61 protein-coding genes and 1 other RNA gene (2 of these 62 only partly in view) are annotated in these 54140 nt (G+C 68.1%); 24 read left to right on the top strand and 38 right to left on the bottom strand.

Features of this window, described 5'->3' with window-relative positions; genetic code table 11:
• On the bottom strand, positions 1 to 1258 hold the 5' portion of the coding sequence (gene ctaD, locus QO015_RS17735) for a cytochrome c oxidase subunit I (RefSeq protein ID WP_266282582.1). Its footprint begins 1226 nt before the window's first position; only the first 1258 of its 2484 coding nucleotides appear in the window; it begins with the start codon at positions 1256 to 1258; its stop codon lies off the left edge, out of view.
• The gene (locus QO015_RS17730) at positions 1255 to 2040 is read right to left on the bottom strand and encodes a cytochrome c oxidase subunit II (protein WP_266282583.1); all 786 of its coding nucleotides are present in this window, start codon (positions 2038 to 2040) and stop codon (positions 1255 to 1257) included. The genes ctaD and QO015_RS17730 overlap by 4 nt, the downstream gene beginning before the upstream one ends.
• On the opposite strand from QO015_RS17730, the gene QO015_RS17725 reads away from it, so the two are divergent.
• Positions 1936 to 2448 (top strand): DUF2231 domain-containing protein, encoded by a 513-nt coding sequence (locus tag QO015_RS17725; protein ID WP_266282584.1) that lies wholly within the window; start codon positions 1936 to 1938, stop codon positions 2446 to 2448. The two genes, QO015_RS17730 and QO015_RS17725, sit on opposite strands and share 105 nt — an antisense overlap.
• Here QO015_RS17725 and QO015_RS17720 read toward each other — a convergent pair.
• From QO015_RS17720 to QO015_RS17705, 4 genes are all read right to left on the bottom strand, one after another.
• Positions 2421 to 2948 carry a HemJ family protein gene (locus QO015_RS17720; protein WP_266282585.1) on the bottom strand — a complete coding sequence of 176 codons (528 nt, stop codon included), beginning with the start codon at positions 2946 to 2948 and terminating at the stop codon, positions 2421 to 2423. The two genes, QO015_RS17725 and QO015_RS17720, sit on opposite strands and share 28 nt — an antisense overlap.
• A gap of 219 nt (positions 2949 to 3167) precedes the next feature.
• Positions 3168 to 3575, bottom strand: coding sequence for a hypothetical protein (locus tag QO015_RS17715; RefSeq protein ID WP_266282586.1), 408 nt, complete (start codon positions 3573 to 3575; stop codon positions 3168 to 3170).
• 192 nt (positions 3576 to 3767) lie between these two features.
• Positions 3768 to 4103, bottom strand: coding sequence for a YciI family protein (locus tag QO015_RS17710; RefSeq protein WP_266282587.1), 336 nt, complete (start codon positions 4101 to 4103; stop codon positions 3768 to 3770).
• A gap of 145 nt (positions 4104 to 4248) precedes the next feature.
• A complete protein-coding gene (locus tag QO015_RS17705) occupies positions 4249 to 5211 on the bottom strand; it encodes an AraC family transcriptional regulator (RefSeq protein ID WP_266282588.1) in 963 nt (320 codons plus the stop codon).
• 99 nt (positions 5212 to 5310) lie between these two features.
• Here QO015_RS17705 and QO015_RS17700 point away from each other — a divergent pair, with 99 nt between their 5' ends.
• A complete protein-coding gene (locus QO015_RS17700) occupies positions 5311 to 6054 on the top strand; it encodes an SDR family oxidoreductase (protein ID WP_266282590.1) in 744 nt (247 codons plus the stop codon).
• Positions 6055 to 6069: 15 nt separating this feature from the next.
• On the opposite strand, the gene QO015_RS17695 is transcribed toward QO015_RS17700, so the two are convergent.
• Positions 6070 to 6483, bottom strand: coding sequence for a hypothetical protein (locus tag QO015_RS17695; protein ID WP_266282591.1), 414 nt, complete (start codon positions 6481 to 6483; stop codon positions 6070 to 6072).
• 83 nt (positions 6484 to 6566) lie between these two features.
• On the opposite strand from QO015_RS17695, the gene QO015_RS17690 reads away from it, so the two are divergent.
• The 4 genes from QO015_RS17690 to QO015_RS17675 all read left to right on the top strand — a co-directional run bounded on the left by QO015_RS17690 (position 6567) and on the right by QO015_RS17675 (position 10579).
• Positions 6567 to 7274, top strand: a complete 708-nt coding sequence (locus QO015_RS17690; protein WP_307290732.1) for an META domain-containing protein — start codon at positions 6567 to 6569, stop codon at positions 7272 to 7274.
• A gap of 106 nt (positions 7275 to 7380) precedes the next feature.
• A complete protein-coding gene (gene hemN, locus QO015_RS17685) occupies positions 7381 to 8742 on the top strand; it encodes an oxygen-independent coproporphyrinogen III oxidase (protein ID WP_266282594.1) in 1362 nt (453 codons plus the stop codon).
• 57 nt (positions 8743 to 8799) lie between these two features.
• Complete coding sequence (dapE, locus tag QO015_RS17680; protein WP_266282595.1) at positions 8800 to 9981, top strand: succinyl-diaminopimelate desuccinylase; 1182 nt, start codon at positions 8800 to 8802, stop codon at positions 9979 to 9981.
• 13 nt (positions 9982 to 9994) lie between these two features.
• Complete coding sequence (locus QO015_RS17675; protein WP_266282597.1) at positions 9995 to 10579, top strand: hypothetical protein; 585 nt, start codon at positions 9995 to 9997, stop codon at positions 10577 to 10579.
• Here QO015_RS17675 and truA read toward each other — a convergent pair.
• From truA to def, 3 genes are read right to left on the bottom strand one after another with little or no spacing between them, the layout of a single operon-like run.
• On the bottom strand, positions 10532 to 11320 hold the full coding sequence (gene truA, locus QO015_RS17670) for a tRNA pseudouridine(38-40) synthase TruA (RefSeq protein WP_266282599.1): 789 nt from the start codon (positions 11318 to 11320) through the stop codon (positions 10532 to 10534). The genes QO015_RS17675 and truA overlap by 48 nt on opposite strands.
• Positions 11320 to 12252 carry a methionyl-tRNA formyltransferase gene (gene fmt / locus QO015_RS17665; protein WP_266282600.1) on the bottom strand — a complete coding sequence of 311 codons (933 nt, stop codon included), beginning with the start codon at positions 12250 to 12252 and terminating at the stop codon, positions 11320 to 11322. Before fmt ends, truA begins: the two co-directional genes overlap by 1 nt.
• 4 nt (positions 12253 to 12256) lie before the next feature.
• Positions 12257 to 12811 (bottom strand): peptide deformylase, encoded by a 555-nt coding sequence (def, locus tag QO015_RS17660; protein WP_266282601.1) that lies wholly within the window; start codon positions 12809 to 12811, stop codon positions 12257 to 12259.
• Positions 12812 to 12941: 130 nt separating this feature from the next.
• On the opposite strand from def, the gene QO015_RS17655 reads away from it, so the two are divergent.
• On the top strand, positions 12942 to 14096 hold the full coding sequence (locus QO015_RS17655; protein WP_370877432.1) for a DNA recombination protein RmuC: 1155 nt from the start codon (positions 12942 to 12944) through the stop codon (positions 14094 to 14096).
• A gap of 23 nt (positions 14097 to 14119) precedes the next feature.
• On the top strand, positions 14120 to 14518 hold the full coding sequence (locus QO015_RS17650; RefSeq protein WP_266282604.1) for a hypothetical protein: 399 nt from the start codon (positions 14120 to 14122) through the stop codon (positions 14516 to 14518).
• Here QO015_RS17650 and QO015_RS17645 read toward each other — a convergent pair.
• From QO015_RS17645 to ffs, 5 genes are all read right to left on the bottom strand, one after another.
• Positions 14512 to 15117, bottom strand: a complete 606-nt coding sequence (locus QO015_RS17645; RefSeq protein WP_266282605.1) for a DUF924 family protein — start codon at positions 15115 to 15117, stop codon at positions 14512 to 14514. The two genes, QO015_RS17650 and QO015_RS17645, sit on opposite strands and share 7 nt — an antisense overlap.
• 15 nt (positions 15118 to 15132) lie before the next feature.
• On the bottom strand, positions 15133 to 15738 hold the full coding sequence (recR, locus tag QO015_RS17640) for a recombination mediator RecR (protein ID WP_266282607.1): 606 nt from the start codon (positions 15736 to 15738) through the stop codon (positions 15133 to 15135).
• Between the two features lie 144 nt (positions 15739 to 15882).
• A complete protein-coding gene (locus QO015_RS17635; RefSeq protein WP_266282609.1) occupies positions 15883 to 16206 on the bottom strand; it encodes a YbaB/EbfC family nucleoid-associated protein in 324 nt (107 codons plus the stop codon).
• A gap of 35 nt (positions 16207 to 16241) precedes the next feature.
• Positions 16242 to 18071 carry a DNA polymerase III subunit gamma/tau gene (locus QO015_RS17630; protein ID WP_266282611.1) on the bottom strand — a complete coding sequence of 610 codons (1830 nt, stop codon included), beginning with the start codon at positions 18069 to 18071 and terminating at the stop codon, positions 16242 to 16244.
• A gap of 104 nt (positions 18072 to 18175) precedes the next feature.
• An RNA gene (ffs, locus tag QO015_RS17625) (signal recognition particle sRNA small type) lies at positions 18176 to 18271 on the bottom strand.
• 151 nt (positions 18272 to 18422) lie between these two features.
• On the opposite strand from ffs, the gene nudC reads away from it, so the two are divergent.
• The gene (gene nudC, locus QO015_RS17620; RefSeq protein WP_266282613.1) at positions 18423 to 19388 is read left to right on the top strand and encodes an NAD(+) diphosphatase; all 966 of its coding nucleotides are present in this window, start codon (positions 18423 to 18425) and stop codon (positions 19386 to 19388) included.
• A gap of 153 nt (positions 19389 to 19541) precedes the next feature.
• A complete protein-coding gene (locus QO015_RS17615) occupies positions 19542 to 20324 on the top strand; it encodes a glycosyltransferase family 25 protein (protein ID WP_266282614.1) in 783 nt (260 codons plus the stop codon).
• Here QO015_RS17615 and QO015_RS17610 read toward each other — a convergent pair.
• Both QO015_RS17610 and QO015_RS17605 read right to left on the bottom strand, forming a co-directional pair.
• Positions 20295 to 21137, bottom strand: a complete 843-nt coding sequence (locus tag QO015_RS17610) for a prephenate dehydratase (protein ID WP_266282616.1) — start codon at positions 21135 to 21137, stop codon at positions 20295 to 20297. The genes QO015_RS17615 and QO015_RS17610 overlap by 30 nt on opposite strands.
• A gap of 58 nt (positions 21138 to 21195) precedes the next feature.
• Positions 21196 to 21960 (bottom strand): 3-deoxy-manno-octulosonate cytidylyltransferase, encoded by a 765-nt coding sequence (locus QO015_RS17605; RefSeq protein WP_266282618.1) that lies wholly within the window; start codon positions 21958 to 21960, stop codon positions 21196 to 21198.
• 179 nt (positions 21961 to 22139) lie between these two features.
• Between QO015_RS17605 and QO015_RS17600 the strand changes: the two genes are divergently transcribed.
• From QO015_RS17600 to QO015_RS17570, 7 genes are all read left to right on the top strand, one after another.
• Positions 22140 to 22844 carry a c-type cytochrome gene (locus tag QO015_RS17600; RefSeq protein WP_266282620.1) on the top strand — a complete coding sequence of 235 codons (705 nt, stop codon included), beginning with the start codon at positions 22140 to 22142 and terminating at the stop codon, positions 22842 to 22844.
• A 181-nt stretch (positions 22845 to 23025) separates the two neighbouring features.
• Positions 23026 to 24915, top strand: a complete 1890-nt coding sequence (locus QO015_RS17595) for an extracellular solute-binding protein (RefSeq protein ID WP_370877431.1) — start codon at positions 23026 to 23028, stop codon at positions 24913 to 24915.
• Positions 24912 to 26795: an extracellular solute-binding protein gene (locus QO015_RS17590; RefSeq protein ID WP_266282622.1), complete on the top strand. Its 1884-nt coding sequence runs from the start codon at positions 24912 to 24914 to the stop codon at positions 26793 to 26795. The genes QO015_RS17595 and QO015_RS17590 overlap by 4 nt, the downstream gene beginning before the upstream one ends.
• A gap of 9 nt (positions 26796 to 26804) precedes the next feature.
• Positions 26805 to 27932, top strand: coding sequence for a microcin C ABC transporter permease YejB (locus tag QO015_RS17585; RefSeq protein ID WP_266282623.1), 1128 nt, complete (start codon positions 26805 to 26807; stop codon positions 27930 to 27932).
• A gap of 2 nt (positions 27933 to 27934) precedes the next feature.
• Positions 27935 to 29077 carry an ABC transporter permease gene (locus QO015_RS17580; protein WP_266282624.1) on the top strand — a complete coding sequence of 381 codons (1143 nt, stop codon included), beginning with the start codon at positions 27935 to 27937 and terminating at the stop codon, positions 29075 to 29077.
• Positions 29077 to 30741, top strand: coding sequence for an ABC transporter ATP-binding protein (locus QO015_RS17575; RefSeq protein ID WP_266282625.1), 1665 nt, complete (start codon positions 29077 to 29079; stop codon positions 30739 to 30741). Before QO015_RS17580 ends, QO015_RS17575 begins: the two co-directional genes overlap by 1 nt.
• Complete coding sequence (locus QO015_RS17570; protein WP_266282626.1) at positions 30738 to 31682, top strand: 2-hydroxyacid dehydrogenase; 945 nt, start codon at positions 30738 to 30740, stop codon at positions 31680 to 31682. The genes QO015_RS17575 and QO015_RS17570 overlap by 4 nt, the downstream gene beginning before the upstream one ends.
• Here the strand turns inward: QO015_RS17570 and QO015_RS17565 are convergent, their stop codons facing one another.
• The 4 genes from QO015_RS17565 to QO015_RS17550 form a co-directional block, all read right to left on the bottom strand.
• Positions 31683 to 32246: a GrpB family protein gene (locus QO015_RS17565; protein ID WP_266282627.1), complete on the bottom strand. Its 564-nt coding sequence runs from the start codon at positions 32244 to 32246 to the stop codon at positions 31683 to 31685.
• On the bottom strand, positions 32243 to 33133 hold the full coding sequence (locus QO015_RS17560) for a C40 family peptidase (protein ID WP_266282628.1): 891 nt from the start codon (positions 33131 to 33133) through the stop codon (positions 32243 to 32245). Before QO015_RS17560 ends, QO015_RS17565 begins: the two co-directional genes overlap by 4 nt.
• A complete protein-coding gene (locus tag QO015_RS17555; protein ID WP_266282629.1) occupies positions 33130 to 33480 on the bottom strand; it encodes a MarR family winged helix-turn-helix transcriptional regulator in 351 nt (116 codons plus the stop codon). The genes QO015_RS17560 and QO015_RS17555 overlap by 4 nt, the downstream gene beginning before the upstream one ends.
• 206 nt (positions 33481 to 33686) lie before the next feature.
• Positions 33687 to 35075, bottom strand: coding sequence for a leucyl aminopeptidase family protein (locus tag QO015_RS17550; protein WP_266282630.1), 1389 nt, complete (start codon positions 35073 to 35075; stop codon positions 33687 to 33689).
• A gap of 187 nt (positions 35076 to 35262) precedes the next feature.
• Here QO015_RS17550 and QO015_RS17545 point away from each other — a divergent pair, with 187 nt between their 5' ends.
• Positions 35263 to 36129 (top strand): tetratricopeptide repeat protein, encoded by an 867-nt coding sequence (locus tag QO015_RS17545; RefSeq protein WP_266282631.1) that lies wholly within the window; start codon positions 35263 to 35265, stop codon positions 36127 to 36129.
• Positions 36130 to 36233: 104 nt separating this feature from the next.
• On the opposite strand, the gene QO015_RS17540 is transcribed toward QO015_RS17545, so the two are convergent.
• The 12 genes from QO015_RS17540 to QO015_RS17485 all read right to left on the bottom strand — a co-directional run bounded on the left by QO015_RS17540 (position 36234) and on the right by QO015_RS17485 (position 45685).
• On the bottom strand, positions 36234 to 37208 hold the full coding sequence (locus QO015_RS17540; RefSeq protein WP_266282632.1) for a type II secretion system F family protein: 975 nt from the start codon (positions 37206 to 37208) through the stop codon (positions 36234 to 36236).
• Positions 37209 to 37223: 15 nt separating this feature from the next.
• Entirely contained in the window at positions 37224 to 38228 is a 1005-nt protein-coding gene (locus tag QO015_RS17535; RefSeq protein ID WP_266282634.1) for a type II secretion system F family protein, read from the bottom strand.
• A gap of 4 nt (positions 38229 to 38232) precedes the next feature.
• Positions 38233 to 39666 carry a TadA family conjugal transfer-associated ATPase gene (locus tag QO015_RS17530; protein WP_266282636.1) on the bottom strand — a complete coding sequence of 478 codons (1434 nt, stop codon included), beginning with the start codon at positions 39664 to 39666 and terminating at the stop codon, positions 38233 to 38235.
• Between the two features lie 3 nt (positions 39667 to 39669).
• The gene (locus QO015_RS17525; protein WP_266282638.1) at positions 39670 to 40956 is read right to left on the bottom strand and encodes a CpaE/TadZ family protein; all 1287 of its coding nucleotides are present in this window, start codon (positions 40954 to 40956) and stop codon (positions 39670 to 39672) included.
• Positions 40956 to 41750, bottom strand: a complete 795-nt coding sequence (locus tag QO015_RS17520) for a CpaD family pilus assembly protein (RefSeq protein WP_266282639.1) — start codon at positions 41748 to 41750, stop codon at positions 40956 to 40958. Before QO015_RS17520 ends, QO015_RS17525 begins: the two co-directional genes overlap by 1 nt.
• An 18-nt stretch (positions 41751 to 41768) precedes the next feature.
• Positions 41769 to 43277 (bottom strand): type II and III secretion system protein family protein, encoded by a 1509-nt coding sequence (locus tag QO015_RS17515; RefSeq protein WP_266282640.1) that lies wholly within the window; start codon positions 43275 to 43277, stop codon positions 41769 to 41771.
• Positions 43278 to 43300: 23 nt separating this feature from the next.
• On the bottom strand, positions 43301 to 44101 hold the full coding sequence (cpaB, locus tag QO015_RS17510; RefSeq protein ID WP_266282641.1) for a Flp pilus assembly protein CpaB: 801 nt from the start codon (positions 44099 to 44101) through the stop codon (positions 43301 to 43303).
• Positions 44102 to 44231: 130 nt separating this feature from the next.
• Positions 44232 to 44753 carry an A24 family peptidase gene (locus QO015_RS17505; protein WP_266282642.1) on the bottom strand — a complete coding sequence of 174 codons (522 nt, stop codon included), beginning with the start codon at positions 44751 to 44753 and terminating at the stop codon, positions 44232 to 44234.
• A gap of 101 nt (positions 44754 to 44854) precedes the next feature.
• Positions 44855 to 45031 carry a Flp family type IVb pilin gene (locus tag QO015_RS17500; protein ID WP_266282644.1) on the bottom strand — a complete coding sequence of 59 codons (177 nt, stop codon included), beginning with the start codon at positions 45029 to 45031 and terminating at the stop codon, positions 44855 to 44857.
• Positions 45032 to 45066: 35 nt separating this feature from the next.
• The gene (locus QO015_RS17495) at positions 45067 to 45243 is read right to left on the bottom strand and encodes a Flp family type IVb pilin (protein WP_266282646.1); all 177 of its coding nucleotides are present in this window, start codon (positions 45241 to 45243) and stop codon (positions 45067 to 45069) included.
• A gap of 44 nt (positions 45244 to 45287) precedes the next feature.
• Positions 45288 to 45464, bottom strand: a complete 177-nt coding sequence (locus QO015_RS17490) for a Flp family type IVb pilin (RefSeq protein ID WP_266282648.1) — start codon at positions 45462 to 45464, stop codon at positions 45288 to 45290.
• Positions 45465 to 45508: 44 nt separating this feature from the next.
• Positions 45509 to 45685, bottom strand: coding sequence for a Flp family type IVb pilin (locus QO015_RS17485; protein WP_266282649.1), 177 nt, complete (start codon positions 45683 to 45685; stop codon positions 45509 to 45511).
• Between the two features lie 492 nt (positions 45686 to 46177).
• Here QO015_RS17485 and QO015_RS17480 point away from each other — a divergent pair, with 492 nt between their 5' ends.
• From QO015_RS17480 to QO015_RS17470, 3 genes are all read left to right on the top strand, one after another.
• Positions 46178 to 46714: a pilus assembly protein N-terminal domain-containing protein gene (locus QO015_RS17480; RefSeq protein WP_266282650.1), complete on the top strand. Its 537-nt coding sequence runs from the start codon at positions 46178 to 46180 to the stop codon at positions 46712 to 46714.
• Positions 46715 to 46883: 169 nt separating this feature from the next.
• Positions 46884 to 47477: a TadE/TadG family type IV pilus assembly protein gene (locus QO015_RS17475; protein ID WP_266282651.1), complete on the top strand. Its 594-nt coding sequence runs from the start codon at positions 46884 to 46886 to the stop codon at positions 47475 to 47477.
• Positions 47478 to 47487: 10 nt separating this feature from the next.
• On the top strand, positions 47488 to 48060 hold the full coding sequence (locus tag QO015_RS17470) for a TadE/TadG family type IV pilus assembly protein (protein WP_266282653.1): 573 nt from the start codon (positions 47488 to 47490) through the stop codon (positions 48058 to 48060).
• Between the two features lie 22 nt (positions 48061 to 48082).
• On the opposite strand, the gene QO015_RS17465 is transcribed toward QO015_RS17470, so the two are convergent.
• The 4 genes from QO015_RS17465 to QO015_RS17450 all read right to left on the bottom strand — a co-directional run bounded on the left by QO015_RS17465 (position 48083) and on the right by QO015_RS17450 (position 50774).
• The gene (locus tag QO015_RS17465; RefSeq protein ID WP_266282655.1) at positions 48083 to 49063 is read right to left on the bottom strand and encodes a nucleoside hydrolase; all 981 of its coding nucleotides are present in this window, start codon (positions 49061 to 49063) and stop codon (positions 48083 to 48085) included.
• Positions 49064 to 49214: 151 nt separating this feature from the next.
• Positions 49215 to 49700, bottom strand: coding sequence for a bacterioferritin (bfr, locus tag QO015_RS17460; protein WP_266282657.1), 486 nt, complete (start codon positions 49698 to 49700; stop codon positions 49215 to 49217).
• 80 nt (positions 49701 to 49780) lie between these two features.
• The gene (locus tag QO015_RS17455) at positions 49781 to 50032 is read right to left on the bottom strand and encodes a (2Fe-2S)-binding protein (protein WP_266282659.1); all 252 of its coding nucleotides are present in this window, start codon (positions 50030 to 50032) and stop codon (positions 49781 to 49783) included.
• A 70-nt stretch (positions 50033 to 50102) separates the two neighbouring features.
• On the bottom strand, positions 50103 to 50774 hold the full coding sequence (locus QO015_RS17450; protein ID WP_266282662.1) for an SRPBCC family protein: 672 nt from the start codon (positions 50772 to 50774) through the stop codon (positions 50103 to 50105).
• A gap of 219 nt (positions 50775 to 50993) precedes the next feature.
• Here QO015_RS17450 and QO015_RS17445 point away from each other — a divergent pair, with 219 nt between their 5' ends.
• From QO015_RS17445 to lspA, 3 genes are read left to right on the top strand one after another with little or no spacing between them, the layout of a single operon-like run.
• Positions 50994 to 51890: a class I SAM-dependent methyltransferase gene (locus QO015_RS17445; protein WP_370877430.1), complete on the top strand. Its 897-nt coding sequence runs from the start codon at positions 50994 to 50996 to the stop codon at positions 51888 to 51890.
• Positions 51890 to 52729 carry a TrmH family RNA methyltransferase gene (locus QO015_RS17440; protein WP_266282666.1) on the top strand — a complete coding sequence of 280 codons (840 nt, stop codon included), beginning with the start codon at positions 51890 to 51892 and terminating at the stop codon, positions 52727 to 52729. The genes QO015_RS17445 and QO015_RS17440 overlap by 1 nt, the downstream gene beginning before the upstream one ends.
• Entirely contained in the window at positions 52726 to 53226 is a 501-nt protein-coding gene (lspA, locus tag QO015_RS17435; RefSeq protein WP_266282668.1) for a signal peptidase II, read from the top strand. The genes QO015_RS17440 and lspA overlap by 4 nt, the downstream gene beginning before the upstream one ends.
• A 9-nt stretch (positions 53227 to 53235) precedes the next feature.
• On the opposite strand, the gene QO015_RS17430 is transcribed toward lspA, so the two are convergent.
• Positions 53236 to 54140 carry the 3' portion of a URC4/urg3 family protein gene (locus QO015_RS17430; protein ID WP_307290705.1) on the bottom strand. The gene runs 319 nt beyond the window's last position, so 905 of the gene's 1224 nt are visible here — the last part of the coding sequence; its start codon lies off the right edge, out of view — the gene reads right to left on this strand; its stop codon occupies positions 53236 to 53238.

Below are 54140 nucleotides of genomic sequence, written 5' to 3'. Positions count from 1 at the left end.
GCGCCCGTCCGGTCGCGAGCGGCAGCCAGTAATAGAGCGCGGCGAGCAGCGGAAAGACGAAGCCGCCGAACAGGACGTAGTGGAGATGCGCGGTCACGAAGGCCGTGTCGTGCACCTGCCAGTCGAACGGCACGACGGCGACCATGACGCCCGTGAGCCCGCCGATGACGAAGGTGGCGAAGAAGCCGAGGATATGGAGCATGGGCAGGCGCAACTGCGGCCGCCCTTTCCAGAGGGTGCCGATCCAGGCGAAGACCTGCACCGCCGTCGGCACCGCGACGAGCGTCGAGGCGGCCGAGAAGAAGGCGAGCCCCATATGCGGGATGCCCGTCGTGAACATGTGGTGCACCCAGAGCCCGAAGCTCAGGATGGCGAGCGCCACGGCCGCCGCGACGACATAGCGATAGCCGAGCAGCGTGGTCGAGGACATGACGGGCAAGATGGTGGAGACCAGCCCCGCCGCGGGCAGGAAGATGATGTAGACCTCGGGATGGCCGAACAGCCAGAAGAGGTGCTGCCAGAGCAGGCTGTCTCCGCCGAGCTCGGCCTGGAAGAAGGGCAGTCCGAAAGTGCGCTCGAGCTCGAGCAGGATCGAGCCGAGGATCAGGGGCGGGAAGCCGGTCAGGATCATCAGCGAGGTGACCAGCATGTACCAGGCGAAGATCGGCATCTTCGCGAGCGACATGCCCGGCGCGCGGTAGCGCAGGATCGAGACGGTGAACTCGACCGCGGCCGAGATCGCGGAAATTTCGACGAAGGTGATGCCGAGCAGCCAGAAATCGGTGTTGATGCCGGGCGAATAGACCTTGCCCGTCAGGGGCGGATACATGAACCAGCCGCCGTCCGGCGCGATGCCGAGCAGGAGCGAGACGAGCAGCATCGCGCCGCCGAAGAAATAGCACCAGTAGCCATAGGCGCCGAGGCGCGGATAGGCGAGATCGCGGGTGCCGAGCATCTTGGGCAGCAGGTAGATCGCCATGCCCTCGATCGCGGGAATCGCGAACAGGAACATCATGATGGTCCCGTGCATCGTGAAGATCTGGTTGTAGATCTCCGGGCCCGCGAAGGCCGAATGCGGGGTGGCGAGCTGTGCGCGGATCAGCATCGCCAGGACGCCGGCGACGAGAAAATAGAAGAAGGCCGTGACGAGGAACATCAGCCCGACATCGGTGTGGTTCACCGTCGAGAAGAGGCCCTTCCAACCCGGTGGGGACGACCAGATGGCCTGAAGGCGTCGGTGGCGGGCGAGCGCGCTCATTCGCCGCCCTCCAGGAACGCGGCCCAGTCTTCGGGCGAATGGGCGACGACGGTGAAGGCGAAGCCGTCATAGCCGGCGCCGCTGAATTCGGCGCTGCGGCCCTGATAGGTGCCGGGCTCTTCCGCCTCGATTCGCAGGACATTGACATGGCCGGGCACGGCATCGAGCTTGCCGGCGAGCCGCGGCACCCAGAAGCTGTGAATGACGTCGGCGGTCGTGATCGCCACGTCGATGGGCCGCCCGGCCGGAACATGCAGCACGTCCTCGGTCCGCCGGCCCGGCAGGTCGTCATAGGAGAAGGTCCAGGCGAAGCGCCGCGCTTCCGCCCCGACCCGCACGATGTCGGGCGAAGGGCGCGGCATCAGCCTCTCGCCGATCACGAGCCCGAAGCCGAGCAGCGCCGTGAGCACGACCAGCGGAAAGGCGAGGCCGAAGCCGAAGATCCAGACGCGTTCCCCGCCGCGCTTCGCCTCGTCCGGCCTCCGCAGCCAGGCGAGAACCAGCAGCGCGGCGACAAGCAAGAAGATCGCGCACGCGGCGGCCAGCATCACCCACCAGAGCGTCGCGATCGCGCGGGCACCCGGCCCGGCCGGAGAAAGCGTCGAGAGCGGCGCCTCGCAACCGGACAGTCCAAGCGCCGTTGTCCCGATGACAAGAGGAACGAGGAACGAGCGCTCATGGCGACGCAGGAGATCGAAGGCGCGGAAGAGAGACTGATCGATCCGATCGTCGAGAAGCCCGGCTTTGACGATACGGAGTCGCGGGTTGCTCTGTTCGGTCATCCGATCCATGCGATGAGCGTCGCCTTTCCGGTGGCCCTCACCTTCTGCACGCTCGGCGCCGACGCTCTCTATTGGTGGACGGGTGATCCGTTCTGGGCGCGCGCGGCGATCTGGGCGGTCGGCGGCGCCTTTTTGATCGGCATGGTCGCCGGCCTCTCCGGAACGGCGGAGCTGCTGCTCGTGCCCGGCATCAGGGCGAGGGCTGCGGCCTGGACGCATTTCATCATCGCCGTGACGCTGCTCTCGCTGCTCGGTGCCAACTGGGGCTATCGCCTCGGCGATGCGGAAGGCGCGGTCCTGCCCTACGGCCTGCTCCTGTCGGCGATCTCGGCGGGTGTGGTGATTTTGACCGGGTGGCATGGCGGCAAGCTCGTCTTCGACTACGGGCTCGGCACGAAGGGCAGCTGACGCCCCTGTGGCGTCACCAGCCAGTGCGGAAAGGAAAGGCCGGCGAGGTCCGGCTTGGCGAGGACAAGCACGAGGATGCCGGTCGCGCAGGCGAGAACGCCGCCGATCGGCCAATAGGGGCTCGGCGGCCTCCGCCGTCCAGGCGCCTCGGAGATGCGCACGATGACATGGCCGATCGTGGCATGGAGGGCCATCAACGCCGCGACCAGCGCCAGCTTGGCGAAGAGCCAGGGCTCGAAGACCTGACGCAGGAAGATCAGCCAGGTGCCGGCGATCACGGCGACCACCGCCGCGGGCGTCACGACCATCGTGTAGGTGAGATGCGTCGAATGACGGATGATCCGGTAGTCGCCCGGCGAAACGGCAGGATCGTGCAGCGCCAGCATCATGGGCAGCACGATCAGCCCGCCGCACCAGATCGAAAGCGCGATGATGTGCACCGCCTTCCAGAGCGGCACCGTCGCGACCAGCCAATCGGGGATGCCGATACCGCTCACCACGCCCGCCTCCAGCGCGCAACGACGCGCCTCCGCCGGGGCGATGAGGGACAACCCGGCAGAACCTGGCCGCTATGGTGCCGGAATTCGGTCACGAGCCTCCCTTGCTCAGGCGGATGTCACGCGGATGGACAATCGCGAGAGCGGGGAGAGGTTCCGAAAGCGGGCATCGGAAGGCCACGGGAGTGTTTCTCCCGCGGCCCGGTGGCGTCGAAACGGACGTCAGGGCTGCCTGGTGAGTCGCGAACAGGCGGCCATCGCATCGTCGCCCGTCTCGAGATAGCAGACATCCAGCGTGTCGCCGGCGAGCGTTCCGAGATGGACGCCGTCGTCGTCGACAAGGAAGACTCCCTTGCCATCCGGCGTAACCGTGCCGATCAGATCCTCGCTGAACTCGCCCTTCTCGGACGGATAGGAGACCTTGGCGCGGAAGGACCGGCCCTGCTGCTCGGTGATCGTGATCGTGACATCGCCCGTCATGAAGCCGGACTGCTTGCCGATGAAATCACTGGAGCCCTTCCAGGCGCCGGTGAGGCTCGGCGTCTCCTGCGCCAGCGCGGGCGCTGTCGCCAGCGTCGCGAAAAGGGTTGCGACGAGGAACAGGTTTGGCGTCTTCACGGTCATCTTCATGGCACTTCCTCCGGGCCAGCCTGTTGCGGCTGTGCTCGGGCGAGTATTCGCCGCCAACCGTTAAGCGCACATGGATCGCCGGCGCATTGTTTTAGCGGATCACCGAACGTCCTTGCCGCCGCGCAAGGCGTCGTGTGGAACGGTCACCTCGAATGCGGATAGCCTTCGCGTTCCGGCACCGACACTTGCTCGTCACCAGAAGGCACGTACCTCGACATTCGCGCGGCATGCAGTGGCGGCCTTGCGCCCCCATGCGAGGGCCTCGTCCATGCCCGGAAGTTCGAGCACCCAAAAGCCGCCTATATGCTCCTTGGTCTCGAGATAGGGGCCGTCGGTGACCATGAGATCGCGCCCGCGCCGTCGCACGGCCCGCGCCTCCCCGGACGGCTTCAGCCCGCCCACGAAGCGTCGGATACCGGCGGCGACCATCTCGTCATTGAGCCGATCGATGTCGCGGTGCATCGCCTCGTCTTCGCTGGAACCGTCATAGCCATCCGGATGATGGATCGCGACGAGATACTGGGTCATGGCTGTGCTCCTCGGTCTGCGGGAGCGGCCCGCCGCCACCCCTTGCTTCCTTGACGAACCGCCGCCGTGGGCGGCGACATTTCGCAATCTCTTTATTTATGCGCGGGCGTCGGGCGCCGCGTGTCCACCCATGGCTGCACCGCGTTCATGACGCGCGATCCGCAGTCCTCCGGCCGAGACGAGGCCGCCGGCCAGCAATCTTGGGCCTCCCCGAGGTCGAGCGAGCATACTGCCCCGGCGGCGCACCGACATGGCGACTGAAAGCCGTGCTGAACGTGCTGGCGGAGCCATAGCCGACCCGCTCCGCGACCTCCGCGATCCCGATGTCGCGCCTCAGCAGATCCTTTGCCAGCGCCATGCGCCAGACGAGGAGATATTCCATCGGCGGCGTGCCGACCTGGCGGAGGAAGCGCGTGAAGAAGGCCGATCGCGACAGCGCGGCTTCGCGCGCGAGTTCGGCCATCGTCCAGCCTCTCCCCGGATCCTGGTGCATCCGCCGGATCGCCGGCGCCAGCCGCGCGTCGCCGAGACCGCGCAGCAGTCCCGGCGGCGCATCCTCCGTTTCGTTGAAGCGCAGCGCCTCGACGAGCAGGATCTCGACCAGCCGCGAGCGCACCAGCGTTCCGCCCGAACGCGCCTCGGAGGCTTCCTCGACAAGGAGGGCGACGAGCATCGACAGCCGCGGGATTCCCCGCGCGTGCACCTGGCCGGGGAGAAGCGAGACCAGCAGACCCTGTTCGTCACCGCCGAAGACGAAATAGCCGCCAAGAAGCCGGACATCCGGCGGCCCATCCTGCCGGCCATGGCGGATCTCGGCATCACCGTCGGCCGCCGCCGCATTCGGATCGATGCGCACGGGCGTGGCGGGCTCGAAGCCGCCCATGGTGAAGCCCGGCGTGCGCGGCAGCAATACGAAGTCCCCCGCCTCCAGAACGAGGGGCTCTTCCCCGTCGACCGCGAGCCGGCACGAGCCCTCGACGACAACAGCGAAACTCGGATGCCCGAAATCGCCATAGCGCACGGCCCAGCGGCCGGCGCCGCTGATCCCCTTGGTGAACACGGCACGCGGATGAAGAAGCTCGACAATCTGGGAAAGGGGATCGGCCATTTCTGGACTATAGCCAATGAATGAGCGACTTCCAGTCGTATTTGGTCCAGAAGAGGCGTCATAGGATCGCGCCATCGACCTTGCTAACGGAGCTGAACAATGCGGACGATCCTCATCACCGGCGCTTCCTCGGGCTATGGCCTCGAGACTGCACGCCATTTCCTCGCGAAGGGCTGGCAGGTCATCGCGACCATGCGCAAGCCGGGCAACGACGCCCTTCCCGCCGCCTCCAACCTTCGCATCCTGCCCCTCGACGTCACCAACGCGCGAAGCATCGCATCCCTCATCGAGGCAGCGGGGCCGATCGACGTTCTGGTCAACAATGCCGGCATCGGCGTCGTCGGCGCCTTCGAGGCCACGCCGATGGAGCATATCCGCAAGGTATTCGAGACCAACACGTTCGGCACCATGGCCATGACGCAGGCCGTCATTCCGCAGATGCGCGCCCGGCACTCCGGCATCATCGTCAACGTGACGTCGAGCGTCACGCTGGCCGCCATGCCGCTCGCCGCCGCCTATACCGCCAGCAAGGAGGCCATCGAGGGTTTCACGGGCTCGATCGCTCATGAACTCGCCCATTTCGGCATCGCGGCGAAGCTGGTCGAACCCGGCTACGCCCCGACCACGCGCTTCGCCGCCAACACGTCGCTGCGCGTCGAGGATCTCATCCCGGAGGCCTATGCCGAGTTCGCCCGGCCGATCTTCGCCGCCTTTGCCAATCCCGCGCTGACGACCCGCGAGGCCGATGTCGCGGACGCCGTCTGGCGGGCGGTCCACGATGACACCGGAACGCTGCGCTTCCCGGCCGGGGCCGACGCCGCCGCACTCGCCGCCGCGGCGTGAAAGGGAAGGCCCGCTCTACGAGCAGAGAGTGGCGAGGAAGCGGGCCGCCTCGTCGGTGATGCCGACGATCTTGTCGGTCGCTTGCCGGTAGAGCTTGAAGTCGAGCTCGCGTTGCGGACCTCCGCCAGCGCTGCCGCGAAACGGCTTCAGCTCGGTGCGGCCAAGGGGCTGTCGCGCCCTCGCCTCGCACCGGACGGCGATGGTCACGAGCGGCGTCTGCCGGGCGAGCCCGGCTATGGGCGGAAGCGCCTCGGCGGCCGTGACGATGCCGCGGCCGATCAGGCCGCTCCCGCCGGCGTTTTCGCTGGCGAACAGGAAGATCGTGTCTCCGGCCGCGATCGCCTTGCCGCCATACATCGTCTTCGCGCCGGAGAAGGCGAAGACCGCCGCGTCGATGTCGTCGATCCTCGCCTTGATGACATAGGCCATGGCGCGTCCCCTTGTCGCCACACTGTCCTCTATCATCGCGCCGGGCTGCGGCCCGATGAAGCGGAAAAAGCAAGGGGGAAGCGATGGTCTGTCTGGCAACGCGCATGACGACCCGCGTAGCGGGGCTCGCGACGATCCTGCTGGCCGCGCCGACATTGGCCGCGGAGGCGGAGCCGCTCATCGCGCGCGGCAACGAGCCCTCCTTCCTCATCTCGATCGGCGAGGACGAGGTGGTGCTGCAGATGCCGCTGGACGGGATCACGTTCAGGAGTTCGAACGTGACGCGCTCCACGGTCGACGGCCATCCTCGCATCGAAGTGAGCGCCGGCGGCAACACGCTTGACGTGACGATCGAGCAGCATCTGTGCGCCGACACGATGACCGGCATGCCCTTCCCCGTTGCGGTGCGGGCGGAGTTCAACGGCCAGAAGCTCAATGGCTGCGGCGGATCGACCTTCACGGCGATCGAAGGCGGCTGGCGCGTAATCGCGCTCGAAGGAAAGCCGCTGCCGGACGGCACGATCGCCACCATCGCCTTCGAGGCGCCGGACAAGGTCAGCGGCAAGAGCGGCTGCAACCGCTATTTCGGCGCCTTCAAGCTCGACGCGGAGCGGCTTGCGATCGGCCCGCTCGGCGCGACGCGGATGGCCTGCCCGCCGGACGAGATGGAAATCGAGAGGCGCTTCCTCGATCTCGCCGCCCGGGTGACCCGCGCGACGCCCGGCGAGAACGGCCGGCTGAAGCTCATGACCGGCGACGACGAGGCGATGCTGCTCGACAGGGCCGACTGAGGCGGCCTGTTTGACGAAGCGCAAGGTCGGCGCTTCGCGCCCGCGCTAAGCGCGTCATCGGAGCGGCCGCATCTCCCCGGCCGCAGATGAAGGCCGATCGACAGCGATGAACGCTCCCTTTCCCGCGCCGAGCCTCGATGCCCTCACGCGCCGCATGGTGCCGCGCTACACTTCCTACCCGACCGCGCCGCATTTCTCCGATCAGGTGACGGGCGAGACTTATGGCGCTTGGCTCGAGGCGGTCGCGCAGTCGGACGCGCCGATCTCGCTCTATATCCACGTTCCCTATTGCCGCTCGATCTGCACCTATTGCGGCTGCACGACCCGTGCAGCACGCCGCGACGAGCCGCTCATCGCCTATGCCGCGACGCTCCGGCGCGAGATCGCGCTCGTCGCCGCGCGACTGGGCCACGTCGCGGTCTCTCATATCCATTGGGGCGGCGGCACGCCCAACATCCTGCCGGCCGGCACGATGGAGGCGATCCTCGCCGACCTCGCCGGCTATTTCCGCTTCACGGACGATTTCGAGCACGCGATGGAGCTCGACCCGCGCCATGTGACGGCGGAGGGCGCAAAGGCCTTGGCGGCGCTCGGCGTCAATCGCGCCAGCCTCGGCATCCAGACGCTCGATCCGGCCGTGCAGGAGGCGATCGCCCGCGTCCAGCCGCTCGATGTGGTCGAGGCGAGCTTTTCGGCCTTGCGCGAGGCCGGCATCACCGCGATCAACGCCGATCTCATGTACGGCCTGCCGCTGCAGACCGAAGCCAGCATCGCCGAGACCGCCGAGGCGATGCTGAGGCTGCGGCCCGCGCGCTTCGCCAGCTTCGGCTATGCGCATGTGCCCTGGATGAAGCGCCACCAGACGCTGATCGACGAGGCGACGCTGCCGAACGGCGATGCGCGGCTCCGCCAGGCTGCGCTGATGCGCGATCTGCTCGAGGCCGGCGGCTATCAGGAGATCGGCATCGACCACTTCGCCCTGCCGGACGATCCGCTGGCGGCGGCGGCGCGCGAGGGTCGACTCCGCCGGAATTTCCAAGGATATACCGACGACGAGGCGGTTACGCTCGTCGGCGTTGGCGCCTCCTCGATCGGCCGCACACCGGCCGGCTATGCGCAGAACGCAGCCGACGAACATGGCTGGCGGCGAGCGATCGAGGCGGGGAACCTGCCGATTACCCGCGGCAAGGCGTTCGAGGGCGACGACGCGCTGCGCGCCGCGATCATCGAGCGGCTGCTCTGTGATTTCGCCGTCGACCTGCCGGCGCTGGCCGAGCGGCACGGCGCAGTCGGAGAGACCTTCGCCGCGGAACAAGCCAGCCTCGCCCCGCTCGTCGCCGCCGGCTGGGTAAGCCTCGACGGCGGCCGCCTGGAGATCCGCGCCCATCATCACGCGCTCGCCCGTGTCGTGGCGGCGGAATTCGATGCCTATCTCGGGCGCGGCGGCCGTCATTCCGTCGCGGTCTGATCGCGGCGCGCCCTTCCCTCCCCTTGATCGGCGCGGTGCGGCATGGCACGAGAAACCATGCCCCCCGTACCAGACGCCGCCACCCCGGCCGACCCCGCTCAGCTGCTTTCAGCGCTGATCCGCTGTCCTTCCGTCACGCCGGCCGAGGGCGGCGCCCTCGCGCTTCTCGAATCCGTGCTCGCGCCGGCCGGCTTCATGGTGAGCCGCCCCGTCTTTCGCGAGGCCGGGACGCCGGATGTCGAGAATCTCTTCGCGACCATCGGCTCCGGCGCACCGCACCTCGTCTTTGCCGGCCACACCGATGTCGTGCCGCCGGGCGATCCCGCGCGCTGGTCGCATGGCCCCTTCGCCGGCGACATTGCGGACGGCTTCGTTCATGGCCGCGGCGCCGTCGACATGAAGGGTGGCATCGCGGCCTTCGTCGCCGCGGCGCTCGGCTATCTCGCGGATCGCGGTGGCGCGCCGTCCGGCACAATCTCGCTGCTCATCACCGGTGACGAGGAAGGCCCCTCGGTCAACGGAACCGTGAAGCTGCTCGACTGGGCGGCGAAGAATGGCCACCGCTTCGACGCGGCCATCGTTGGCGAGCCGACCAATCCGAAGCGGCTCGGCGATGCAATCAAGGTCGGCCGGCGCGGAAGCCTGTCGGGCCGCATCACGGTGTTCGGACGCCAGGGCCATGTCGCTTATCCGCATCTCGCCATCAACCCGATCCCGCAGCTCACGAAGCTGATCCGCCGGGTCACCGCCGAGGCGCTCGACGAAGGCTCGGAGCGCTTCGATCCGTCCAATCTCGAATTTGTCGGCCTCGATGTTGACAATACCGCCTGGAATGTCATCCCGGCCGAGGCCAGTGCCCGATTCAACATCCGATTCAACGACCAGTGGACAGTGGCGACGCTGGAAGCCTGGCTGGCGGCGCGCCTCGACGAGGCGGCGGGGAACGAGATCGCCTACGAGCTCGAACTGATGGAAGGGGCGAGCGAGTCCTTCCTGACCCATTCCGCCGAGCTGATCGACAGCCTGACAAACGCAGTCGAGGCCGTAACCGGCCGGCGGCCGGAGCTCTCGACGAGCGGCGGCACCTCGGATGCGCGCTTCATCAAGGATTATTGCCCCGTCGTCGAGTTCGGCCTCGTGGGCGAAACCATGCACCAGGTTGACGAGCGCGCCGCTGTCGAAGATCTCGTGGCGCTGACGGCAATCTACCGACGCTTCCTCGACGACTGGTTCGGCTGAGGCACGGCACACGATGCTCGATCCCGCGACCCGCAGTTCGATCCGCGGCGCCGTCGAGCTGCTGCTCGGCCGACGCGACGCGCTCTCGGCCTTCGATCTCTCCGTCGACGGCTTCTGGCATTCGTTCCGCGCAATGCTGCTGGCCCTGCCCTTCGCCGCGATCAACGCCGCCGTGCAGCACGGCATGCTTCTGGCCGATTCGATCGTCGACAACGGCTCGGATGCGGCCTTCATCGCCGCGCAGCTGACGGACTACGTCGTCGACTGGGTGGCGATGCCGGCGCTGCTGGCGCTGTTCGCGAGCCAGCTCGGCATCACGCGCGGCTATGTCGCCTATATCGTCGTCTGCAACTGGGCGCGGCTGGTGCTCTCCGTGCCGCTGGCAGCGATCGCGCTGCTGCTCGGCTTCGGGTTTCTCGCCATCGAGATGGCGCAGCTGTTGCTGCTCGCCATTCTCGGCGTCGGCATCTTCTACAACTACCGCATCATCCGCTGGACGCTGGGAAAGGGCGCGGGATTTGCAGCGGCGCTGATCGCCGCCGACCTCGTGCTAAGCATCGTCCTCAGCCAGGTCATCGACCGGCTCTTCGGCCTGTAGAAAGCCATACTCCACCCGGACGAGATAGAGCCCGCCGGGCGGGGCCACCGGCCCGCAGGCCTTGCGGTCGCGCGCCTCAAGCACATCGCCGACTGCCGAGGGCGGCCATTTCCCTTCGCCCACCTTCTTCAGCGTGCCCACCATGGACCGCACCTGGTTGTGCAGGAAGGAGCGCGCCGAGACCTCGAACAGCACCTCGTCGCCGGCGCGATGGATCTCCAGAGAATCGAGCGTCTTGAGCGGGCTCTTCGCCTGGCAGTCCGCCGAGCGGAAGGTGGTGAAGTCGTGCTTGCCGAGGAGAAGCTTCGCCCCCTCGCGCATCGCCTCGATGTCGAGGCGCCGCCGTACGTCCCAGACCCGGTCGATGTCGAGCGCCGCCGGGGCGCGGCGGTCGAGCACGCGATAGAGATAATGACGCTTGGTCGCCGAACGACGCGCATCGAAGCTGTCGGGAACAGGCGCCGCCTCGATGACGGCGATCGGCGCCGGCCGCAGCTGCGCGTTCATCGCGTCGCGGATACGCAGCCCCGTCCAGACGCCGGAAAGGTCAAAATGTGCGACCTGGCCGGTCGCATGAACGCCCGAATCCGTCCGGCCGGCGCCCTTGGTGACCGCTGCCTCGCCGGAAAAACGCAGGATCGCCTCCTCGAGCGTCTGCTGCACCGAGGGAGCATTCGCCTGCCGCTGCCAGCCGGCATATGGCCGGCCGTCATATTCGACGAGGATTCGATAGCGAGGCATCAGGAAAGGCGCGCGCCGGCGCCGATCGTCGCACCGCGCAGGAACGCTTCCGCCGAGAGCGGCTTGCCGCCGGCCCGCTGAAGTTCGACGAGGCGGACGGCATCGCTGCCGCAGGCGATCGTCAGCCGATCATCCAGCACAGTCCCGGGCGGCCCGCTTCCTTCACCGGCGGTCGAGCGAAGGATTTTCACGCGCTCGGTCTTGCCCGAAAGCTCCATCTCGCACCAGGCGCCCGGAAAAGGCGACAGGCCGCGGATATGGTCGTGAACGGCGCGAGCGTCGCGCGACCAGTCGATCCGCGCTTCGCCCTTGTCGATCTTCGACGCATAGGTGACGCCGGATTCCGCCTGAGCCTGGCTCGCCAGCGCGCCGCGGGACAGCGCCGCCAGCGCCCGTACCATGAGATCGGCACCGAGCCGGGCGAGGCGGTCATGCAGGTCGCCGGTCGTCGCATCGGCGGGAATGGCGATCCGCTCGGCCATGGCCACCGGACCGGTGTCGAGCCCCTCCTCCATCTGCATGACCATGACGCCCGTCTCGGCGTCGCCGGCCATGATCGCGCGATGGATGGGCGCAGCGCCGCGCCAGCGGGGCAGCAGCGAGGCATGCAGATTGAGGCAGCCATCGCGCGGCGCGTCGAGCACCGGCTTCGGCAGGATGAGGCCATAGGCGACGACGACGGCGACATCCAGATCGAGTGCCGTGAACGCCGCCTGCTCCTCCTCGCCCTTCAGCGAGCGCGGCGTGAAGACGGGAATGCCGAAGCGCTCGGCGACGAGATGGACCGGCGACTTCCGCTCCTCCATGCCCCGTCCGGCGGCTTTTGGCGCCCGCGTGTAGCAGGCGACGACCTCATGGCCCTGGCCGACGATCTCCGTCAGCGTCGGCACCGCGAAATCCGGCGTGCCCATGAAGGCGATGCGGAGGCTCATCGCCTCACATCTCTTCGCTGGCGTGCGGCTTGAATTCGGGCTTGGTCCCGCTCTTGGCGGCCTTGGTGAACTTGCGGATCACCATGTCCCGCTTCAGACGCGAGAGATAGTCGATGAAGAGCTTGCCATCGAGGTGGTCGACCTCGTGCTGGATGCAGGTCGCGAGCAGGCCGTCGGCGTCGATTTCCTGCTGCTTTCCGTCGCGATCGAGATAGCGGAGCTTCACGCCGGCCGGCCGCTCCACCTCTGCGTAGTAGTCGGGGATCGAGAGGCAGCCTTCCTCATAGGTCGAGCGATCATCGACCGAAGAAACGATCTCGGGATTGATGAGGAAGAGCGGCGCGCGCGGCTGCCCTTCCTCGCGCGGCGAGACGTCGATCGTGACGATGCGGCGCGGGACTCCGACCTGGATGGCGGCGAGCCCGATGCCGGGCGCCTCGTACATCGTCTCCAGCATGTCGTCCAGGAAGCGGCGCATCTCGTCGTCGATCCGTTCGACGGGCGCGCTCACGAGACGCAGCTTGGGATCCGGCAGGGTGATGATGTCGAGCTTGGCCATGGAACTCCTCGGGCGTGGCGCCTGAAATAGGCGCTCGGCCGAAGCCGGTCAATCGTGGAAAGCCCGCCTCGCCGCCGTTTTCGGCAACAGATGTTCTTGTTTTGATCTGGTTTCGTCAACAAAATCTGATATGGCTCAACAGATGCAGACCGCCCTGTTCGATCTCGCCGGCCATCCCGTCACGCTGCTCGAGGCGGCGCTCGCCGGAGCGGCGCTGCTGATCCTCATCCTGCTGATCGCGGTCCTCGCAGGACGTCGACGCGCCGGCGAATTTGCGGAGGACGCCGCCGAGGAGCGCCTCGCCGAGGTGATGCGCATGCAGAGCGAGATGGCCGGGCGCATGAACGCCATGGCCGAGCTGCTCGCCCGACGGCAATCCGACCTCGTGCACGGCCTTTCGGAGCGCATGGACATGCTCGGCCACCGCATCGGGCAGAGCATGACCGAGCAGGCGCGCAGCGCCCATGCCGATCTCTCCCGCCTCAACGAGCGGCTGGCCGTCATCGACACCGCGCAGAAGAACCTCACCGAACTGTCGAGCCAGGTGGTCGGCCTGCAGGCGATCCTCGCCAACAAGCAGACGCGCGGCGCCTTCGGCCAGGCGCGGATGGAGGCCATCGTCCAGGACGGCCTGCCGCGCGGCCGCTACGCCTTCCAGGCCACGCTCTCCAACGGCAACCGGCCGGACTGCGTGGTGGAGTTCCCGAACGGAGCACCGCGGCTCGTCATCGACGCGAAATTCCCGCTCGAGGGCTGGAACGCGATCCGCGCCTCGGAGGGCGGCGAGTTCATGCGCGGCGCCGAGGCGCAGTTCCGCCGCGATATCGGCAAGCATCTGAAGGACATCGCCGAGCGCTACCTGATCCCCGGCGAGACTCAGGACACGGCCTTCATGTTCGTGCCCTCCGAATCGATCTTTTCCAGTATCCACGAGCGCTTCGAGGATGTCGTGCAGCAGGCGCACCGGCTGCGCGTCGTCATCGTCTCGCCCTCGCTGCTGCTGCTCTCGATCCAGGTGATCCAGTCGATCCTGCGCGATGCCGACATGCGGGCTCAGGCCCATCTCATCCAGAACGAGGTGATGAAGCTGATCGAGGATGTCGGGCGCCTCGACGACCGCGTGGCCAAGCTGCAGACGCATTTCGGCCAGGCGTCGCGCGACATCGAGGACATCCTCGTCTCGACCCGCAAGGTGAAGAGCCGCGGCGAGCGCATCGGCGCGTTGGAACTCGCCGAGGACGACGCCCCGCTGCCTGCCCAGCGCGACCTTCTCGCGGGGGAATGACGGTGGCCGGCCGGGCGCAATCGTTGACCGGCCGGATCGCGGCAGCGGGCGCCGCTTATTTCGCGATCGTCTTCATCGCGGGCTTCCTGTTCGGAACGCTGCGGACGCTGTGGCTGACGCCTTGGATCGGCCCGCTCGCGGCCGTGGCGGCCGAGCTGCCGCCGATGCTCGCGATCGCCTACGCAGCCTCGGCGCCGATCATGCGGCGCTTCGCCGTCGGGACCCGTGCCGAACGGCTCGCCGCCGGGCTGGTCGCTTTCATTCTGCTGATGGCGGCGGAGTTCGCTCTCGCCGCCGCGTTCGGAATCCCGCCCGCCGCCTATGCCGCGAGCTGGCTGACCGCTCCGGGCGCCCTCGGGCTTCTCGGGCAGGTCCTGTTCGCGCTCGTTCCGGCGCTGCGAGGACCTCGGCCCGCTCAGTAACCGCGCCCATGCTCCGCGAGGAAGGCGGCTTCCTCGGCCGTGTTCTCCCGGCCGAGCCAGTCGTTGCGGTGCGGGAAGCGGCCGAAGCGGCGGATGAGGTCGCGGTGCTTCTCGGCGAAGACGAGATAGTCCCTGTAGGTCTCCTTCTGCTCGTCCGGCGCGGCGGCGAGCAGGTCCTCGAAAAGGCGGACCGAAAGGTCCTGATCCTCAATCGCCTCGCTGTGCTCGAAGGGAAGATAGAGGAAGACCCGCTCGATGAGTGCGAAGCGCCCCACGCCGGCGTCGATCGCCGCGCGGGCATGGCGCCGCGCGGCCGCGTCATAGGCGAAGGCCCGCTTGTCCGACCGGAAGATGTTGCGCGGGAACTGGTCGAGCATGATCACGAGGCCGACGATTTCGGTCCGGTCGAGATCGGCGAGCACCCAGTCATGTGCCGCGACCGCATCGAGGAACGGCCCGAACAGCGTGAAGATCTCGGTATCGGTCGCCTCGCTGCGCTCGAACCAGATCGCCGCCTTCTCGGCGGGGAAATGCTCCGCCGTCGGCAGATGGCCGCACCAGTAGCGATGCGACTCTGCGAGGATGTCGTCCGGGATCATGGCTGGTCCTCCTGGTCAGAGCGGCGTGCGGGCGCGGATCGCGGCCGAGAGGGTGCCCTCGTCGAGATAATCGAGCTCGCCGCCGACCGGCACCCCATGGGCGAGGCGCGAGACCTTGACCGGAAGTCCGGCGAGACGATCCATGATCACATGCGCCGTCGCCTGCCCGTCGACCGTCGCGTTGACGGCTATGATCACTTCCGACACCTCGCCCCCCGCGCAGCGCGCGACGAGCGCATCGATCGTGAGGTCGTCGGGCCCGACGCCGTCGAGCGGCGACAGCGTGCCGCCGAGCACATGGTAGCGCGCATCGATCGCCCCGGCCCGCTCGAGCGCCCAGAGATCGGCGACATCCTCGACGACGACGATGGTCCGCGCGTCCCGGCTGGCATCCGTGCAGATCGTGCACGGATCGGCGGTGTCGACATTGCCGCAGACCGAACAGGTGACGATCCGCTCGGCGGCGACCGTCATCGCGCTCGCGAGCGGGGCGAGCAGCAGGTCCTTCTTCTTCACCAGCGCCAGCGCCGCCCGCCGCGCCGAACGCGGGCCGAGGCCGGGCAGCCGCGCCAGCAACTGGATCAGCCTCTCGATCTCGGGACCGGCGACGGCGCGCGGCATGATGGTCTCTCCGCTTCAGCGTTGACTGCGGCTCGGGCGGCCGAAGCCGGATCGGCGCGCTTGGCCCCACTGCGGGGGCTCACCTGTCGAGCTTCCTTGCTCCTCTCCAGTGGGGAGAGGTGAAGACGAGGGGGCCCGCTGCCCTCAGAAAGGAAGCTTGAGGCCCGGCGGCAGGCCGAGGCCGCCGGTCAGCGACTGCATCTTGTCGGCCATCAGCTTCTCGGCCTTGCCGCGCGCGTCGGCATGGGCGGCGATGACGAGGTCTTCGAGGATCTCGCCCTCGTCGGCCTTCAGCAGCGACGGATCGATGGCGATCTTCCGCAGGTCGCCCTTGGCCGTCATGGTGACGGTGACGAGGCCGGCGCCGGCGCTGCCCTTCACCTCGAGGGTGGCGATCTCGTCCTGCATGGCCTGCATCTTGGACTGCAGTTCCTTGGCCTTGCTCATCATGCCCATGATGTCGCGCATCGGGGTGTTCCTCTCGCCTGGCTTGCGTGATGGGTTCAGTCGTCGGCCTGCTCGGCGGCGTCGTCGCCGGCCTCGACAGGCGGCGGCGCGATCGGCGCCTCGGCGCTCTCCTCGCCGCGGATCTGCACGTCGACGATCTCGGCGCCGGGAAAGCGCGCGAGCACCGCCGCGACCAGCGGATCGGCCTTCGCGTCGCTCTTCTGGCGCAGCCGCTCGGCTTCCTGCCGTTCGGCGATTGTCTCGCTGGTGGCGCCACGGCCGACGACGACGGAGAAGCGTTCCCCCGTCCATTCTGTGATCCGCCGCGACAGATCGGAGGCGAGCGTCCGCGAGGCGTGCTCGGTCGGCTCGAATTCGAGGAGGCCCGGCTCGAAGCGGATCACGCGCACCTCGCGCTCCAGCGCAAGCTTGAGCGGCAGGTCGCGCTTCTGCCCGACAAAGGCGACGAGATCCTCGAAACGCTGGAAGCGGATCGCCGGCACTGCCTTCTGCGGCGCGGATGCCGCCATCTGCGGTTCGGCGGCGCGCGCCATCGGACTGCCCGAAGACACGAGCGACGGCCCGCCGGAGGAAAAGCTCGCGCGCGGCGCGGACGGATGATGGCCGGCCGGGGAAGAGGATGACGGAGGCGGCGCGGACGGGGCAGAGGACGGCGGCGCAAGCGGCGTCGCCCCACCCTTCAGCAGCCGCAACGCCTCGTCCGGCGTCGGCAGGTCGCTCGCATGGGCGATGCGGATCAGCGCCATGTCGGCGGCGGCGAGCGGCCGGCTCGACCCCTGCACTTCCTCGATGCCCTTGAGCAACATCTGCCAGGCGCGCGACAGGACGCGCAGCGGCAGCGCGGCGGCGAACTCGGTCGCCCGGCGACGCTCGGCCTCGGGCATGCCGCCATCCTCGGCGGCGCCGGGCACGACCTTGATGCGCGTGACGAGATGGGTGAAAGCGGCGAGGTCCTGCAGCACGACGCCCGGCTCGGCACCGATGTCGTACTGGTCCTTGAGAAGCGCCAGCGCCTCGGCGATCCGCCCGGCCATCAGTGCCTCGAAGAGATCGATGACGCGGCTGCGGTCGGCGAGGCCGAGCATGCCGCGCACGTCCTCGGCGACGATCCGCCCCGCGCCATGGGCGATGGCCTGATCGAGCAGCGACAGCGAATCGCGCGCCGAGCCCTCGGCGGCCCGCGCGATCATGGCGAGCGCCTCGTCGTCGATCTCCACGCTCTCGCGCACGGTGATGGAGCGCAGCAGGCCGACGAGCCGGTCCTGCTCGATGCGGCGCAGATCGAAGCGCTGGCAGCGCGACAGCACCGTCACCGGAACCTTGCGGATCTCGGTCGTCGCGAAGATGAACTTCACATGTTCCGGCGGCTCCTCGAGCGTCTTCAGCAGCCCGTTGAAGGCCGCCCCGGAGAGCATGTGCACCTCGTCGAGGATATAGACCTTGTAGCGCGCGGAGACGGGCTTGTAGCGCACCGCCTCGATGATCTCGCGGATATGGTCGATGCCGTTGTTGGAGGCGGCGTCCATCTCGATCACGTCGACATGGCGCCCTTCCATGATCTCGGCGCAGTGGATGCCGAGCTCGGGCATGTCGATGGTCGGCCGGTCCACCTTGCCGGGAACGGCATAGTTGAGGCCGCGGGCGAGGATGCGGGCCGTCGTCGTCTTGCCGACGCCGCGCACGCCGGTCAGCATATAGGCCTGCGCGATGCGGCCGGTCGAAAAGGCGTTGGTGAGGGTGCGGACCATCGGCTCCTGGCCGACGAGATCCTCGAAGCTGCGCGGGCGGTATTTGCGCGCGAGCACCCGGTAGGCGCCGCCCGTCTGGCCGTCCCTGATGCCGCTGCCGTCCATGCCTCCGACCATGCCTCGTTCCGTCGCCGCGACCCGGCGAAGCCGGTCAAAGCCGCGCGGGAGCCTAGCACGCCCAGGCGGCATGCTCGACAGGCGGCCGAAAATAGCAGGGGAAGGAAGGAGGCTGGCACGCGACCCGTGCCTGGCTCGTTGGGGCTGCTTCCTTCCGGACCTGACCCGATTGGCGAGTGGCCCGTCCGCCACCAACCTCCCGCGGCGACATATCGTCGTTTCCGCCCCGATTGGCAAGCCCTTCCTCGCGCGCGATGCCGCCGGCTATCGCGCTTGCCGCTTCTGTGGCGTAATGACGAGCCCTTCCCGGCCGCGACGCGGCCGTCACCACAGCGCCGAAGCCCTCCCGCCATGACCCCATCCATCTTCAGACGCCTGCCGTCGCCCGAGCCGAGCACGCTCACCGGCTTTTCCGGCAACACGCTCGACCGGCGCAGCGAGCAGCGCAACGAGGCGAGCCTTTCGGCCGCGCTTGCCGACCCGACCGCCCGCATCGTCCTGCTCAGGGGCGACGAGGCGATGCTGCGGAGCGGCGAGGCCGCGAATGCCCTCTTCACCATCCGCGAGGCGGAGGCGGTCGGCGCGGCGCTCGACGAGGTGATCCTGCTCGGCTGGGACGGTTCGTCGCCGCGCCTGGCGACCACCATCACCAGCGAGACGAGCTTCGACGTCGACGCCTTCCATGCGGTGTCGCTGCGCACGCTCGCCATCAACGGCGCCGCGGGCAATCTTCTCGCCGATACCGCCGATCCCGAGACGCTGGGCGCCCTCGCCCAGGCCCGCGCGCTGCTGCACTGGCACCGGTCCTGCCGCTACTGCGGCCGCTGCGGCACGCGCACGACCATGGCGCAGGGCGGCTATCGCCGCGACTGTCCCAATTGCGAGGCGCAGTTCTTCCCGCGCACCGACCCGGTGGCGATCATGCTGGCCATCCACGAGGACAACTGCCTGATGGGCCGCCAGGCGCGCTTCGCCCCCGGCACCTATTCCTGCCTCGCCGGCTTCGTCGAGCCCGGCGAGACGATCGAGGACGCCGTGCGCCGCGAGATCGCCGAGGAATCCGGCGTGAAGATCGGCCGCGTCGCCTATCACGCCAGCCAGCCCTGGCCATTCCCGATGTCGCTGATGATCGGCTGCTTCGCCGAGGCGATTTCCACCAACATCGTGCCAGATACCCACGAGCTGGAGGACTGCCGCTGGTTCAGCCGCGCCGAGACGCTGTCGATGCTGGAGGGAAACCACCCGAACGGCCTCTCGACGCCGCCGCGCATGGCCATCGCCCATACCCTCATCCGGGCCTGGGCCGAGGGCGACTGAGGCGGCGCCGCGGCGGCGCAACCTTTGGCAATGCCCGGCGCGCTCCGGATACAAAATCCCGACAATTCATGACGTGATCGGCGAGCCGTCGCCCTCGTAGCATCGATCCCGAGACCGGACCGCGGCCGGGGGATCGCGACGGAGACGGGTACCGTGAAGACGGTGGTGATCAGCCTGGCGCGCCGGGTGGACAGGCGCGCCGAATTCCAACGATGGAATCGCGGCCAGCCGCTTTCCTTCAGCGTCATGACCGCCGTCGACGGCGACCGGATCGACGAGGGAAAACTGGTCGCCTGCGGCCTCCTCGCGGAAGGGGAGCGCAATTTCGGCAAGGCCGCGCTGGCCAACGCGCTGTCGCATGCGACGCTCTGGCGGGACTGCGCGTCGGGGCGCGAGCCCTACTTCATCCTCGAGGACGATGTCTGCCTGCGCGGCGACTTCTGGCGCCATGCGAAGCCTCTGCTGGAGCGCCACCTCGCCGCGGCCGACCTGATCACCCTCGGCTACAACACCGATTCGGTTGTGGCGCTGCAGGGATCGGACGGCGTCGTCTCGGCGATGCGATTCGACGAGACGGCGAAGCGCCGGCCCGGCTATTTCGAGGCCTATGCGCGGCTGCACGACGCGCGGCCGAACCTGATGCGCTGCATCCAGTTCTGGGGCCTGCTCGCCTATGTGGTGACGCCCCCGGGCGCGGCGCGCCTCCTCGAAAGCTGCCTGCCGCTTTCCTCGCGCGACAGCGTGCCGCTCGTCGGCACGGATCGCCTCGTCCGGCCCTATGGGCTCGACAGCATGGTCAATCTCGCCCTTTCGAGGGGAAGGGTGCGGGCCTGCGCCTGCTATCCGGCGCTGGCGCTCGGCCCCAACAGCCAGGCGACCTCCGACATCCAGACGGCCGGCCCCGCGCTAGTCCCGGTCGGCTGCGCGGAAGGATGACGCCGGATAGACGCCGAGGATGCGCAGTTCGTCCGAGAAGAAGTGCAGCTCCTCCAGCGCGAGATGCAGGCCGCGATCGTCGGGATGGCCCTCGACATCGGCATAGAACTGCGTCGCCGTGAAGCGGCCGCCGAGCTGGTAGCTCTCCAGCTTGGTCATGTTGATGCCGTTGGTGGCGAAGCCGCCGAGCGCCTTGTAGAGCGCGGCCGGAATGTTGCGGACGCGGAACACGAAGGTGGTGATCACCGGCCCGTTGCCGGACGGCGCGCGCGACGGCTCGCGCGAGAGGATGACGAACCGGGTCGTGTTGTGCGCGGCGTCCTCGACATTCTCCGCGAGGATGGCGAGGCCGTAGATCTCGGCGGCGAAGCGCGGCGCCAGCGCGGCGCGGGTGATGTCGCCCGATTCGGCGATGATGCGGGCAGCCCCCGCCGTGTCGCCCGCGACGACCGCCTTGTAGCCATGCGCGCGCAGGATGCGGCGGCACTGGCCGAGCGCATGCACATGACTCTCGACGGTCTTGATCGTCTCCAGCGTCGCGCCATGCGGCGCCATCAGCTGGAAGCGGATGGGGAGGAAGAACTCGCCGATGATGTGGAGGCCGGAATCCGGCAGGAGGTGGTGGATGTCGGCGACGCGCCCGGCGAGCGAATTCTCGATCGGGATCATCGCGAGGTCGACGTCGCCGCGCGCCATCGCCTGGAAGCAGTCCTCGAAGGTCGGCGCCGGCACGGCCTCGTAGTCGGGATAGACCTCGCGCGCGGCGATGTGCGAATTGGCGCCAGGTTCGCCCTGGAACACGATCTTCTTCATGAGGAGAGACTTCCGAGGAACGCCTTTGCGGCGCAGGACAGGTGGGCGCCGCGTCCGGTCAGCGGCTTTCGGCGAGCAGGCTGCGCGCCCGCTCGAGGTCGGCCGGAGTATCGACACCGAGCGGAACGGCGTCAACGACCTCGACATCGATGCGCATGCCCGCCTCGATCGCCCGAAGCTGTTCGAGACGTTCGCGGATCTCGAGCGGCGACGGCGGCAGCGCGACATAGCGTTCGAGCGCGGAGCGGCGATAGGCGTAGAGCCCGATATGGTGATAAAGCGGCCCCGCCCCCCACGGCGCCGTGGCGCGGGTGAAATAGAGCGCGCGCAGCTGCCGCTCGCTGTGGCTGCCGCCGACGCGCTTCGGCGAACCGACGATCTTCACGACGCTCTCGCTGGTCCGGTCGGCCTCGTTGTCGATGATCGCGGCGATGGTGCCGATATCGACGTCAGGATCGGCGAGCGGGGCGAAGGCGGCGGCGACCGAGGCGGGCTCGACGGTCGGCAGGTCGCCCTGGACATTGACGACGAGATCGAAGGCACGGCCTGGATCGACCAGCCCGACCGCCTCGTGGATGCGCGAGGAACCGTTCTCGTGGTCGCCGCGCGTCATCACCGCCTCGCCGCCGGCCCGGCGGACGGCCGCCGCGATATCGGCATCGTCCGTCGCGACGAAGACGGGGCCGATGCCGGCTTCGCTCGCCCGGCGCCAGACATGCACGATCATCGGCTCGCCATGGATATCGGCGAGCGGCTTGCCCGGCAGCCGCGTCGACGCCATGCGCGCCGGAACCATGACCAGCGCCTCTTTCCTGTCGCCCATCGCGCTCAGCGTCTCCCTCGCCTTCACCCTCGGGTGTCAAAAGGTCTCAACGGCGCGACCTTCATACGTATTGCGCCGTCCGTGCGAAAGCAGGTAGTTTCCGCGCCACGTGCGATGGTTTCGCCTCGAGGGCGGACCGCCATGACCTTTTTTGATCGATGCGACTGGGGCCGGGACCGATGAATTCCTTCGAGCTGAACAAGATCCTGGGCGCGGTCCTGTTCACGCTTCTGGTCGTGATGTCGCTCGGTATCGTCGCCGAGGCGATCTATGCACCGGCCGAGCCCGAGAAGCCCGGTTTCGTGATCGAGGTCGCCGACGAGGCGCCGGCCGGCGGCGCGGCTCCCGCCGCCGCCGAGGATCCGCCGATCGCCGTGCTGCTCGCCAGCGCCAATGTCGCCACCGGCGAGACCGTGGCCAAGAAGTGCGCCGCCTGCCACAACTTCGTCGAGGGCGCCGGCACCAAGGTCGGCCCGGACCTCTATGGCATCGTCGGCCGTCCGATCGGCGAGATGCAGGGCTTCAAGTATTCCGAGACGTTCCAGAAGGCCCACGCCGCCGGCGACAAGTGGACCTACGAGCATCTCTACCACTTCCTGAAGAAGCCGAGCGCCGACATGCCCGGCACCGCGATGGGCTTCGCCGGCCTGCCCAAGCCGCAGGATCGCGCCGACCTCATCGCCTATCTGCGCACGCTCGCCGCGACGCCCGAGCCGCTGCCGACGCCGGAGGCCGCTCCGGCTGCTGCTCCCGCCGAGGGTGCTGCACCGGCGGAAGGCGCAGCGCCGGCCGCTCCGGCCGAAGGTGCCGCTCCGGCAGCGCCTGCTCCGGCCGAGCCGGCCCCGGCTCCCGCCGCACCCGCGGCTCCGGCGCCGGCCAACTGAGCCGCTCCCTACATTAAATCTCGGACAGGAAAGGCCGGAGCCGACGCTCCGGCCTTTTTCATGCCCGATTTCGCCAAGCTTCTTGCGCTGGGGAGGCGTTTTCGCGGCAGCAGGACGGCTCGCCGATTGCCCTCGCGGCATTCGACCTTAAGAATGTGACGAGCCCAACGGAGAATCGCCCGTGATCAGAGCCGCCCTCGCCGCCCTTGCCGTGCTCTCGGCCGGTCTCGCGCTGCCGCCCGCGGCGGCGCTTGCCGAGGACGCGCCGGCTGGAGGCCTCGTCTGGCGCCACAGTTCGTCGCTGATCGGCGAGCCGAAATATCCGGAAGGCTTCAAGCACTACGACTATGTCAATCCGGACGCGCCGAAGGGCGGCACGCTGAACAGCGCCACCGACGGAACCTTTGACAGCTTCAATCCCTATGTCGTCCAGGGCCTCCCGGCCGCCGGCTTCGCGTCCTTCGGCGGCGGCCTGCTCTACGACACGCTGATGGACCAGGCGACCGACCAGCCGGGCACGAATTATGGCCTGATCGCCGAAGCGGTTGCCTATCCGGACGATTTCGCCTTTGCCAAGTTCCGCCTCAACAAGGCGGCGCGCTGGCATGACGGCCAGCCGGTCACGGCCGACGACGTGGTCTGGTCGTTCGACACGCTGAAGGCACAGAGCCCGCTCTACAACAAGTATTACGCGAATATCGTCAAGGCCGAGAAGACCGGCGACGATGAGGTCACCTTCACCTTCGACAAGCCGGGCAATCGCGAGCTGCCCAACATCCTCGGCGATCTTCCGATCCTGCCGAAGCACTGGTGGACCGGCAAGGACAAGTCGGGCAAGCCGCGCGACATCACCAAGTCGACGCTGGAGCCGCCGCTCGGTTCGGGCGCCTACAAGATCGCCTCGTTCCAGCCCGGCCGGCAGATCATCTGGGAGCGCGTGCCCGACTATTGGGGCAAGGACCTGCCGACCAAGGTCGGACGCGAGAATTTCGACCGCCAGAAGATCGACTATTTCCGCGACCCGACCGCGACCTGGGAAGCCTTCAAGAAGGGCGGCCTCGACGACTATCGCCTCGAGAACCGCATCGGCCGCTGGGAGACGGAGTATGATTTCCCCGCCGTGAAGAACGGCCAGGTGATCAAGACCTCGTTCCCGGTCCATTCGGCCGGCCGCATGCAGGGCTACGTCCTCAATCAGCGGCGCGAGAAGTTCAAGGACATCCGCGTCCGGCAGGCGCTCAACTACGCCTTCGATTTCCCGACGATGAACCGGACGCTGTTCTTCAACAAGTACAAGCGGATCGAGAGCTATTTCTCCGGGATCGACCTCGCCTCGAGCGGCGTGCCCGAGGGGAAGGAGCTGGAGATTCTCAACTCGGTGAAGGACCAGCTGCCGCCGGAACTCTTCACGCAGCCCTTCCATCTTCCGGCCAACGACACGCCGCAGGCCTTCCGCGACAGCCTGCGCAAGGCAGTCGAGCTGATGCAGGAGGCAGGCTGGGTGCTGAAGGGCAACAAGCTCGTCAACGCCAAGACCGGCGAGCCCTTCAAGATCGAGTTCCTCGAGACCGATCCCTCCTTCGAGCGAGTGGTGTCGCCCTATCTCCAGAATCTGCGGCGGATCGGCATCGACGCCACGCTCCGGATCGTCGATCCGGCGCAGTATCAGAGCCGCGTCGACCATTTCGACTTCGACGTGATCTCGACGGTGATCGCGCAGTCGCAGTCGCCCGGCAACGAGCAGCGCGAGATGTGGTCGTCGGCCGCGGCCGACCTCCCCGGCAGCCGCAACCTGATCGGCATCAAGAACCCGGCGATCGACACACTCGTCGATCGCGTCGTCTTCGCGACCAATCGCGACGACCTCGTCGCGGCGACTCATGCGCTCGACCGGGCGCTGCTGTGGAACTACTACATGGTGCCGCAGTGGTATAACGACGTGATCAACGTCGCCTACTGGAACAAGTTCGGCATTCCCGAGAAGCAGCCCGACTATGTCGGCATCGACGTGAACTCGTGGTGGATCGATCCGGCCAAGGAACAGGCGCTGGCCAAGAGGGCGACGCCTTGAGCGGAACGGGGCCGTCGCGCCGGACCGTCCTTGCCGGCAGTCTCGCCGCCCTTCTGCCACCGATCGGCCTCGGCAGGGCGAGCGCCGCCGAGCCGGCCGCGCGGGCGGGCCTGCACGGCCTCTCAGTGTTCGGCGAACTCGCCAATCCGGCCGATTTCCAGCATTTCGGCTATGTGAACGCGGCGGCGCCGAAAGGCGGCAGCTTCGTCTTCTCGGCGCCGAACTGGTACTACAATCAGGCGCCGAACACCTTCGACACGCTGAACGGCTATACCTTCCGGGGCAACGCGCCGCCGCGCGTCGAGCTTCTGTTCGACACGCTGATGGTCTCGGCGCTCGACGAGCCGGATTCGGTCTATGGCCTCGTGGCGAAGAGCGTCTCGATCTCGCCTGACGGCAATGTCTACACTTTCGACCTGCGCCCCGAGGCGCGCTTCAACGACGGCACGCCACTCACCGCGGCCGATGTCGTGTTCTCGCTGGAGACGCTGAAGGCCAAGGGCCATCCCGACATCACCGAATCGATCCGCGACATGGCTTCCGTCGCCGCCGACGGCGACCACCGGGTGATCGTGACCTTCTCGGGCAAGCAGAACGCCAAGACGCCGCTCGTCGTCGCCGCCAACCTGCCGATCTTCTCCAAGGCCTTCTATGCCGGCAAGGATTTCGAGGCGGGCAGCCTGCAGCCGCCGCTCGGCTCCGGACCCTACCGCGTCGGCAGCGTCAATCCCGGCCGCTTCATCACCTATGAGCGCGTTGCCGACTATTGGGCCAAGGACCTCCCCGTCGCGGTCGGCATGCACAATTTCGACCGCATCCGCGTCGAGTTCTACAGCGACGAGAATGCCGAGTTCGAGGCCTTCGCCAAGGGCGACATCACCTGGCGCGAGGAATTCTCGTCGAAGAACTGGGCGACGCGCTACGATTTTCCCGCGGTCCGCGACGGCCGCGTGAAGCGGCCCGAATTCCCGTCGGAAAAGCGGGCCGACATGTATGGCTGGTTCTTCAACCTCCGCCGCGCCCAGTTCGCCGATCCGAGGACACGCCGCGCGATCGGCATGGCGTTCGACTTCACCTGGACCAACAAGAACCTCTTCTATGGGCTCTACGCGCGGTCCAGCTCCTTCTTCGAAACTTCCGATTTCGCCGCCATCGACCCGCCCGACGCAGCCGAGCGCGCGCTTCTGGCACCCTTCGCCGACAAGCTTCAGCCGGGCGTCCTCGACGGCCCGCCGGTCAGCCCGCCGACCGCCGACGGCAGCGGCCGCGATCGCAAGCTGATGCGGGCGGCGCAGGCGCTGCTGGTCGAGGCGGGATGGACGCTCAAGGGGGGCGCCTTCCTCGACGCCTCCGGCAAGCCGCTCGCGGTCGAGTTCCTCATCGAGAACGAGGCCTTCGAGCGCGTGCTGCTCCCCTATATCGCCAATCTGAAGGCGATCGGCGTCGCCGCCTCGCTGCGCCGGGTCGACGCGCCGCAATATCAGCGCCGGCAGGGCGATTTCGATTTCGACGTCATCGCCAAGCGCATCTCCTTCGACGCGACGCCGATCGACGGCATCGCGCAGCAATTCGGCTCGGCGGCGGCGGATGTGCGGAACGGCTCCAATCTCGCGGGCGTGAAGGATCCGGTCGTCGATGCGCTGATTGCCTCGACCGGCACGGTCACGAGCCGGGCCGAGCTCGTCACGCATCTGCGCGCGCTCGACCGCGTGCTGCGCTCGCTGGAAATCTGGATTCCCGCCTGGCATACCGAGGCGCACCGCGTCGCCGCATGGGACATGTTCGGCTGGCCGGAGGAGAAGCCGCCCTACGGGTTTTCGCCGGAAGTGCTGTGGTGGGTCGATCCGGCGCGTGCCGCCGCGGTCGGCAAGGCGGGCTGAGGACGATCCATGGCCGCCTATATCCTTCGCCGTATCCTGCTCATGATCCCGACGCTGCTCGGCATCCTGGCGCTCACCTTCATCATCGTTCAGTTCGCACCGGGGGGCCCGGTCGAGCGCGTCATCGCCCAGTTGCAGGGTAACGACGTCTCGGCGACGCAGCGCATTTCCGGCGGCGGCGCCGACGCCGGCATGGGCGGGCAGGACCAGACCGGACGCGGCGGGCCGATCAACTCGAAATATCGCGGCGCGCAGGGGCTGGACCCCGAATTCATCGCCAAGCTCGAACGGCAGTTCGGCTTCGACAAGCCGCCGCTCGAGCGTTTCGGCCTGATGCTGTGGAACTATGCCCGCTTCGATTTCGGCCAGAGCTATTTCCGCGACGTCAGCGTCATCGACCTGATCAAGGAAAAGCTGCCGGTCTCGATCTCGCTCGGGCTCTGGATGACGCTGATCTCCTATGTGATCTCGATCCCGCTCGGCATCGCCAAGGCGGTGCGCGACGGCTCGCGCTTCGACGTCTGGACGTCCGGCGTCATCATCGTCGGCTATGCCATTCCCGGCTTCCTGTTCGGCGTGCTGCTCATCGTGCTCTTCGCCGGCGGCAGCTATTTCGACTGGTTCCCGCTGCGCGGGCTCTGGTCTGACCGCTACGCCACCATGGGCTTCTGGGAGTGGGTGACGAGCCCCGCCGCGATGGCCGACTATTTCTGGCACATCACGCTGCCGCTCATCGCCATGTCGCTCTCGGCCTTCGCGACCACCACGCTGCTCACCAAGAACTCGTTCCTCGACGAGATCCGCAAGCAATATGTCGTCACCGCGCGGGCCAAGGGCCTCACCGAGCACCGCGTGCTCTACGGCCATGTGTTCCGCAACGCGATGCTCATCGTCATCGCCGGCTTCCCCGGCGCCTTCATCGGCGCCTTCTTCGCGGGCTCGGTGCTGATCGAAACGCTGTTCTCGCTCGACGGGCTCGGCCTGCTCAGCTTCGAATCCGTGATCAACCGCGATTATCCGGTCGTGTTCGCGACGCTCTACATCTTCTCCCTGCTCGGTCTCGTCATCGGCCTCGTCTCCGACCTCGCCTACACCTGGGTCGATCCACGCATCGATTTCGAGAAGCGGGAGGTCTGACCATGACGGACGCCGCACTCGCCAGATCCGAGATCGAGGTGCCGGGGCGCTTCGCGCTCTCGCCGATCAACCGCCGCCGCCTCACGATCTTCCGCGGCAACCGCCGCGGCTACTGGTCGTTCTGGGCCTTCCTCGTCCTCTTCGTCGTGACGCTGCTCTCCAACGTCATCGCCAACGACCGGCCGCTGATCGCCTCCTACAAGGGCGAGCTGCTCTTCCCGGTCATCACCGACTATCCGGAGGAGAAGTTCGGCGGCTTCCTCGCCACGACCAATTTCCGCGATCCCTTCATCCAGGAGGAGATCGAGGCGAATGGCTGGATGGTCTGGCCGGCGGTCCGCTATTCCTACGACACGGTCAACAACGAGATCGCCCGTCCGGCGCCGGCGCCGCCCTGGTGGAGCATGACGCCGGAGGAGCGCTGCAAGGCCTATCCGCTCGGCGTCGAGGACCCGAACTGCACGCTCGGCAATTTCAACTGGCTGGGCACTGACGACCAGGGCCGCGACGTGCTGGCGCGGAGCCTGTACGGCCTCCGCCTGTCGATCCTGTTCGGCTTCCTGCTCACCTTCATCTCCTCGGCGATCGGAATCGCCGCCGGCGCGGTGCAGGGCTATTTCGGCGGCTGGACCGACCTCATCTTCCAGCGCTTCCTGGAGATCTGGACCTCGCTGCCCGAGCTCTACATCCTGCTCATCATCTCCTCGATCCTCGTTCCGGGATTCTGGGTCCTGCTTGCCATCTTGCTCGTCTTCTCATGGACGCGGCTGGTCGGGCTCGTGCGCGCCGAATTCCTGAGAGCGCGGAATTTCGAATATGTCCGCGCGGCGCGGGCGCTCGGGGTCGCCGACCGGACGATCATCGTCCGCCATGTGCTGCCCAACGCCATGGTGGCGACGCTGACCTTCATGCCCTTCATCCTCTCCGGCTCGATCGTGACGCTGACCTCGCTCGATTTCCTCGGCCTCGGCCTGCCGCCGGGCTCGCCCTCGCTCGGCGAGCTCGTCAGCCAGGCGAAGAACAACCTGCAGGCGCCCTGGCTCGGCTTCACCGCCTTCGTGATCATCTCGCTGGCGCTGTCGCTGCTCGTCTTCATCGGCGAGGGCGTGCGCGATGCCTTCGATCCCAGAAAGTCGATCGGCTGATGACGCAAGCCCCGACGACGCCCTCCCCCGTGTCGCCCGACGCGCCGCTGCTCGAGGTTCAGGACCTCTCCGTCCATTTCGTCCAGGGCGCGACGCACAGCGTCGCGGTCGACCGGATTTCCTTCGCGATCCGCCCGCGCGAGACGGTGGCGCTGGTCGGCGAATCGGGCTCCGGCAAGTCGGTGACGGCGCTCTCGATCCTGAAGCTGCTGCCCTATCCGCCGGCCGAGCACCCGACCGGCCGCATCCTCTTCAACGGCGTCGACCTGCTCTCCGCCGACGAGAAGACGCTGCGCAGCGTACGCGGCAACAAGGTCACGATGATCTTCCAGGAGCCGATGAGCTCGCTCAATCCGCTCCACACGATCGAGCGGCAGATCGGCGAGGTGCTGCTCATCCATCAGGGCATCAGCGGCAAGGCCGCGCGCCGGCGCATCCTCGAACTGCTCGAGGAAGTCGGCATCCGCGATGCCGCGAAACGGCTCGATTCCTATCCGCATCAGCTTTCCGGCGGCCAGCGCCAGCGCGTGATGATCGCCATGGCGCTCGCCAACGAGCCGGAACTCCTGATCGCCGACGAGCCGACCACGGCGCTCGACGTCACCGTCCAGGCGCAGATCCTGAAGCTGCTCAAGGACATCCAGGAGCGGCGCGGCATGGCGCTGCTCTTCATCACCCACGACCTCGGCATCGTGCGCAAGATCGCCGACCGCGTCTGCGTGATGACGAAGGGCCATATCGTCGAGACCGGTCCCACCCGCGAGGTCTTCGCCGACCCGCAGCACGAATATACCCGCCACCTGCTGGCGGCCGAGCCGCGCGGCCGGCCGCGCCCGGCGGATGCGTCGGCAGCGGAGATCGTGGCGACGGACGACCTCAAGGTCTGGTTCCCGATCAAAGCCGGGCTCTTCCGCCGCACGGTCGACTATGTGAAGGCCGTCGACGGCATCGACATCAGCGTGCGGCGCGGCCAGACGCTCGGCGTCGTCGGCGAATCGGGATCGGGCAAGACGACGCTCGGCCTCGCGCTCATGCGGCTCATTTCGTCCAAGGGGCCGATCCGCTTCAAGGGCGCACGGATCGACGGGCGCGGCTTCTCCGAGATGCGGCCGCTGCGCCGCCACATGCAGGTCGTCTTCCAGGATCCGTTCGGCTCGCTGAGCCCGCGCATGTCGGTGAGCGAGATCGTCGCCGAGGGGCTCAAGGTGCATCAGCCCGATCTCTCGCCCCGCGATCGCGAGGTGAAGGTGGCGAAGGCGCTGGAGGAGGTCGGCCTCGATCCGGCCAGCCGCCACCGCTATCCGCACGAGTTCTCCGGTGGCCAGCGCCAGCGCATCTCGATCGCCCGCGCCATGGTGCTGGAGCCGGACTTCGTGATGCTGGACGAACCCACCTCGGCTCTCGACATGTCGGTGCAGGCGCAGGTGGTCGATCTGCTGCGCGACCTGCAGGAGCGCCGCGGCCTCGCCTATCTCTTCATCAGCCACGACCTCAAGGTGGTGCGCGCGCTCGCCAACGACCTCGTGGTCATGCGCGGCGGCAAGATGGTCGAATACGGACCGGCCGAGCAGGTCTTCGCGGCGCCGGCCAACGACTACACCCGGGCGCTGATGGCGGCGGCCTTCGCCGTCGAGACCGCGCCGGAGGGCGTCGTCTCGCAATGACGCTGCCCGGCATTCTCGTCGCCTGCGGCCACTGGGACCCGGAGCCCTGGGCCGCGCCCTTCCGCGCCGCCGGGCGACCGGTCGCGATCTGGCCGGATGTCGGCGATCCCGCCGCGATCCGCTACGTCCTCGCCTGGGGCGCCTCCAGCGCCGTCTTCGCCGATCTCCCCAACCTCGCCGCGATCTTCTCGCTCGGCGCGGGCGTGGACCATATCGTCGGCAAGGCCGAACTGCCCGACTTGCCGATCGTGCGCGTCGTCGATCCCGACCTCACCATGCGCATGACGGAGTGGGTCGTGCTGCAGGTCTTGCTGCATCACCGCCGCCAACTCGCCTATCTCGGCCAGCAGCAGGACCGCGTCTGGCGCGAACTGCCGCAACCGCCGGCGAGCGCCGTCCGTGTCGGCATCATGGGGCTCGGCGAACTCGGCCAGGCTTCTGCGAAGGTGCTCGCCAGCCTCGGTTTCGAGGTCGCGGGCTGGAGCCGCACGCCGAAGACGCTGCCGGGCATCTCAACCTTCGCAGGCGCCGACACGCTGCCCGCCTTCCTCGCACGGACCGACATCCTCGTCGTCCTGCTGCCGCTGACGGATGCGACGCGGGGCATCATCGACGCGAAGCTGCTGGCCGGCCTTGCCCGCGACGGGGCACTCGGCGGGCCGGTGCTGATCAATGGCGGCCGCGGCGGATTGCAGGTCGAGGCCGATATCCTCGCGGCGATCGACGCCGGCACGCTGATCGGCGCCAGCCTCGACGTCTTCGAACAGGAGCCGCTGCCCGCGACGAGCCCGCTCTGGTCGCGCCGCAACATCGTGATCACGCCGCATGTCGCCGCGACCAGCGACGCGGACGTTCTAGCCGCCGGCATCCAGCGCGCCATCGAGGACTTCGAGGCCGGAAAGCCGCTCGAAAACCTCGTGGACGTCGAGCGCGGCTATTAGTCAGTCTCCCTCGGGCAGGCGCCAACCGGTCCGCAGCGCCCATTCTTCGGCGCCGTCGATGATGATGTCGAAGACCGGATCCTTGATGTCGTAATAGGCGTCGTCATCGTCCGGGAAGCGGGCGGCCAGGCGCTGCTTGATGAGCGCATAGGCGGCGGTCGCGACCGGATGCGTCCTGAGGAAATCCCGGCACAACAGGGCGAAGCGCTGGTTGTATCGGCCGAGTTCGCGGACATGGATGTTGGCCGGGCGGCCCGGTGCCTTGTAGAAGCGCTTCAGGCGTTCGGCTCCGGCGAGATCGCGGCCGGGCGGCGCATGGTCGACGAGACCAAGCCGCGCGACGAAACCGCGTGCCACGAGGCCGCTGTCGTCGAAAGCCGCAAGATCCGTCACCGTGATCTGGATATCGATGACATCCTTCGCCGGCAGGCGGGGCACCGCTGTCGAACCGATATGGTGGATGGCGTGCGGCGGCGGAATGGCGATGAGGATCGCTGCCTTCAGCGCGGCGAAGGCATCCGGCCAGCCAGCCTGCGGCTCGACGATCTCGATGCGCGGTTTCATGCCTCGAAGCGGATGCGGCGCACCGCGGTCGGGGGGCCGGCGGTGATCGCGATCCGGGCGACCGCTTCGTCGAGCGGTTCGGCGACGACCTCCATCTGGTAGCCGCTGGCGTGAAGCAGCGTCTCGGGATCGGCGAGGATGCCGACATGGCCGGGCCAGAAGACGAGGTCGCCGCGCTCGCGCGTCCCCGCGAGGCCGTCGGGCAGGGCTTCGCCGAGCATCGCCGCCTGCAGGTCGGAATCGCGCGGCGCATCGATGCCGGCGGCGGCGAGCGAGAGCTGCACCAGCGCCGAGCAGTCGAGCCCGAGGCTCGTGCGCCCGCCCCAGAGATAGGGCGTCTCCAGGAAGCGCTCGGCCACCGCGACGAAATCGAGCGCCCATGGCGCGTCGAGCGGCGCGACATGGGTTTCCACCACCGCGCCGGCGCCGTTTGCGAGCAGCAGATAAGGCGTGCCGCGCGTCACCGCGACGCCGCCGAGCGCGAGCTTCGCGCCGAAGGAGAGCGCGCCGAGCGGGGGCTTGCGGAGATCGGCCTCCGGATAGACGAAGGTCCTCAGCGCCGTGACGCGGTGGGTCGGCAGCGGATCGAGCGGCCCGAGCGCATCGGCCGCGACATAGCCGACATAGCGGTCGGTCTCGAGCTGGACGAAGGCCCAGCCCTCCATCGTCTCCTCGAAGACGCGCAGCACCTCGCCCTGCAGCGCCTCGCTGTCGATCGCCCCGTCAGGGCGCGGCGCGCGGCGGATCGGCGTCGAGGCCGCAGTGACCCGGCGCAGCGTGCCCTCGACGAAACGCTCCGCCGTGACCTGTCCCTCAAGGCGGCGATCGGCGAGGTCGGGGCGGAAGGCGTTGAGCCGCCGGTCGAGAACGGACGAAGCTTCGGTCATGGCGGCAGGTCCCCGTGGCGGGCGATGATGAGGTCGCCGAGCCGCTCGACGGCCAGTGCGCCGCCCACCGTACGCTGGACGACGACATTGCGGCGATCGGCCGGATCGCGATGGCGCGTCACGAGGCCAAGCCGGCCCATCGTGTCGAGCGCGCGGGTGATGGCCGGCTTGGTGACGCCGAGCTTGGCGGCGAGGCCGCGCACCGTATGCGGCGGCATCTCGAGATAGACGGTGAGCAGGACCGCCATCTGGCGCGCCGAGAGATCATGCTCCCCGTCGCGGACCAGATCGAAGGTCACGTCGTGCCAGAGGCGAAGGGCCTGCGAAGGGCGCAGACTGACAGGCATGCCGGGCGCTCCGCGGCCGATCGTTTCGGAACCGAACTATTTAGTCGCTTGCTGCATCGCCGCGCAAGCCCTGATCACCCCCCAGTCGGCCCGGCTTCGCCCGCGAAGGCTTGCCTTGAGCCGAAATGAGCCGGCAAGACGTGGATGGCCGCGACGAGCGCGGCCATGACGAGCGAGGCAATGACGCCGGGTGGATCGAACGCGCCTCAGCCGCCGTAGCGCGCGGCGATCAGCGCGAACAGCGCCCGCATCGCCTGCGCCTCGCCGCCCTCCGGCCGACCGGGACGCGAGGACGGGTTCCAGGCATAGATGTCGGCATGGACCCACGGTACCGTCTTCGGCACGAAGCGGGCGAGGAACAGCGCCGCCGTGATCGACCCGGCGAAACCGCCCTGCCCGGCATTGTTGATGTCGGCGATGCGCGAATCGATCATCTGTTCATAGGGCTGCCAGAGCGGCAGCCGCCACAAGGGATCCCCGACCTGCTCGGCATGGCGCGCGAGATCGGCCGCGAGGCCGTCGTCATGGGTGTAGAAAGGCGGGATATCCGGCCCGAGCGCCACACGCGCGGCGCCGGTCAGCGTCGCGAGATCGACGAGGAGATCGGGCGTCTCCTCCGCCGCCAGCGCCAGCGCATCGGCGAGGATCAGGCGGCCTTCGGCGTCGGTGTTGCCGATCTCGACCGTGACGCCGGCGCGCGACCGCAGCACATCGCCGGGGCGGAAGGCGCCGCCGGCAATGGAGTTCTCAACCGTGGGGACCAGCAGGCGCAGCCGCACCGGCACATTCGCCTCCATGATCAATTGGGCGAGGCCGAGCGTGTTGGCCGCGCCGCCCATGTCCTTCTTCATGAGGAGCATGCTGCTGGACGGCTTGATGTCGAGACCGCCGGTGTCGAAGGTGACGCCCTTGCCGACCAGCGTCACCTTTGGATGGTCGGGATCACCCCAGACGAGGTCGACCAGACGCGGCTGGCGATCCTCCGCCGCGGCGCGGCCGACGGCATGGATCAGCGGCAGGTTGGCGGCGAGGAGTGCTGGCCCGACCGTCTCCGTGACCCTGGCGCCGTGGCGCTCGCCGAGCGCGTGCACCTGCAGCGCGAGATCGGCGGGGCCGAGATCGTTGGCCGGCGTGTTGACGAGATCGCGCACCAGTGTGACGGCGCGGGCGAGGCTGCGCGCTTCGCCGATCGCCACGCCCTTCGGCACGACGAGGCGGGGCGCCGGCTGCCGGGCCGACTTGTAGCGCGAGAAGGAATAGTTGCCGAGCGCCCAGCCGAGCGCGCCGAGACCGGGGTCGGGCAGGTCGGTCACGAACTCGTAGTCGCCGGCCGGCAGGATGGCCGGCAGCTTGCCGGTGACGAGCGGGCTGCGGCGCCAGGCGTCCTGGCGGCCGAGGCCGAACAGAACCCGGCCGACCTTGCCCGAGGCATCGGCGATGATGGTGACGGCGCCCATCGCGGCGTCGAAGCCCGTCGCGCGCGCCCAGCCGGCCTCGACGTCGGAGAGAGTGGCCAGAACCGACTCGAGATCATCCGCCGCCACGGCATGGACGGGAATGGACGCGTCGGAACGTTCGATCAGGCTGTCGCTCAAGGGAATAGTCCTGGAGATCATGGATGCGGGACGGGCGGCGATCATGGACCGCTGCCCTTTCGGGGGCAATGCCCGCGGCCGGGGTAAGGCCGCGCGGAGCGTCGCATTAACCCTGCGTTAGGGTTAACCAATTATTGCTCGCGCAAGGGCCACTGACGCCTCATTTCGTCTCCCTCCGGGTCACGCCATGCCGCTTGCTTCCGTCCCTCTCGAACGTCCTGACCGCCGGCGCTTCGCCCGTGGACTGCTTCCGGTCGCCGGCGCGCTCATCGCGGCGCAGCTGGCGCTGGCCGGCTGCACGACGAGTTCGGGCGGCGTCGATCGCGGCACGACCGGCTCGGTCGGCAAGCCGATGACCAGCGCCGACTTCCAGCAGCAGGAGAGCTACTGGAACAGCCGCTATGCGCGCGATCCGGCCTCGAAGGAGAACGCGCTCAACTTCGCCGCGGCGCTGCTGCGCACCGGCAACAGCGACCAGGCCGTCGCGGTGCTGCAGAAGGCGGCGATCCGCTTCCCGCGTGATCGCCAGATCCTCGCCGCCTATGGCAAGGCGCTCGCCGCCAACGGCCAGCTCGAGCAGGCGCTCGACGCGGTGCGCCGCGCCCAGACGCCGGACCAGCCCGACTGGCGGCTGCTTTCGGCGGAAGGCACGATCCTCGACCAGCTCGGCCAGGCCGACGCCGCGCGCCAGCTCTACCAGAAGGCGCTTGCGCTGAAGCCGAACGATCCGATGGTGCTCTCCAATCTCGGCATGTCCTATGTGCTGACCGACCAGCTTCCGCAGGCCGAGCAGGTCCTGCGGATCGCCGTGGTCCAGCCGGGCGCCGACAGTCGCGTGCGCCAGAATCTCGCGCTGGTGGTCGGACTTCAGGGTCGCTTCCAGGAGGCGCAGCAGATCGCCCGCGCCGAGCTCTCGCCGCAGCAGGCGGAAGAGAACGTCGCCTATCTTCAGGCGATGCTGGCGAGCCGCACCCGCACCGCCGCAAACAAGACCGCCAAGGCGAAATCGGCGCCGGCACAGGCGCAGGCGATGCCGCCCCTCCCCTCCGGCTGAGACGGCGCACGATCAGGACCTTCGAAGCACAAGAACCCCCGGGTCGGCGCCGCTCCGGGGTTTTTCATGCCTGGATGCGGAGGCCGCGCGGGCCGGCGGCCGCCTCAGTGACGCGCCTGCATCACCTGGATGGCGGCCGGGCCGGCGATGACGGCGAAGAGGACCGGCAGGAAGAAGACGATCATCGGCACGGTCAGCTTCGGCGGCAGCGCGGCGGCCTTCTTCTCGGCGTCGTTCATGCGCTGGTCGCGGCTCTCCTGCGCGAGGACGCGCAGCGACTGGCCGAGCGGCGTGCCGTAGCGCTCCGACTGGTTGAGGGCCATGACGACGCCCTTGACCATGTCGAGCCCGGTCCGGTTGGCGAGGTTCTCATAGGCCTGGCGACGGTCGGGCAGATAGGAGAGCTCCGCCGTGGTGAGCATCAGCTCCTCGGCGAGCTCGGTCGACTGCGCGCCGATCTCCTCGGCCACCTTGCGGAACGCGGCTTCGACCGACATGCCGGACTCGACGCAGATCAGGATGAGGTCGAGCGCATCCGGCCAGGCCTGCTTGATCGACTGCTGCCGCTTCTGCACGCGGTTGGAGACGAACACGACCGGCAGGTAGAAGCCGGCGCCAGCCGCGAGCAGCGCGAAGCAGACCTTCACGACGCCCGGCTGGGTCATCTTCGAGATGAAGAAGAAATAGACGATCGCCGCCGCGAAGAGCAGGAAGGGCAACACGAAGCGGGCGAAGAGGAAGGCCGTCAGCGGCGCCTGGCCGCGGAAGCCGGCCATGCGCAGGCGGTTGATCGTCGCCTCGTCGACCAGCGCCTCGCGCAGATTGAAGCGCTCGACGATGCTGCGCATATAGGCGCGCGGCTCGGTGCGCAGCGAGACGCGGCTCCGCTCCAGCTTGGCCCGCTCGCGGGCGCGGATTCGCTCGCGCTCGACGGCGACGGTCTTCATCCGCGCCGGCAGGCGGTCGCGATCGAGCAGCGGCATGGAGAGGCCGATCACGGTCGCCGCGACCGTCACCGCCGAGAAGGCGGCGATCAGGACCGGGGGGTCGGTCAGCGTCTGGACGATGTCTCGCAGCATGGCGCGCGGCGCCCCCTAGTATTTGAAATCGATCATCTTGCGCATCACCATGATGCCGATGAACATCCACACCGCCGAGACGCCAAGGATCACGTTGCCGATCGGGTTCTGGAAGAGCAGCATGATGTATTTCGGGCTCGTCAGGGTGGTAATGGCCATCACCAGGACGGGCAGCGAGCCGATGATCCAGGCCGAGGCCTTGGCCTCCATGCTCATCGCCTTGATCTTGCCCTTCATCTTGGCGCGCTCGCGCAGCACGCGCGACAGATTGCCGAGCGCCTCGGAGAGATTGCCACCCGCCCGCTGCTGGATGGCGATGACGATGGCGAAGAAATTGGCCTCGGTGACCGGAACGCGGTCGGGCAGGCGCGCCACCGCCTCGGCAAGCGGCAGGCCGAGCGCATGCTGCTCGTCGACGATGAGGCGAAACTCGCTGCGCACCGGCTCCTTGGCCTCGCGCGAGATGATCTGCAGGCAGTCGTTGATCGGCAGGCCCGACTTGATGCCGCGCACGAGGACGTCGACGGCGTTCGGGAACTCGTCGAGGAACATCTTGAAGCGCCGCTTGCGCATGAAGCCGACGATCCAGCGCGGCAGGCCCAGCCCGGCGCCGATCGCCGCGGCGGCGACGGCATAGAGCGGCAGTCCGGCGACGAGCGCCGCGAGGCCGAAGACGAGGCCGGCGGCAAGCGAGATCAGGATGAAGGTGCGGCGCGACCAGTCGAGCCCGGCCTGCTGGAGCTTCAGCATCAGCGGCGGCGAATTGTTGCGCTTCGCCTTGGCCTTCTGGTTGTCCTCGATCTCCTTCAGCGTGTCCTGGATGGACTTGCGCCGCCGCATCGCGTCGCTGACGCGGTTGGCGGGGGCCGAGGCGGCCGATTTCGCCCGGACGCCGGCGACGCGGCTCTCGATCTGGCCCTCGTCGCGGATGCGGGTCGCCAGCATCGCATAGGCGAAGCCGCCGACGCTGAGCATGGTCAGGACGGAGATGGCGAGGACGATCGCGTTCGCGCCCAGCATGATCTCACGCCGCCCCCCGCGCTTCCTCGGTCGTCTCGGCCGCGTCGAGCGCGGCGGCGAGCCGGTTCTCCTCGTTGAAGTAGCGCGCGCGCTCCCAGAATTTCGGGCGTCCGATGCCGGTCGAGCGATGGCGGCCGATGATGCGGCCGTTCTGGTCCTCGCCGATGATGTCGTAAAGGAACACGTCCTGCGTCGTGATCACGTCGCCTTCGAGGCCGATCACCTCGGTGATGTGGGTGATGCGGCGCGAGCCGTCGCGCAGGCGCATGACCTGGACGATGACGTCGATCGAATTGACGATCATCTCGCGCAGCGTGCGCGAGGGCAGGCTGAAGCCGCCCATGGTGATCATGGATTCGAGGCGCGACATGGCCTCGCGCGGGCTGTTGGCGTGCAGCGTGCCCATTGAGCCGTCATGGCCGGTGTTCATCGCCTGAAGGAGGTCGAAGGCCTCCGGTCCGCGCACCTCGCCCACGATGATCCGCTCGGGACGCATGCGCAGGCAGTTCTTCACGAGATCGCGCATGGTGATCTCGCCCTCGCCTTCCAGATTGGGCGGGCGGGTCTCGAGGCGGACGACATGCGGCTGCTGGAGCTGCAGTTCCGCCGCGTCCTCGCAGGTGATGATGCGCTCGGTCGGCTCGATCGCGGCGGTGAGGCAGTTGAGCAGCGTCGTCTTGCCCGAGCCCGTGCCGCCGGAGATGAGCACGTTGCAGCGCGAGCGGCCGATCACCTCGAGGATGGTGGCGCCTTCCTGCGTGATGGTGCCGAAGCGCACCAGCTGCGGCAGCGTCAGCTTGTCCTTCTTGAACTTGCGGATGGTGAGGGTCGGCCCGTCGATGGCGAGCGGCGGCGCGATGACGTTGACGCGGCTGCCGTCCGGAAGGCGGGCGTCGCAGATCGGGCTCGCCTCGTCGACGCGGCGGCCGACCTGGCTCACGATCCGCTGGCAGATGTTCATGAGCTGCGTGTTGTCGCGGAAGCGCACCGGCGTCAGCTGCACGCGGCCCTGCACCTCGATATAGGTCCGGCCGGCGCCGTTCACCATGATGTCGGCGATGTCGTCGCGCGCCAGCAGCGGCTCGAGCGGACCATAGCCGAGCACGTCGTTGCAGATGTCCTCGAGCAGGTCCTCCTGCTCGGCGATCGACATCACCATCGCCTTCAGCGAGACGATGTCGCTGACGATGTCGCGGATTTCCTCGCGCGCGGCCTCGAGATCGAGCTTGGCGAGCTGCGCGAGATCGATCGATTCGATCAGCGCGGCGAAGACCTGAGCCTTATGGGCGTAGAATTCCTCCGAGCGGCGGGCTGACAGCCCCTCGTCGAAGGCCGGCAACGCGGCGGGCACCGGGGCTGCGACCGGCGCCGGGGCGGGCGCGACGCTGGCCGGTCTGGTCGCCGACGGCAGAGGAGTGGCGCCACGCTTTCCGAACATACGTCAGGCTCCGTTCTTCTTTCCGCGCAGCCTGGCGAGCAGCGGCGCGAGCGCGCTCGCCTTCTTCTGCTTCACCTCGGCCCGGCCGGTGACGATCTGGGCGATCTGGTCGAAGGTCGCGGCGACCGCGTGCTTCGGCTCTGTCTCGGCGATCATCTGGCCGTTGTTCGCGGCGGTACCGAAGAGCTGCGGCTCGAAGGGGATGACCGCGACCGGCTCGACGCCGAGCGCGGCGGCGAAATCGACCACCTTGATCTCGGGCCGCTTCGGCATGCCCTGCTTGTTGATGACCAGCCGCGGCGGCGCGTCGCTGCGGCGCTGCTGGCGCAGCAGATCCATGAGGTTCTTGGCATTGCGGAGGCTCGCCAGATCGGGCTCGGCGGTCAGCACGATCTCGTCGGCGGCGATCAGCGTGCGCCGCGCCCAGCCGGTCCAGACATGCGGCAGGTCGAGCACCAGCGCCGGCACATTGCTCTGCGCCACCTCGACGATGCTCTCGAAAACGGTCTCGCCATAGTCGCAGGTGCGGTCGAGCGAGGCCGGCGCGGCGAGCAGCGAGAGATTGTCGGTGCAGCGCGCGAAGAGGCGGTCGAGGAAGGTATCGTCGAGCCGCTCCGGCGCGTTCAGCGCATCGGCGATGCCCTGCGCCGGGTCCTGGTTGAAGTCGAGGCCCGCGGTGCCGAAGGCGATGTCGAGATCGGCGATCACGACATTGCTCTGGAAGCCGCGCGCGATCGCGAAACCGACATTGTGGGCGATCATCGACGAGCCGGAGCCGCCCTTGGCGCCGACAAAGGCGATCGAGCGGCCGAGCGGCGCCTTGGCGCTGTCGAGATAGAGGTCGGCGATGCTCTTGATGACGCGGGCCATGTCGACCGGCACGACGAGATATTCGCTGACGCCGCGGCGGATCAGCCGCCGGTAGAGATCGACGTCGTTGGCATGGCCGATGACGACGACCTTGGTGCCGGCATCGACCACCTCGGCGAGATGGTCGAGTTCTGCGATGAGGCGCTCGCCGGACTGGCGCGACTCCACGATGATGAGATTGGGCGTCGGCGCCTGGCGATAGAACTCGCCGGCCGCCGCGAGGCCGCCCATCTGCACCTTCACATGCGTGCGCGCCATGCGCCGGTCGGCGGCGGCGAGCTCCATGACCGCCGCGAGATCGGCGGATTCGCAGAAGGCCTGGATGGAGATGCGCGGCAGCGGCCGCACATCGGCGAGCGGGGTCGTCTCGGCCGCGAGCGCTTCCCCGGCGCTCTCCCTCTCGGCGGCGAGGCTGATCATCAGTTCGTCCCTCCGATGCCGGACACCAGATTGACGTCGTCGAGACCCTTGTATTCGCCGGACGGGTTCTTCCCTTCCTGGAACTTGCCGAGCACGGTCATACGCCGCGTGGCATCGGCGGGCGTCATGCCGCGGGGATAGAGCAGGTCGAGCGGATTGGCCGTGGTCGCGGCGAGGTTCTGCTGGCTGGCGCAGCCGAAATTGTAGTAGCTGCGGTTCTCCGTCTTCATCCAGAAGGTCTGGTCCTCGGCGGGCCACTGGCCGCACCCGTCGACATGGGCCGCGATGCGCGAGAAGGCCAGCCGGATCGGCGCCTCGGTCTCTTCCGCGCCCGCCGGATAGGTGCGCACGTCGATCTGCTTGCGCGGCACGCCGGCAGCGACGAGCGCATTGGCGGACTGGCGGGCGATGCCGTTCGCGACCCTCGCATTCGGGCTGTGGCTGGGGACGACGATCGCGAGCGTCGTCGCACCCGAGGCCCTGTATTTCTGGGCGAAGCCAGTGATGTTGCCCACCTCGCGCGGCGCCAGCTTCGGTACGTTCGGCCCGACCGGGATATCCATCGTGGCGAGCTGCTGGTCGATCAGGATCGGATGGCGGTAGCGGTAGTCGTCCGGCCCGAGCACGGCGCCCGTGACGTCGTATTTGGTCTGGACGCAGCCGGCGAGCGCCGCGGCGAGCACCAGCATCGAGAGCGGAGCGACGAGGCGGCGACTACGGCGCAGGGCGCGTGTCGACCCGGCGGCTTCAGTCGGCCGATGGCCGCGCGGCGAAAGCCCATTCAGCGCATTCATGACAGGTCCCCCGCCCGATCACTCGTAGATGAAGCCGACATTGCCGGCATAGCTTCCGCGCGGCACGGGGTTGCCCACCGTGCCATAGATGCGGTTCAGGCGGCCGAGGAACGTGACCGAGGCATCGCTCGGCGTCTCGAAGCCGTCGTCGGGCCGGGCGAGCGCGCTGCGCGCCACCGGCTTCGCCATGTAGGGCGTGACGATGATCACGAGTTCGGTCTGGTTGCGCTTGAAGTCACGGCTCTTGAACAGCGCGCCGAGGATCGGCACGTCCATCAGCACCGGGAAGCCCGAGAGCGCCTGCTGGATGTTGTCCTGCAGCAGGCCGCCCAGCACCAGCGAGCCGCCCGACGGCAGCTCGATCGTGCTCTCGGCGCGCCGCACCTTGAGGCTCGGGATCTGGTACTGGCCCATCGACACCGCGCCCTCGTTCGAGATGTCCGAGGCCTCGGTCTTGACGCGCAGGCTGATGCGGCCTTCCGACAGCACCACCGGCGTGAAGGCGAGCGAGATACCGTAGGACTTGTAGGCGACGGTCAGCTGGTTGTTGGTGGCGTCGTAGCCGGTCGGCACCGGGAACTCGCCGCCGGCGAGGAAGGTGGCCGGCTCGCCGGAGATGGCGGTGAGCGTCGGCTCGGCGAGCACGCGCACGCTGCCGTCCTGCTCCATCGCCTGCAATTCGGCCATGAAGCCCGAGCCGCCGCCGGCAGAGGCGACGATCGCCCTGTTGGCGGGCGAGAACAGCGGGCCGGCGATGGCGAAGGGGTTGTTGGTGGCGAGCGCCGCGATCTGGCCGCCGACGGCGGTGATGTTGACGCCGAGCTGCTTGGCGACGTCGCGGTTGATCTCCGCCACCGTGACCTTGAGCTGGACCTGGTCCTCGCCCTCGATGGTCAGGAGGTTGAGGACCTTGGATGCCATGAGCGACTTGCCCGCGTCGCTGGCGACGCCGGCGCCGGTGCCGCCATTGCTGGACGGGCCGCCGCTGTCGCCGCTGGCGGTGACGCCGGTATTCTGCGATCCGTTGGCGAACATCGCGGCCAGCTGCTGCGCCTTGTTGGCGTCGCCGGCATTCTTCACCGTGCCGGTCAGCACGATGTTGTCGTTCATCAGCTCGACATGGATGTTCGAATCCGGGATCAGGCGCCGGATCGTCTGCTGAAGCGCCGCCGTGTCGCGTTCGACGAGCAGCGCGAGATGCAGGATCTGCTGGCCGTTCTGGTCGAGCACGAAGAGATCGGCCTGGCCCACGGTGACGCCGGTGAGGAAGATGCGCCGCGAGTCGCGCAGCACCGCGGTCGCGATGCGCGGATCGGAGACGATCACGTCGCGGGCCGCCTTCGGCAGGTCGATGATCTTCGACTTGTGATAGCCGAGCGGCAGGGTCTGCGAGGCCCCCATCGGCAGCGATACCGTCGAGGCGCTCTGCGCGACGGCGGGCAACGTCGGCAGCAGGGCGAGTCCGGCGGCGATCGCCGCGGCGCTGAGCAGGCGGCGGAGCGCGGCCGGCCGGCGCGTGTTGGTCATGATCTGTCCCCCGAGAAATGTCATCAGCGCGTCTCGACCTGCTGCGTGACGCCGTTGCGGACGATGCGCACCCCACTGCGCGACCCGCCCTCGATCAGATGCGTGGCGCTCGGATCGGCGCTCGCCGTGGCATCGGCGAGGCTGCGGAGCGCCAGAGTGAGCTTCTGGTTCGGGCTCATCTGCTGCGCGACCGTCAGGATCTCGGCCTGTTCGGCGCTGAGCTCGAGCGTCGCGGTCTGCCCGACCACCACCTTCTCGCCGTCCTTCTCGCCCAGCGTCTGGTCGATCGCCAGCACGCGGACATTGGAGAGGATGGTCTCGGTGTCGTAGCGATCCTTGCCGTTGCTGTCGGCCTTGCGCGTCATGATCACGTCGACGCGGTCATTCGGCAGGATGAAGCCGCCGGCCGAGGTGTCGGCCGAGATCGCCGTCGCGACGGCCCGCTGCCCGGCCGGCAGGATCGCCGACATGAAACCGCGGTCGGACCGGATCAGCTTCGCCTCGTTGATCGGCTCGCCGGTGACGAAGCTGGAGCGCGCGATCGAGCCCGTCAGCTCGGCCAGCGCGCCCGGACGCGCGTCGCGGGTGATGTAGCCGCCGGAGACGCCGGTCTTCGGCCAGGCCTGCCAGGAGAAGGCGGCGGTATCGAGCGCGGAGCCCATCGGCAGGTCGCGGCTCGCGACGAGGACGTCGGTCGTCGAAATGGACGGTCCGGCCGCGACGACGGTCGGGGCCGGACGATTGAGCAGCTGTCGCGCCAGGAGAGCGGCCGCAAGGCCCGCCACCAGGGCAACGCCGATTACTGCGACACGCGCCGTCTTCATGGGGGACGTTACCTCGGAAGGGATTGGTTTGCTCGATGCTGCAATCTCAGCGACGAGTGGTGTATCTATGGTTAACGAGTGGTGAGAAAATCTGCTTAACGAAAGGTAAAGACGCTGGCGGACAGGCGTTTTACATGAGGCCGGCCGAAAGGGCCGCGAAGGGCGTCGCCGGATAGACCATCATGGCGCCGGCGGCGAGCGCGATGCCGTAGGGCACGCCGACCGACTTGTCGTGCAGCCGCATGACCCAGCCGTGGCGGAGCGCGAAGGCGGGCAGCATCCAGGCGCGGAACATCATGATGCCGAGCGTGAGCGCGCCGCCGAAGAGACCGGCATAGACGAGGAAGTCGAGCATCGCCGGTCCGAAGCCGAACCAGAGGCCGATCGCCGCCGCGAGCTTGGCATCGCCGCCGCCGATCCAGCCGCGGGAGAAGAGCAGGATGCCGAGCGCCAGCAGCAGGAAGCCGGCGAGGAGGTGCATTCCGAACAGCCCGAGCGGCATGCCGATCGCCAGCGCCGCGAACGGGAAGACCAGGGCCAGCGCGCCGGAGAGGCGGTTCGGGATGGTCATAGTGGTGAGGTCGGACACGGCCGCGAGCGCCATCGCCGCCGGAAAGGCGAGATAGATCGCGAGATCGAGGACGGCGGTCATCAGGCTCCTCCGGATAGGGCAATCCAGGCATTGCGCCGCCCGCAGGCGACGCAATGCCCAGGTTGGGGGTGCCCCGCCTTGTGCGGCGGTGGCCTTCTTGGTCAGGATCCGGCCGAAGCGACCGAACCGCTGACAGTCTCGTAAAGGGTCTGCACGGCGTCGCGGACCGCGGGAAACCCGGCGATGATGGCGCCACTCATGAAGAGAGCGATCAGGCCGTATTCGACCGCGGTCGCGCCCTGCCCGCAGGCCACGAAGCGGGAGAGGATCAGTCGCATCGGCGTCTCCTTCCCCGCTGGGGCGGCAACCGCGATTACGGGGCGGCGGTCGTGACGGTCGAACCGAGATTGGTGAAGGCCGTCTGCAGGTCGGTCGAGAGGATCGTGATGCCGGCGATGATGCCGACGCTCATCAGCGCGGCGATCAGGCCGTATTCGATGGCGGTCGCGCCGGACTCGTTCTTCACGAAGCGAGCGAAAAGGGTCTTCATGGTTCTGTTCCTTGTTTCTGGAGTTCTGGCGGGAAAGCGGGCGATTACGGAGCGGCGGTGGTGACGGTCGAGCCGAGATTGGTGAACGCCGTCTGCAGGTCGGTCGAGAGGATCGTCACACCGGCGATGATGCCGACGCTCATCAGCGCGGCGATCAGGCCGTATTCGATGGCGGTCGCGCCGGACTCGTTCTTCACGAAGCGAGCGAGAAGGGTCTTCATGGTTCTTTTCCTTGGTTCTGGCGTGCTTGCGGAAAGGCGAGCGATTACGGGGCGGCGGTCGTGACGGTCGAGCCGAGATTGGTGAAGGCCGTCTGCAGGTCGGTCGAAAGGATCGTGATGCCGGCGATGATGCCGACGCTCATCAGGGCAGCGATCAGGCCATATTCGATGGCGGTCGCGCCGGACTCGTTCTTCACGAAACGAACAAAGAGAGACTTCATGATTTCATTCCCCGATACTTGGATGGACTGAGAAGATTTCTGTTTATCCCGAGGTCCACATCGTTGTTCGTCCGTGGCCCCCAACGAGATGCAACTTAGCACCCACCTCCTGAGCCTTAGTTAAATCAAATTCGAATAAATCGTGTGTCGTTTCATTTTAAATTAACCACGTCTCGGGGGCCGACTTCCAGACATCTGTAGGAATTGAGTTTTTCAAATCGCTGTTCTTTTGTTTACCGAATCTTAACTGGCCGGATTGACGTTCCGTTCATCATCCGGCGAAGACCGTCTCGGCGCATGTTTGCCGGCACGGCTCCCGAAAGCGCCGATTCCCGCCGATCGGGGCGCAGGGGCGCCAACAGCGATTCCTTGCCGCGCGTTAAGGACTTCCAGGTCTCCGCGCCGACTTAAGTCTTCATTCACCATCATCGGGCAGGGTGGGGATCGCGACCGTGCGCCGGGGAAGCGCGCCGCCACGAAGGATCTGAAGCCATGATGATGAACCGGTGTCCTGCCGCCGCATCGCGCGCCGCCGCGAGCTCCGCGTCGCGCCGGCGTCTCGCCGCACTCGCCCTGGCTGTACCGATCGCGCTCGCGGCCGCGGGCTCGCTCGCATATGCGACGGAAGCCGTTCCGATCTCGATCAAGATGGACCGCGCGAAGGTGATGCGCATCTCGCGCCCGGCCGCCATCGTGGTCGTCGGCAACCCGGCCATCGCCGACGCGACCATCCAGGACCGGCAGACCCTGATCATCACCGGCCGCAGCTTCGGCACCACCAATCTCATCGTGCTCGACGAGAAGGGCGAACCGATCGCCGACGAGTTGCTCACCGTCAGCGCCTCCGACGACCAGATGATCACCGTCTATGCCGGCGGCGACCGCCGCAGCTTCTCCTGCGCGCCCGACTGCCAGCCGATCATGACGCTGGGCGACACCTCGACCGCCTTCGCCGACGCCCGCACCCAGCTCGAGCAGCGCAACTCGATCCTGCAGGGCGCCACCGGCGTGACGGCCGGGAGCAACTGAGGCATCGGATCGACGCGCCACACGCGCGAGGCGGCAGGGTTAATCCTTCCTTGCCGCGGTCCCCCGCATTTTCGACAAAGCCGACAAACATTCCGCAAGGCCTGCCTGCTAGGTGATCCGGAGAGGCAAAGGGCCCGCGATCCGGCGGGCGGCCGGGGAGCTGTCGGACATGGCTGCTGCACAGTTGGAGGCATCCGCGGGCGCCGCCATACCGCCGCGCCGCAAGGCGCGCGGCAAGGCGACCTTCATGGCGCGCGGCTTCTGGCGCAACAGCCGCGGTGCCGCGGCCGTCGAATTCGCCCTGATCGCCCTGCCCTTCTTCGGTCTCATCGCCGGTCTGCTCGAGACCGGGCTGATGATGTTCGCCGACAGCGCGCTCGACCAGGCGACCAATCGCGCCGCCCGCATGATCCGCACCGGCCAGGCGCAGCAGCAGAACTTCAACGCCAATACCTTCCGCAGCCAGATCTGCACCGGCGGCGTCGCGACGATGTTCGATTGCACCAAGCTGAAGATCGACGTGCGCACCGCCACCGACTTCGCGTCGATGAACCTCGCCAGCCAGAACAAGCCCGACGGCAGCATCGACGACGCGACGCTGACCTACAATGCCGGCCACGGCTCGGACATCGTCGTCGTGCGCACCTATTACGACTGGCCGATCGTCCTGAACCGCCTCGCCACGTTCGGCGAGGGGCAGGATGGCAAGACGCGCCGACTGGCCTCGACCGTCGCCTTCCGCAACGAACCCTTCAACTGGTGAGGAGGGGCTGATGCGCGCCGCACTGGCCAATGCCGTCCGCCCGACCCGCTCGCTGCTCGCCCGCTTCCGGGCCGCGCGCTCGGGCATCGCGGCGCTCGAATTCGCGCTCATCCTGCCGATGATGCTGGTGCTCTATGTCGGCGGCGTCGAGGTCAACGACGCGATCAGCATCCGCCGCAAGCTGAACCACGCCGCGAGTGCGCTGGCCGATCTCGCCGCGCAGTCCAATGCAACCGTGACGGCGGCCGCGATCACCGATCTCTTCTATGCCGGCAACGCGGTGATGAAGCCCTATGACAGCGCCAAGCTGAAGCCGGTCATCGCCGGCGTCGCCATCGACGACAAGGGCGCGGCGACCATCGCCTGGGCCAAATCGGCCAATGGCGCCAGCTGCCCGGCCAAGGGAAGCGCGGTCTCGATCCCGGCCAGCCTCGCGACGCCGAACAGCTTCCTGATCATGGTCGATGCCAGCTATGCCTTCACGCCGAAGATCGGCTATGTGCTGACCGGCACCTACAACATGGACGAGCGCGTCTTCCAGCAGCCGCGCATCGGCAAGGCGATCGCGGGCCCGACCTGCTGAGAGCCGGGCCCGGGAAGCCCGGTCAGGCCTTCGGCCCGTGCGGGCGCGCGAAGGTGTCGGCGAGCATGTCGACGAACTTGCGTGGATCGGCCGAGAGCGCGAGATCGACATTCGGCTTCATGCCGCTGCGGAACTGCGTGTCGACGATCGTCGTGCCGACCGTGAGCGGGCTGGCCGTCTCGACCTCGACCGGATAGCGCGTGGTCGAGAGGATCGAGCGGTCGACGAGATAGGCGACGCAGACCGCGTCGTGCACCGGAGCCGAACCGCCCTCCTCGCCCATCTTCTGGTACTTGTCGTGCACGTCGATGCGGAAGCGCACGATCTCCGCCGTGGCGGTGGCCGCGGGCGTCCCGAGCGCGGCGAGGCGGTCGCAGTCGGCGAGCGTCATCAGCGCCTGATGCGTCGCGTCGAGCGGAACCAGCGTCACCTTTTCGAAGCCGGAATTCAGCACGCGCGCCGCCGCTTCGGCGTCGCCCCAGATGTTGAACTCGGCGGACGGCGTCACATTGCCGAAGGCGTAGCCGCCGCCCATGATGATGAGCTCGGGCACCAGCTTCACGAATTTCGGATAGGCGGCGAGCGCGGCCGCGACATTGGTGAGCGGGCCGACCGGCATCAGCACGATCGGGTCGGTCGCGGCGCGATAGGTCTCGATCAGGAACTCGACCGCGGTCTTCTCCGCCTTGGCCGAGCGGGCGGGCGGGACGGGAAGCTCTTCGGGGTGATACTTCTCGCCGCCCTCGTCATAGCGCTTCACGATCGGGTGGCCGGTGCGCACCAGCGGACGGTCGGCACCCTCATAGACCGCGATGTCGGCGCGGCCGATATGGTCGAGAACGCGCAGCGAATTGTCGGTGCAGAACTGCACCTCGACATTGCCGTTCACGGTGGTGACGCCGACCAGTTCCAGTTCCGGGTGCAGCGCGGCGAGCATGATCGCGACGGCATCGTCGGTCCCGGTGTCGACGTCGAGGATGAGCTTCTTGCGATCGGCGGCCATGCTGTCGTCCCTTGGTGGCGTTGCCCCTTCCGGTTAGTGCCTCCGCCGCGCGGCGGCAAGGGCGGGGCATGGGGAGGCAAGACTTCCCGCACGAAAAGGGCCGCGTCATGGACGCGGCCCGATCGAAAAGCGGTGCGGCGAAGCGAAAGGCCTACTCGGCGTCGTCGGCCGGCGCGGACTGGAGCAGCGCATAGCGCTCGGGACCCAGCGCCTTCAGGAGGTCGAGCTGCGTCTCAAGGAAGTCGATATGGCCCTCCTCGTCCATCATCAATTCCTCGAACAGCTTCATCGACACATAGTCGCCCGCCTCGTGGCAGATGTCGCGCGCGGCCTTGTAGGCGTTGCGGGCCGTGTATTCGCCGCGCAGATCCGCCTCCAGGATCTCCTGGATCGTCTGCCCGATCTCGAGCGGATCGAGCACCTGCATGTTGGGGAAGCCTTCGAGGAAGATGATGCGCGCGACGAGGCGGTCGGCGTGGTGCATCTCCTCGATCGATTCGGCCCGCTCCTTCTTGGCGAGCTTGAGGAAGCCCTTGTCCTCCAGAAGGCGGTAATGAAGCCAGTACTGGTTGACCGCCGTCAGCTCGAGCCGCAGCGCCCGGTTGAGCTGTTCGATGACGCGCGCATCGCCCTTCATGAGCCTTCTCCTTCTGGAACTGTTCCAAGAAGGATTCTAGGCGAGCGGGGAGCGAGGGTCAAACCCCTCGCGCGCCTGGTTCAGCCGTAGAGCGCGTCGTTCTTCTCGTCATCGGCGCCCGAGCCGAGCGGCTCGGGACAGGTCACCGCGAGGCCGCTCTCCATGACGATGCGGCGGACCAGCGCGAAGCAGACCGTGCACTGCGCCCGCATCTGGAGAAAGCGATAGATGCGCGCAGGGGTCAGCGGACGCCCCGGCTGCTCGCGCTGAAGCGTCTCGGCCGCCGAGAGGATCTGGGCCTTGGTCAAGATGTTGCAGGAACAGACGATCATGGGCGCTGCGTCTCGAGGAGCGTCCGCCCAAGATAGGGTCTCGCGCCCGGTTCGGCCAGTTTCGTCGTGCTCAGCGCAGGATGGCGAGCGCGACGATCACGACGAGCAGCGCGATCAGCCCCCAGACATAGGGGCCGCCGAGGAAACCGCGGCCGGCCGCGACCTCGATTTCCTGCTCGACCTCCTCGACGATCTCGGCGACATGCGAGGCCTCGTCGTCGACCCGGTGCTCGAGGCGGTCGACGAGTTCGTCCTGCGCCGCCTCCTCCGGGGTCTCGGTGGCGAGCGGCGGAGCGGCGACCAGAGGCTCTCCGAGACGCGCCGCCAGCGCACCGAAGAACGCCTCGGCAAACGCCCGAGCGGCGGCGGCGAGTTCGCCGGCATCGATCCCGGCCAGCGCACCATGGGGCTCGACATGCGCCGCATAGGCTGCGCGCGTCGCCTCGCCGGCCTCGGAAAGCACGATCTCGACCGAGCCGCGCAGCCCTCCGGCATGGCTGCCCTCGACGCCGCCCTCGAGCGCCACGCGCTCCGGCGCGACGCCCGGACCATAGGAAAGCTTGCCGGCGACGGGACCGGCCAGATGCGCAACCGCGAGGTCGAAGGAGCCTTTCATCTCGTCGCCGCTGCGGGTCAGCGTCTCGCAGCCCGGCAGGGCGGTTCTCAGCATCTCGGGATCGTTCAGCGCCGCGAAGACGACCTCGCGCCGTGCCGGAAGCTGGATTTCGCCGGTGATGTCCATGGGAGCTGCCTTCCCTTCGATGCGCCGCGGCGCGGCTCTTCTGCGGCCGGGCCGCTCGGGGTGAGCATTAAGGCGGCGCCGTGCAAAGGGCAACGGCCGCCTTTCGCCATCGGTGAGCGCACGGTCCCTCGCCGGGCGATTGGCAATCCGCCCGGCGCGGATTAAGAACCGCCCATGCGCCCATCATCCGAAACGCGGCCGGCCCCGCATTGGCCTTTGATGCTCCAGACCGAGGGCTGGCGCGACTATGCGCTCATCGACAGCGGCCATGGCCGCAAGCTCGAGCGCTATGGCGATTATCGTATCGTGCGCCCCGAGGCGCAGGCGCTGTGGACACCGCGCCTCGCGGAAAGCGAATGGGAGAGCGCCGACGCCGTCTTCACAGGCGCCAAGGACGAGGATTCGGACGGGCGCTGGCGCTACCGGAGGCCTATCGGCGAAACCTGGCCGATGGCCTGGCGGCTGCCGCGCGAGGCCGGCGAGAAGGAAATCCGCTTCCTCGGCCGCTTCACCGCCTTCCGCCATGTCGGCTTCTTCCCCGAGCAGGAGATGCACTGGGCCTGGTTCGCCCGCCTGTGCACGAGCGCGAAGCGGAAGCCGAAGGTGCTCAACCTCTTCGGCTATACCGGCATCGCCTCCTTCGTCGCCGCGCTCGCCGGCGCCGAGGTGACGCATGTCGACGCCTCCAAGAAGGCGATCGGCTGGGCGCGCGAGAACCAGGCGATGTCGGGCATCTCCGATCTTCCCGTGCGCTGGATCGTCGACGACGCGATGAAATTCGTGCAGCGCGAGGTGCGTCGCGGCTCCCGCTACGACGGCATCATCCTCGACCCGCCGAAATTCGGCCGCGGGCCTAACGGCGAGGTCTGGGACATCTTCGAGAAGCTGCCGGAGATGATGCGGCTCTGCCGGCAACTGCTGGCCGACGACGCGCTCTTCCTCTGCCTCTCCGCCTATTCGATCCGAGCCTCCTTCATGGCCGTCCACGAGCTTTCGGCCGAGGCGCTGGCCGGATTGCCGGGGCGGCTGGAATCGGGCGAACTGCTGCTGCGCGAGGAAGGCGGCGGGCGGGTCCTGTCCACCTCGCTGTTCTCGCGCTGGTCGAGGGAAAGCTGATGGCCGACGAAACCGACCTCCCCGTCCCCGGCCAGGTCCGCGTGGTGACGAGCCTCACGAACCCGACCATCAAGGAGATCCGCGCGCTCGCCCTGCCGAAATACCGGCGGGAGAGCGGCCTCTTCGTTACCGAGGGCATGAAGCTCGTGGCCGACGCCGTCGAGGGCAACTGGCCGATCCGCATCCTCGTCTACGGCGCGAAGGTCGCGAACCATCCCGTCGTCCGGCGGGTGGCGCAGACGGCGCATGCGCGCGGCGGCGACGTGCTCGAGGTTTCCGAGGCGGTGCTCGCCAAGATCACGCGACGGGAAAACCCGCAGATGGTGGTCGGCGTCTTCGAGCAGCGCTTCACCGACGCTGACGCGATCGAGCCGGGCCGCGACGACCTCTGGGTCGCGCTCGAAGGCATCAAGGACCCGGGCAATCTCGGCACCATCATCCGCACCGCCGACGCGGCCGGCGCCAAGGGCGTCATCCTCGTCGGCGACACCGTCGATCCGTTCGGCGTCGAGGCGGTGCGCGCCACGATGGGCTCGATCTTCCACATGCTGCTCGCCCGCCTCTCGGCCGACGCCTTCGCCGCGTGGCGCAAGAGCTGGCCGGGCATCGTCGTCGGCACGCATCTCTCCGGCCAGGAGGACTACCGGACGGTCGACTACGACAAGCCGGTCCTGCTTCTGATGGGCAACGAGCAATCCGGCCTCGACGACCGCTTCGCCGCGCTCTGCGACCATCTCGTGAAGATCCCGCAGGTCGGCCGCGCCGATTCCCTCAATCTCGCGATCGCGACCGGCGTCATGCTGTTCGAGATCCGCCGGGGCAAGCTCACGCTGTCATGACCGAAACGACCCAAACCGGCACCCGGCCGCCCGGGCCGCTGTCCGCGCTCGGGCTGGCGATCATCGCGGCCGTCGTCATCGTCGACCAGATCTCGAAGGCGATCGCCGAGGCGCGGCTCGACTACCAGCACGGCATCGAGCTGCTGCCGATCCTGGCGCTCTACAGGGTCCACAACACCGGCGTCGCGTTCTCCTTCGCGCATGGCTTCGACAGCCTTCTGCTCGTCGGCGGCACGGCGCTGATCACCCTCGTCGTGCTCTGGCTGTGGGCGACCGCGCGTGACGGCGGGCGGCTGGTGGCGATCGGCTTCGCGCTCATCACCGGCGGCGCGATCGGCAATCTCATCGACCGCGTCCGCTTCGGCCATGTGGTGGATTTCCTCTATCTCCACCTCGGCGACCGCGGCCTGTTCGTCTTCAACCTCGCCGATGTCGCGCTGACCATCGGGCCCATCCTGCTCGCCTGGCACTATCTCGTCGTCGAGCGGAAGCGCTGAGGACGGCGCTCAGAACACCGTCCCGTCGCTGGCGATCGTGAGCGGCGGCGCACCGCCAGCGCGCTTCTCGGCCGCGACCTTGCGGCCCGCGGCCCAGGTGCCGCCCTGCAGCACCTTGGCGAGAGGCAGCGCGACGCGATCGACGCCGAGCCGCTCGCGGATCATGTCGGCGGTGTGGTCGAGAAGCGCCACGGTCAGGGCGCGCCATTCCACGATGAACTCGTCGTCGACATGCCACGTCCTCGACAGCGCGTCGCGGCGGCGCGGCACGAGCACGCCCATATCGATGAAGAGGCCGCCGTTCCGGTATTCCGGCAGCCCCGTCAGCCCGTCGACATCCTCGACGGCGACGCCGGTCCACAGGAGCGGCTCCAGCAGCGAATAGGTCAGCCACTGCGAGAGTTTGTGGAAGGGTGCGAGCTGGGTGGTGGCATCGTCGGTGACGAGCTTCGTGTGCCGCCAGGTGTCGCCGAGGCGAACGCCGTCGATCATGATCCGTCCGGGCCAGATCCCGCCCAGCCCGTCGAGCACGAGGGCGAGCACGGCGGGCGCCGCGATGCTCGCCTCCCCGGCGGCGGCGACGCAGGCATCGAAGAGACCGCCCGGCCGCGCCTCGTCCTCGCCGAAAAGGTCGGGCCGCTCCGCGACGGTGCGCCCGAGCGCGTTCAACAGCGCGACGCGCCCTTCGAGACCGACGATCGGGTTGGACGGCGAGACCTGCAGGCCCGCGGCGAGTTCGTCGGCCGTCAGCGCGGCGAGCGCGCTGGCGTCGGCGCGCAGCGGATCGGCGGGGTCGGCCGAGAAGAGGCCGGAGGTGAACATCGCGAAGCTGGCGACGCCGAGGCCTTCGGAGCGGGCATAGGTGCCGCCCGTCACGGCCTCCTCGTAGCGCCAGTCGGGACCGGCGCCGGCGT

Source organism: Kaistia geumhonensis (assembly GCF_030815145.1).
GTDB classification, from domain to species: Bacteria; Pseudomonadota; Alphaproteobacteria; order Rhizobiales; family Kaistiaceae; genus Kaistia; species Kaistia geumhonensis.
Note: the sequence above shows the minus strand (reverse complement) of the source record. Positions and strands in the feature narration are given on the sequence as shown.

Coding starts and splice junctions, on each gene's coding strand:
- QO015_RS17725 (WP_266282584.1), top strand. CDS start 1,936: ATGGCGACGCAGGAGATCGAAGGCGCGGAAGAGAGACTGATCGATCCG.
- QO015_RS17730 (WP_266282583.1), bottom strand. CDS start 2,040: ATGACCGAACAGAGCAACCCGCGACTCCGTATCGTCAAAGCCGGGCTT.
- QO015_RS17715 (WP_266282586.1), bottom strand. CDS start 3,575: ATGAAGATGACCGTGAAGACGCCAAACCTGTTCCTCGTCGCAACCCTT.
- QO015_RS17710 (WP_266282587.1), bottom strand. CDS start 4,103: ATGACCCAGTATCTCGTCGCGATCCATCATCCGGATGGCTATGACGGT.
- QO015_RS17705 (WP_266282588.1), bottom strand. CDS start 5,211: ATGGCCGATCCCCTTTCCCAGATTGTCGAGCTTCTTCATCCGCGTGCC.
- QO015_RS17700 (WP_266282590.1), top strand. CDS start 5,311: ATGCGGACGATCCTCATCACCGGCGCTTCCTCGGGCTATGGCCTCGAG.
- QO015_RS17695 (WP_266282591.1), bottom strand. CDS start 6,483: ATGGCCTATGTCATCAAGGCGAGGATCGACGACATCGACGCGGCGGTC.
- QO015_RS17690 (WP_307290732.1), top strand. CDS start 6,567: ATGGTCTGTCTGGCAACGCGCATGACGACCCGCGTAGCGGGGCTCGCG.
- hemN (WP_266282594.1), top strand. CDS start 7,381: ATGAACGCTCCCTTTCCCGCGCCGAGCCTCGATGCCCTCACGCGCCGC.
- dapE (WP_266282595.1), top strand. CDS start 8,800: ATGCCCCCCGTACCAGACGCCGCCACCCCGGCCGACCCCGCTCAGCTG.
- QO015_RS17675 (WP_266282597.1), top strand. CDS start 9,995: ATGCTCGATCCCGCGACCCGCAGTTCGATCCGCGGCGCCGTCGAGCTG.
- truA (WP_266282599.1), bottom strand. CDS start 11,320: ATGCCTCGCTATCGAATCCTCGTCGAATATGACGGCCGGCCATATGCC.
- fmt (WP_266282600.1), bottom strand. CDS start 12,252: ATGAGCCTCCGCATCGCCTTCATGGGCACGCCGGATTTCGCGGTGCCG.
- def (WP_266282601.1), bottom strand. CDS start 12,811: ATGGCCAAGCTCGACATCATCACCCTGCCGGATCCCAAGCTGCGTCTC.
- QO015_RS17655 (WP_370877432.1), top strand. CDS start 12,942: ATGGCTCAACAGATGCAGACCGCCCTGTTCGATCTCGCCGGCCATCCC.
- QO015_RS17645 (WP_266282605.1), bottom strand. CDS start 15,117: ATGATCCCGGACGACATCCTCGCAGAGTCGCATCGCTACTGGTGCGGC.
- recR (WP_266282607.1), bottom strand. CDS start 15,738: ATGCCGCGCGCCGTCGCCGGTCCCGAGATCGAGAGGCTGATCCAGTTG.
- QO015_RS17635 (WP_266282609.1), bottom strand. CDS start 16,206: ATGCGCGACATCATGGGCATGATGAGCAAGGCCAAGGAACTGCAGTCC.
- QO015_RS17630 (WP_266282611.1), bottom strand. CDS start 18,071: ATGGTCGGAGGCATGGACGGCAGCGGCATCAGGGACGGCCAGACGGGC.
- nudC (WP_266282613.1), top strand. CDS start 18,423: ATGACCCCATCCATCTTCAGACGCCTGCCGTCGCCCGAGCCGAGCACG.
- QO015_RS17610 (WP_266282616.1), bottom strand. CDS start 21,137: ATGAAGAAGATCGTGTTCCAGGGCGAACCTGGCGCCAATTCGCACATC.
- QO015_RS17605 (WP_266282618.1), bottom strand. CDS start 21,960: ATGGGCGACAGGAAAGAGGCGCTGGTCATGGTTCCGGCGCGCATGGCG.
- QO015_RS17600 (WP_266282620.1), top strand. CDS start 22,140: ATGAATTCCTTCGAGCTGAACAAGATCCTGGGCGCGGTCCTGTTCACG.
- QO015_RS17585 (WP_266282623.1), top strand. CDS start 26,805: ATGGCCGCCTATATCCTTCGCCGTATCCTGCTCATGATCCCGACGCTG.
- QO015_RS17580 (WP_266282624.1), top strand. CDS start 27,935: ATGACGGACGCCGCACTCGCCAGATCCGAGATCGAGGTGCCGGGGCGC.
- QO015_RS17575 (WP_266282625.1), top strand. CDS start 29,077: ATGACGCAAGCCCCGACGACGCCCTCCCCCGTGTCGCCCGACGCGCCG.
- QO015_RS17570 (WP_266282626.1), top strand. CDS start 30,738: ATGACGCTGCCCGGCATTCTCGTCGCCTGCGGCCACTGGGACCCGGAG.
- QO015_RS17565 (WP_266282627.1), bottom strand. CDS start 32,246: ATGAAACCGCGCATCGAGATCGTCGAGCCGCAGGCTGGCTGGCCGGAT.
- QO015_RS17560 (WP_266282628.1), bottom strand. CDS start 33,133: ATGACCGAAGCTTCGTCCGTTCTCGACCGGCGGCTCAACGCCTTCCGC.
- QO015_RS17555 (WP_266282629.1), bottom strand. CDS start 33,480: ATGCCTGTCAGTCTGCGCCCTTCGCAGGCCCTTCGCCTCTGGCACGAC.
- QO015_RS17545 (WP_266282631.1), top strand. CDS start 35,263: ATGCCGCTTGCTTCCGTCCCTCTCGAACGTCCTGACCGCCGGCGCTTC.
- QO015_RS17540 (WP_266282632.1), bottom strand. CDS start 37,208: ATGCTGCGAGACATCGTCCAGACGCTGACCGACCCCCCGGTCCTGATC.
- QO015_RS17535 (WP_266282634.1), bottom strand. CDS start 38,228: ATGCTGGGCGCGAACGCGATCGTCCTCGCCATCTCCGTCCTGACCATG.
- QO015_RS17530 (WP_266282636.1), bottom strand. CDS start 39,666: ATGTTCGGAAAGCGTGGCGCCACTCCTCTGCCGTCGGCGACCAGACCG.
- QO015_RS17525 (WP_266282638.1), bottom strand. CDS start 40,956: ATGATCAGCCTCGCCGCCGAGAGGGAGAGCGCCGGGGAAGCGCTCGCG.
- QO015_RS17520 (WP_266282639.1), bottom strand. CDS start 41,750: ATGAATGCGCTGAATGGGCTTTCGCCGCGCGGCCATCGGCCGACTGAA.
- QO015_RS17515 (WP_266282640.1), bottom strand. CDS start 43,277: ATGACCAACACGCGCCGGCCGGCCGCGCTCCGCCGCCTGCTCAGCGCC.
- cpaB (WP_266282641.1), bottom strand. CDS start 44,101: ATGAAGACGGCGCGTGTCGCAGTAATCGGCGTTGCCCTGGTGGCGGGC.
- QO015_RS17505 (WP_266282642.1), bottom strand. CDS start 44,753: ATGACCGCCGTCCTCGATCTCGCGATCTATCTCGCCTTTCCGGCGGCG.
- QO015_RS17500 (WP_266282644.1), bottom strand. CDS start 45,031: ATGCGACTGATCCTCTCCCGCTTCGTGGCCTGCGGGCAGGGCGCGACC.
- QO015_RS17495 (WP_266282646.1), bottom strand. CDS start 45,243: ATGAAGACCCTTTTCGCTCGCTTCGTGAAGAACGAGTCCGGCGCGACC.
- QO015_RS17490 (WP_266282648.1), bottom strand. CDS start 45,464: ATGAAGACCCTTCTCGCTCGCTTCGTGAAGAACGAGTCCGGCGCGACC.
- QO015_RS17485 (WP_266282649.1), bottom strand. CDS start 45,685: ATGAAGTCTCTCTTTGTTCGTTTCGTGAAGAACGAGTCCGGCGCGACC.
- QO015_RS17480 (WP_266282650.1), top strand. CDS start 46,178: ATGATGATGAACCGGTGTCCTGCCGCCGCATCGCGCGCCGCCGCGAGC.
- QO015_RS17475 (WP_266282651.1), top strand. CDS start 46,884: ATGGCTGCTGCACAGTTGGAGGCATCCGCGGGCGCCGCCATACCGCCG.
- QO015_RS17470 (WP_266282653.1), top strand. CDS start 47,488: ATGCGCGCCGCACTGGCCAATGCCGTCCGCCCGACCCGCTCGCTGCTC.
- QO015_RS17465 (WP_266282655.1), bottom strand. CDS start 49,063: ATGGCCGCCGATCGCAAGAAGCTCATCCTCGACGTCGACACCGGGACC.
- bfr (WP_266282657.1), bottom strand. CDS start 49,700: ATGAAGGGCGATGCGCGCGTCATCGAACAGCTCAACCGGGCGCTGCGG.
- QO015_RS17455 (WP_266282659.1), bottom strand. CDS start 50,032: ATGATCGTCTGTTCCTGCAACATCTTGACCAAGGCCCAGATCCTCTCG.
- QO015_RS17450 (WP_266282662.1), bottom strand. CDS start 50,774: ATGGACATCACCGGCGAAATCCAGCTTCCGGCACGGCGCGAGGTCGTC.
- QO015_RS17445 (WP_370877430.1), top strand. CDS start 50,994: ATGCTCCAGACCGAGGGCTGGCGCGACTATGCGCTCATCGACAGCGGC.
- QO015_RS17440 (WP_266282666.1), top strand. CDS start 51,890: ATGGCCGACGAAACCGACCTCCCCGTCCCCGGCCAGGTCCGCGTGGTG.
- lspA (WP_266282668.1), top strand. CDS start 52,726: ATGACCGAAACGACCCAAACCGGCACCCGGCCGCCCGGGCCGCTGTCC.